This window comes from Segatella copri (assembly GCF_026015295.1).
GTDB lineage: Bacteria > Bacteroidota > Bacteroidia > Bacteroidales > Bacteroidaceae > Prevotella > Prevotella copri_C.
On record NZ_JAPDUW010000001.1, the window covers coordinates 2,562,858 to 2,620,528 of the forward strand.

Annotated in this window: 35 protein-coding genes and 1 tRNA gene (2 of these 36 cut by a window edge); 10 read left to right on the plus strand and 26 right to left on the minus strand. The window is 45.0% G+C overall.

Translation table 11 applies throughout. The features are described 5' to 3' along the window. Window positions 1-1,986: the 3' portion of a beta-glucosidase BglX gene (gene bglX, locus ONT18_RS10950; RefSeq protein WP_264905563.1), read on the plus strand. Its footprint begins 384 nt before the window's first position; only the last 1,986 of its 2,370 coding nucleotides appear in the window; its start codon lies off the left edge, out of view; the stop codon is at window positions 1,984-1,986. Window positions 1,987-2,111: 125 nt separating this feature from the next. On the opposite strand, the gene ONT18_RS10955 is transcribed toward bglX, so the two are convergent. The 5 genes from ONT18_RS10955 to ONT18_RS10975 form a co-directional block, all read right to left on the minus strand. Beyond that, window positions 2,112-2,990: a DUF4923 family protein gene (locus ONT18_RS10955; RefSeq protein WP_264905565.1), complete on the minus strand. Its 879-nt coding sequence runs from the start codon at window positions 2,988-2,990 to the stop codon at window positions 2,112-2,114. 724 nt (window positions 2,991-3,714) lie between these two features. After that, window positions 3,715-6,537 (minus strand): M16 family metallopeptidase, encoded by a 2,823-nt coding sequence (locus tag ONT18_RS10960; protein ID WP_264905567.1) that lies wholly within the window; start codon window positions 6,535-6,537, stop codon window positions 3,715-3,717. 241 nt (window positions 6,538-6,778) lie between these two features. Then, window positions 6,779-8,161, minus strand: coding sequence for an MATE family efflux transporter (locus ONT18_RS10965; RefSeq protein WP_264905569.1), 1,383 nt, complete (start codon window positions 8,159-8,161; stop codon window positions 6,779-6,781). Window positions 8,162-8,254: 93 nt separating this feature from the next. Beyond that, window positions 8,255-8,902: an FKBP-type peptidyl-prolyl cis-trans isomerase gene (locus ONT18_RS10970; RefSeq protein WP_264905571.1), complete on the minus strand. Its 648-nt coding sequence runs from the start codon at window positions 8,900-8,902 to the stop codon at window positions 8,255-8,257. Between the two features lie 18 nt (window positions 8,903-8,920). Continuing rightward, window positions 8,921-10,483, minus strand: a complete 1,563-nt coding sequence (locus ONT18_RS10975) for a glycine--tRNA ligase (RefSeq protein ID WP_006848488.1) — start codon at window positions 10,481-10,483, stop codon at window positions 8,921-8,923. Window positions 10,484-10,588: 105 nt separating this feature from the next. Between ONT18_RS10975 and ONT18_RS10980 the strand changes: the two genes are divergently transcribed. Beyond that, entirely contained in the window at window positions 10,589-13,450 is a 2,862-nt protein-coding gene (locus ONT18_RS10980; RefSeq protein WP_264905574.1) for a DNA gyrase/topoisomerase IV subunit A, read from the plus strand. A 256-nt stretch (window positions 13,451-13,706) separates the two neighbouring features. Here ONT18_RS10980 and ONT18_RS10985 read toward each other — a convergent pair whose 3' ends face one another. Continuing rightward, entirely contained in the window at window positions 13,707-14,984 is a 1,278-nt protein-coding gene (locus ONT18_RS10985; RefSeq protein ID WP_264905576.1) for a histidine phosphatase family protein, read from the minus strand. A 40-nt stretch (window positions 14,985-15,024) separates the two neighbouring features. Continuing rightward, a complete protein-coding gene (locus ONT18_RS10990) occupies window positions 15,025-16,140 on the minus strand; it encodes an SGNH/GDSL hydrolase family protein (RefSeq protein ID WP_264905578.1) in 1,116 nt (371 codons plus the stop codon). A 184-nt stretch (window positions 16,141-16,324) separates the two neighbouring features. On the opposite strand from ONT18_RS10990, the gene ONT18_RS10995 reads away from it, so the two are divergent. Beyond that, window positions 16,325-16,406 (plus strand) — tRNA-Leu (locus tag ONT18_RS10995). 110 nt (window positions 16,407-16,516) lie between these two features. Here the strand turns inward: ONT18_RS10995 and ONT18_RS11000 are convergent. Both ONT18_RS11000 and ONT18_RS11005 read right to left on the minus strand, forming a co-directional pair. After that, window positions 16,517-16,801 (minus strand): hypothetical protein, encoded by a 285-nt coding sequence (locus tag ONT18_RS11000; RefSeq protein ID WP_006848511.1) that lies wholly within the window; start codon window positions 16,799-16,801, stop codon window positions 16,517-16,519. Between the two features lie 14 nt (window positions 16,802-16,815). Beyond that, window positions 16,816-18,948, minus strand: coding sequence for a Tex family protein (locus tag ONT18_RS11005; RefSeq protein ID WP_117693382.1), 2,133 nt, complete (start codon window positions 18,946-18,948; stop codon window positions 16,816-16,818). Between the two features lie 366 nt (window positions 18,949-19,314). On the opposite strand from ONT18_RS11005, the gene ONT18_RS11010 reads away from it, so the two are divergent. Both ONT18_RS11010 and ONT18_RS11015 read left to right on the plus strand, forming a co-directional pair. Next, window positions 19,315-19,848: a porin family protein gene (locus ONT18_RS11010; protein WP_264905580.1), complete on the plus strand. Its 534-nt coding sequence runs from the start codon at window positions 19,315-19,317 to the stop codon at window positions 19,846-19,848. A gap of 1,060 nt (window positions 19,849-20,908) precedes the next feature. After that, a complete protein-coding gene (locus ONT18_RS11015) occupies window positions 20,909-21,556 on the plus strand; it encodes an ATP-binding protein (RefSeq protein ID WP_367398941.1) in 648 nt (215 codons plus the stop codon). A gap of 103 nt (window positions 21,557-21,659) precedes the next feature. Here ONT18_RS11015 and ONT18_RS11020 read toward each other — a convergent pair whose 3' ends face one another. The 7 genes from ONT18_RS11020 to ONT18_RS11050 form a co-directional block, all read right to left on the minus strand. Beyond that, the gene (locus ONT18_RS11020) at window positions 21,660-22,763 is read right to left on the minus strand and encodes a BACON domain-containing protein (RefSeq protein ID WP_264905584.1); all 1,104 of its coding nucleotides are present in this window, start codon (window positions 22,761-22,763) and stop codon (window positions 21,660-21,662) included. Window positions 22,764-22,781: 18 nt separating this feature from the next. Then, window positions 22,782-24,422, minus strand: a complete 1,641-nt coding sequence (locus ONT18_RS11025) for a DUF4302 domain-containing protein (RefSeq protein WP_264905586.1) — start codon at window positions 24,420-24,422, stop codon at window positions 22,782-22,784. Between the two features lie 6 nt (window positions 24,423-24,428). Continuing rightward, window positions 24,429-25,310 carry a zinc-binding metallopeptidase gene (locus ONT18_RS11030; protein WP_218458913.1) on the minus strand — a complete coding sequence of 294 codons (882 nt, stop codon included), beginning with the start codon at window positions 25,308-25,310 and terminating at the stop codon, window positions 24,429-24,431. A gap of 34 nt (window positions 25,311-25,344) precedes the next feature. Beyond that, entirely contained in the window at window positions 25,345-26,919 is a 1,575-nt protein-coding gene (locus tag ONT18_RS11035) for a RagB/SusD family nutrient uptake outer membrane protein (protein WP_218458912.1), read from the minus strand. A gap of 15 nt (window positions 26,920-26,934) precedes the next feature. Continuing rightward, a complete protein-coding gene (locus ONT18_RS11040) occupies window positions 26,935-30,249 on the minus strand; it encodes a SusC/RagA family TonB-linked outer membrane protein (protein ID WP_218458911.1) in 3,315 nt (1,104 codons plus the stop codon). A gap of 414 nt (window positions 30,250-30,663) precedes the next feature. Then, window positions 30,664-32,124 (minus strand): sensor histidine kinase, encoded by a 1,461-nt coding sequence (locus ONT18_RS11045; protein ID WP_264905590.1) that lies wholly within the window; start codon window positions 32,122-32,124, stop codon window positions 30,664-30,666. A gap of 5 nt (window positions 32,125-32,129) precedes the next feature. Further along, entirely contained in the window at window positions 32,130-32,825 is a 696-nt protein-coding gene (locus tag ONT18_RS11050) for a response regulator (RefSeq protein ID WP_006848519.1), read from the minus strand. Window positions 32,826-33,071: 246 nt separating this feature from the next. Between ONT18_RS11050 and ONT18_RS11055 the strand changes: the two genes are divergently transcribed. After that, window positions 33,072-33,326 carry a helix-turn-helix domain-containing protein gene (locus tag ONT18_RS11055; RefSeq protein ID WP_117727489.1) on the plus strand — a complete coding sequence of 85 codons (255 nt, stop codon included), beginning with the start codon at window positions 33,072-33,074 and terminating at the stop codon, window positions 33,324-33,326. 52 nt (window positions 33,327-33,378) lie between these two features. Here ONT18_RS11055 and ONT18_RS11060 read toward each other — a convergent pair whose 3' ends face one another. Together ONT18_RS11060 and ONT18_RS11065 are read right to left on the minus strand one after the other, a co-directional pair. Next, entirely contained in the window at window positions 33,379-34,590 is a 1,212-nt protein-coding gene (locus ONT18_RS11060) for an NADP-dependent isocitrate dehydrogenase (RefSeq protein ID WP_117693399.1), read from the minus strand. Window positions 34,591-34,881: 291 nt separating this feature from the next. Continuing rightward, the gene (locus ONT18_RS11065) at window positions 34,882-35,736 is read right to left on the minus strand and encodes an OmpA/MotB family protein (RefSeq protein WP_006848523.1); all 855 of its coding nucleotides are present in this window, start codon (window positions 35,734-35,736) and stop codon (window positions 34,882-34,884) included. 439 nt (window positions 35,737-36,175) lie between these two features. On the opposite strand from ONT18_RS11065, the gene purL reads away from it, so the two are divergent. The 4 genes from purL (at window position 36,176) to ONT18_RS11085 (ending at window position 43,735) form a co-directional block, all read left to right on the plus strand. Further along, window positions 36,176-39,907, plus strand: a complete 3,732-nt coding sequence (gene purL, locus ONT18_RS11070; RefSeq protein WP_264905595.1) for a phosphoribosylformylglycinamidine synthase — start codon at window positions 36,176-36,178, stop codon at window positions 39,905-39,907. Between the two features lie 19 nt (window positions 39,908-39,926). Beyond that, a complete protein-coding gene (locus tag ONT18_RS11075; RefSeq protein WP_264905597.1) occupies window positions 39,927-40,478 on the plus strand; it encodes a chromate transporter in 552 nt (183 codons plus the stop codon). A 40-nt stretch (window positions 40,479-40,518) separates the two neighbouring features. Beyond that, window positions 40,519-41,091, plus strand: coding sequence for a chromate transporter (locus ONT18_RS11080; protein ID WP_118190301.1), 573 nt, complete (start codon window positions 40,519-40,521; stop codon window positions 41,089-41,091). Between the two features lie 202 nt (window positions 41,092-41,293). After that, window positions 41,294-43,735 carry an alpha-L-arabinofuranosidase C-terminal domain-containing protein gene (locus ONT18_RS11085; RefSeq protein ID WP_264905599.1) on the plus strand — a complete coding sequence of 814 codons (2,442 nt, stop codon included), beginning with the start codon at window positions 41,294-41,296 and terminating at the stop codon, window positions 43,733-43,735. Between the two features lie 157 nt (window positions 43,736-43,892). On the opposite strand, the gene ONT18_RS11090 is transcribed toward ONT18_RS11085, so the two are convergent. From ONT18_RS11090 to ONT18_RS11125, 8 genes are all read right to left on the minus strand, one after another. Further along, window positions 43,893-45,188, minus strand: a complete 1,296-nt coding sequence (locus ONT18_RS11090) for an ATP-binding protein (RefSeq protein WP_367398930.1) — start codon at window positions 45,186-45,188, stop codon at window positions 43,893-43,895. 274 nt (window positions 45,189-45,462) lie between these two features. After that, window positions 45,463-46,767: an NCS2 family permease gene (locus ONT18_RS11095; RefSeq protein ID WP_022121461.1), complete on the minus strand. Its 1,305-nt coding sequence runs from the start codon at window positions 46,765-46,767 to the stop codon at window positions 45,463-45,465. A gap of 156 nt (window positions 46,768-46,923) precedes the next feature. Continuing rightward, the gene (locus ONT18_RS11100) at window positions 46,924-47,544 is read right to left on the minus strand and encodes a hypothetical protein (RefSeq protein WP_264905601.1); all 621 of its coding nucleotides are present in this window, start codon (window positions 47,542-47,544) and stop codon (window positions 46,924-46,926) included. 498 nt (window positions 47,545-48,042) lie between these two features. After that, entirely contained in the window at window positions 48,043-49,068 is a 1,026-nt protein-coding gene (locus ONT18_RS11105; RefSeq protein ID WP_437183727.1) for a family 43 glycosylhydrolase, read from the minus strand. Between the two features lie 110 nt (window positions 49,069-49,178). Further along, a complete protein-coding gene (locus tag ONT18_RS11110; RefSeq protein WP_264905603.1) occupies window positions 49,179-50,873 on the minus strand; it encodes an arabinan endo-1,5-alpha-L-arabinosidase in 1,695 nt (564 codons plus the stop codon). 122 nt (window positions 50,874-50,995) lie between these two features. Beyond that, window positions 50,996-52,813 carry a bacterial Ig-like domain-containing protein gene (locus ONT18_RS11115; protein WP_264905605.1) on the minus strand — a complete coding sequence of 606 codons (1,818 nt, stop codon included), beginning with the start codon at window positions 52,811-52,813 and terminating at the stop codon, window positions 50,996-50,998. An 84-nt stretch (window positions 52,814-52,897) separates the two neighbouring features. Further along, window positions 52,898-54,655: a RagB/SusD family nutrient uptake outer membrane protein gene (locus ONT18_RS11120; protein WP_264905607.1), complete on the minus strand. Its 1,758-nt coding sequence runs from the start codon at window positions 54,653-54,655 to the stop codon at window positions 52,898-52,900. 52 nt (window positions 54,656-54,707) lie between these two features. Further along, a protein-coding gene (locus ONT18_RS11125; protein WP_264905609.1) for a SusC/RagA family TonB-linked outer membrane protein crosses the window boundary here: on the minus strand, window positions 54,708-57,671 show its 3' portion. Its footprint extends 240 nt past the window's final position; only the last 2,964 of its 3,204 coding nucleotides appear in the window; its start codon lies off the right edge, out of view; it ends in the stop codon at window positions 54,708-54,710.

Genomic DNA, 57,671 nt, shown 5'->3' on the forward strand with positions numbered 1-57,671 from the left:
TACGAAACGATGTTCCCTATCCCTCTCGCCCTTTCCTGCTCATGGGATACCGAGGCGATGAAGAAGGTAGGCGAAGTATCGGCCAAGGAAGCAAGTGCCGACGGCATCAACTGGACATTCTCTCCTATGGTAGACATCGCGCTCGATGCCCGCTGGGGACGAATAAGCGAAGGAAATGGCGAGGATCCTTATCTGAGCGGCGTGATGGGAGCAGCGATGACTCAGGGCTACCAGGGCGTGGATATGCACACAGAAGAGATTCTGAGAGCCAACCGCATCATGGCCTGTCTGAAGCATTTTGCCCTGTACGGAGGCGTTGAGAGCGGAAAGGAATATAACACGGTAGATATGAGCCGTATGCGCATGATGAACCAGTATCTGCCACCTTACGAGGCAGTGGTGAAGGCTGGCGTAGGCAGCGTGATGTCTTCATTCAATCTCATCGACTACACACCTGCTACAGCCAACAAATGGATGATGACCGATGTCTTGAGAAAGCAGTGGGGATTCAACGGTTTCGTGGTTACCGATTACGCTTCTATCGCCGAGATTCTGCAGCACGGAACGGCAAAAGACCTCAAGGAGGCTTCAGAACAGGCGCTGAAGGCGGGTACCGATATGGACATGTGTTCCAACGCCTTCGTAAAGCATCTGGCTAAGAGCATAGCAGAAGGAAAGGTGAGCGAGGAGGATGTGAACATCGCCTGCCGCCGTATTCTGGAAGCGAAATATAAACTGGGCCTGTTCAGCGACCCTTACCGCTACTGCAACACCAAGCGCAGCAAGAGCGAGATTTATACCGCAGAGAACCGTCAGGCAGCCCGCGATGTAGCAGCAGAGACCTTCGTGCTTCTGAAGAACGAAGGCAATATCCTGCCACTGAAGAAGGAAGGAAAGATAGCCCTGATAGGTCCGCTTGCCGACACCCGAAACAATATAGCCGGTACATGGAGCGTGGCTCAGGAACCATCTAAATATACCACCATCAAGGAGGCAATGGAGCATGCACTTGCCGGAAAAGCCACCTTATTATATGCCCAGGGAAGCAATATCTGGCGCAATAAGGAACTGCAGCAAAACGGCGAATCCGGTAAACCGATCAACTGGGGCAACGAGGCTGAGATGAAGGCTGAAGCGCTAAAGATAGCCAAAGAGGCCGACGTGATAGTATGTGCTATGGGCGAAAGTGCCGAGATGAGCGGCGAATGCGGTAGCCGTACCAACCTGGAGATGCCGGACGTACAGCGCGAACTGCTTGCCGAACTCCTGAAGACGGGCAAGCCTGTAGTGCTCCTCAACTTTGCGGGCCGTCCTACGGTTCTTACTTGGGAGAAAGCCCATGTACCAGCCATCATGAATGTATGGTTTGGAGGTTCAGAGATGGGCGATGCTCTCTGCGATGTCATCTTTGGCGACAAATCGCCATCGGGTAAGCTCACCACTTCGATGCCTAAGACTACCGGTCAGGAGCCTCTCTACTACAACCATCAGAACACCGGCCGCCCTGTAGCAGACGATAATGAGAAGTTTGCCAAGTTTGCCAGCAACTGTCTGGATGTAAGCAATGGTCCGCTCTATCCTTTCGGTTACGGTTTGAGCTACACCTACTTTTCATACAGCAACTTCCGCCTGAGCAGCCAGGAGGCCGGCATCAGCAATGAGGAGGCTACCGAATGGCAGGATGGTAAGAAGATTACAGCTAGCGTCACCGTTAAGAACAATGGCTCCCGCGATGCCGACGAGATTGTGCAGCTCTACATCCGTGACATGGTAGCCAGCATCTCCCGCCCTGTAAAGGAACTGAAAGGTTTCCAGCGCATCCATCTGGCAGTAGGTGAAAGCAAGGAGGTAAGCTTTGATATCACCCCAGATATGCTCAAGTTCTACAACGCAGATCTGAAGCACGTGATAGAACCTGGCGACTTCCAGATTATGATAGGAACCAACAGCAAGGATGTAAAGACTTTGAAACTGAACGTGAAATAAACAATAAAAATCGCCCTGTAAAGAGCAAAGCATAGCTTGAAAGATGCTTTACTTCTTACAGGGCGATTCCTATTGACTGAGCCCACTCCAACAGAAGACTCAGTTATGGATTCTATCCTTCAAGATTACTTAATCATCTCGAAACCTACACGCATACCATCGTAATTATTGGCGATAGTACCGATAGCGCTGAGGGTAGAACTGCCCTTGAGGGCACCCATGGTCTTGATGAGGTTGAGCAACTTTGTCTGGTCGAAGAGCAGGCTGATGCCGTTGGTAGTCTTCGTAGCATAGCCCGACATACTCAAGAGCAAGCCCTTCATCTGAATGGCATGAGTCTTCTCATCAAAAGTATAATTGCCCTGCCATGACTTGCCATCTATCTTGGCAGCGAAAGTTCCATCAGTTTTGAAGGTGAAATAGGTATTTGATCCGCTGAAACCAAACTTGCTGTAATACTCACCCAACTTCTCCTCTACCTTGTTGGCAGCTATCTCACCGCCAGCCTTTGCCAGGAGATTCTCAGAGGTAAAGGCGCATCCCGGCTTGCTGTACTTCCAGGTATGGGCACAGAGATCCTGCTTGCTGAAGGTACCTGAACCGATTACATTATTCAGAATGCCATTGATAATACTGCTACCTGCAGAACTGCTGCTGTTAGAGTTTCCACCCAGTACAGCCCCCAAGATACCGGCAACGGCTGAGCCTGCATTGCTGGTTGCACTGGTAGATGTAGTGGCATTGCTGGTTGTTGCTGCAGTTGTTGTTGCAGTCGCAGCTGTTGTGTTAGATGCAGCAGAAGTTGTTTTCTTTGTAGAAGTCTTCTTGGTCGTAGTCTTCTTTGAAGTCTTCTTCGAAGTCTTCTTTGTTGTCTTCTTAGTCGTTTTCTTAACCGGCATCATCTCAGACATTGAGGCATTGAGCGCTGCCTCGTTCATAGCGCTTGCGTTGCTGCCAGCTGTGCATGCGAGCACGAGGGCAGCCAAAAGAAATACCTTTTTCATTGCTTTCTATATATTTATTTTTATCACTCTTATTTATATATACCCAATACTTCCTATTGTTCTTTCGGGTGCAAAGTTCGCAAAAAAATCGGGAATACGATAAGAAAAATCCCTATTTCACGGTATGAATCTCCCTAAAAACTCAGCATTTCCGCTCTTTCTACGTTATTATAGACGAATACTATGACAATTCGTTTAAAAGACTATGAAAAAATCGTTCAGGAAATGATAAATTATCGGTCTAAAGGAGGGGAAACTGTTCAATCGTTTGCACTTTTTTTTGACATACATCAAAAAATAACGAATAAAACACGTATTTTCATGCATTTTGTACCTAGAAATAGGTAGAAACCCCTATCTTTGCAAGCGGTTAACAAATATCAATAGGTTATGAATGATTTAATTAAGGTAAATTCAGAAAATCAGAATCAGGCTATCGATAGATGCCAACAGATTCTCCAGGATCGCCGCGAGGCTCTTGCTTCTAAGGCAAAGAGAAGAGGTTAATACTCTTCAGAAACAAGAAGTAAAGGAGGAAAGATGATGCTCTTATACATATATAGTTAAGGACGCATCCTTTCTTTTTAAAGAGAGATTTTTCGAAACGACTCTTAAATGATGAGTTTCAAAAATTTTGGGAAAAGAAAAAAACGAAAAAATCCCGTTGTCAGCCATCTGGCTTGTACAACGGGATTTTTTCGTTTATTATATCAAGTCCGAGATTTTACTTCTCGTTCTTCACTGCCTTCATGATAATCTCGAAGTGATTACCACTCTTCAAGATGACATTCTTCAGGAAGTCTGAAATCTCAGATGCCTTCAGATTCTTCACCATCTCCTTGTAATCGCTATGAGTATCAACACCCATACGCTCGTATGTGCTCAACGCACCAAGCCAATAACCGTTAGACTTCTCGCTAACAGCAGCCTGCTTCAGGAGAATCTCCTTTACCTTCTGAAGGTCTTCTGCATTTGGCTGGGCTACGGTCTCGTCCATACCCTTGAAGAAGTAAGGAATAGCGATATCCGACTTTTCTGGGTTCAACTGAGCCACGGCAGAAATAGAGATGGCAGCCTTGTTATCATAATCGCGAAGCAAACCATAGTTTGCACCTGCATGATAAGCAGCACTGAGTTCCTCACGGATAGTACGCAAATACTTCATCTCCAAAAGGCGGGCTGAAACATCAGCAAGAACCATATACTGCAAGGTGAATGGAGCCTTGGTATACCAAATCTCTGTTGCCTGGTTCTGTGGGTTCTCCATTGCCTTGGTAAAGACATTGCTTACCTTACCCTTAGCATAAGGAATCTGCTTGTTCTTCAGCTTGAAGCCATTGTTTGGCAGACTGGCGATATACTGCTCGATGAGTGGGAGGAGAGTTTTCTCATCATAGTTACCTACGAAATAGAAGGTGAAGTCCTTGGCATTGCCGTAGAACTGCTTACCAATCTCCAAGATACGGTCGTAGTTGATATCCTTTATATCGCTTGCCTCTGGCACACGGGCAAGTTTGCTACCCAAATAGAGGGTGCTCTGAACAGAATCCTGATATACGAGGCTTGGGTTGTTGCTCTTGTTGGCAAGAACAGTAGCCATCATGCTCTTCATATTGTCGAAGCTCTTCTGGTCCTTGCTTACTGCGGTCATCTTGAGATAGATGAGCTGCATCAGGGTTTCGATGTCCTTAGGAGTAGAATTACCCTTCAAACCATGATTGAAAGGACTCAAGCTGAACGAAACGCCAGCCTGCTTACCTGCCAAAGCCTTATCAAGCTCATTGCTTGAGAAATCGCCAAGACCACTAGCATCGAGCACATCTGCTGCAAATGCAGCATTCAGGAAGTCTTCCTTGCCGAAAGTAGAATAGCCCACATTGGCTGAAGCTGCAAAAGCAACCTCATTGTCCTTGAAATCGGTCTTCTTCAATACCACCTTAGCGCCATTAGAAAGAGTCAACTCCTTGAAGCCCAACTTCTTGTTCTCAACAGTCTTCTTAATCTTACCAGCCTTAGGAGCCTGAGCGATGAGAGGTTCCTGCTTAACATTATCCACATAAGCCTCGAGCTTCTCAGCACGTACCTGCTTTACTATGGCAGCAAGTTCCTGCTCTGTAGGATAAACGGCACCAGCCTGCTCGCGCATCATTACCAATGATACAAGGTTGGTATCGCTCTGGCAAACCAACTGCTTGGCATAGCTGTTGATAACCTCAAGAGGCAAGTTTGGAACTACCATCTTCCAGATCTGGCTCTCCTCTTCTACTGATGGGATAGGCTCGTTAGAAGTGAAGTTATCCACATACTGGGTGGTAAACTGCTCGTTCTTCATCTTATCCTTGTTAGCAAGCGCCTTGTCAACCTGGCTCATGAATTCATCCTTGGCACGCTGATACTCAGTAGCTGTGAAACCGAACTCATGCATACGCTGTGCCTCGCGGAGAACAGCAGCATAAGCCTCCTTAATCTTTCCTGGCTTAGCCACACCGGTAAGGGTGAAAGCATCCTTAGTGCTTGAAATCAGGTATGAACCATCACCGGCACTTGCCTGGAGATATGGACAGTCTGGCTCCAATGCCTTCTCAGCATAACGGGCAGCAATCATAGAAGAAATCACGTTATCCATGTATCCCTTCAGGAGATAGCTCATATTGCTCTTCAGAGAATCTGGCACAGCATTGTGCTTCATATAAACCTGGAAGAGATCAACCTGCTGCTCCTTATCCTTGTCGATAACATAGATGGCAGAATCATTATCAGATACTTCTACCTTCTCAACCTTAGCGGCATTCTTAGGTACCTTGATACCGGAGAAGAGTTCCTTAATCTTAGCTTCGATATGATTTACATCTACATCACCCACGATGATAATAGCCTGATTGTCTGGACGATACCATTTACGGTAGTAAGCACGGAGAGTTTCTGGCTTACAACCATCGATAACGCTCATCAAACCGATAGGGAAACGGTAGCCATACTTTTCGCCCTGATAGAGCTTAGGAAGTGAACGCTCTATCATGCGCTGCTGACCTACGATACGCATACGGTACTCATTGTGTACCACATCGCGCTCGTCATTGATGGCTTCCTTGGTAAGAGAGATACCGTTGCTCCAATCCTTGAGGATGAGCATGCATGAATCTACGGCTGTAGGGCGGGTAGTAGGTACATCGGTGAAGTAATATACGGTTTTCTCTACTGATGTATAGGCGTTAAGATTACGGCCATACTGTACACCGATGCTCTGCAGATAGTCCTGCAGAGAGTTGCCCTTGAAATGGTCGGTGCCATTGAAGGCAAGGTGCTCCAAGAGGTGAGCCAAACCGCGCTGGTCATCATTCTCATTGATAGAACCTACTTTCTGAGCGATGTAGAAACTGGCTACATGCTCAGGATAACTGTTGTGACGAATGTAGTAAGTCAATCCATTATCAAGACGACCTATCTTCACATTCTTGTCTACCGGAATAGCTGGCATCTGCTGTGCCATCGCTGTACCTGCAGAAAGGAACAGCACAACTGCTGCAAAAATCTTTCTTAGTTTCATCTGATTTTAATTATTTATGTATTTATTGTTTTCTATATCATTCTTTCTATATACCTTATTATATATATATCATGCTATTTAATAAGTTCACATAATATATAACGACATATCCAGTAACATGATTACCTTCTGCGATGCAAAATTAAGAAAAATAAAAAAGATTTGCAAACATTTTAGAGAATATCTTCCCGATGTATGCAAATCTTAACCTAAAACTAACATTGGAGGCAGAAAACCAATCCTAACCTACATGAAAACTCTTCATCCATGAACCTCTGAAGAGGCGGATAAGGAAGAGGATTCCCCTGAATGTGAGTTCGGTAGCCATCGCTATCCATACTCCCTCCAAGCCATAGCTCTTGGAAAGCGCATAAGCCAGAGTGAGGCGCACCAGCCACATGGTACCGAGATTGATCATCGCCGGTTTCCTGGTATCGCCCGCTCCTACACAAACACAGTAGGTCACGATGCTGGCTGCAAAGAATGGTTCAGCAAAAGCCTCGATGCGCAAACAGATGGTACCCATCTCACGGATGCTTTCTACCGGAGAAAGAACGCCAATCATCTCAGGAGCAAAGACATACATCACCACTCCCATCACAGCCATCACTGCCATTCCAAGTCCTACTGTCATATAAGCAAAATTCTTGCACAAACCAATCCGTCCTGCTCCATGCGTCTGTCCCACCAGAGTGGTAGCCGCATCACCGATACCGTAGCCCGGCATATAGCAAAGACTCTCTGCCGTAATAGCAAAAGAATGGGAAGCAATGGCTATATTGCCAAGAGGTGCCACAATCATGGTACTCACTATCTGCGCACCGCTCATCAATATGTTCTGTATGGCTATCGGAATGCTGATTTTACAGGCATTATGCACATACGACCTGACCCAACGAAAACGGACATGGTCCTGACGGAGATTCAGTATCTTATTCTTGAAACCTGCAAGATAAAGATTAGGCAGAGAGATGCAGACATAAGCCATCGCCGTTCCTAAGGCAGCCCCCACAACACCCAACTTCAGGATATAGATAAACAGGTAATTGAATATCACATCGCAGATGCAGATCAATACTGCCATCACACTAGGCGTATGCATATTGCCCGCAGATTTCAGCATCATCTCGGATATATGATAAAGGAAAACGAATGGCAGTACCAGACCGTATATCAGAAAATAGCGAGAGGAATTGGTGGCTATATCAGCACCTCCACCCAGCCAATAAGGCAGATAAGCATGAATGCCGACACAGAGAAGAGAAACAAAAATGCTGAACGCCACACCGCAAATCAGCGCATGGCGAAACACCTGACGGGCATTTGCAAAATCATTAGCTCCGATAAAATGAGCCACCTGTACTGAAAAGCCAGTAGCCGCCGCACTGAGCAAGCTACCTATAAGCCAGGTAGTTGACTCAATCAATCCGATACTGGCAGAAGCCTCTGCTCCCAGATGACCCACCATCGAAGCATCGATGAAGAACATCATCACCGTAGAAATCTGAGCCAACATAGAAGGTATACTCAATCCTACAATAAGATTGAGTTTCTCGCGCCGATCCATCTCCCTACCCAGGCGAATCGACTCCATCAAATAATCTGTCTTCTTGCTATAAAGCATAAATTAATTTCTCGTATATCGCTCATACAAAAAAATATGTGCATATATCATTTCAAACATATGCACATACTTTTCTCTAAATCTTTATTCTTATTATTCAGTAATCCACTTCTTGCCAGAAGCTCTCTTATAACTCTTGAGCACCATCTCAAAACGGAGCATTGAATAGCCTTGGATTGAAGAATTACCACTCTCGCCATAAGCCAGCTGGTATGGAATGAACACCTGCCAATGGTCGCCCGGATGCATCTTGAGCAATGCGGTGGTAAAGCCATCGATAAATCCACCGGCCACACTACGGGTAGGATTAGCTGTAGCTGCATCAAAAGTACCCGTAAAACTCTGGTCGAAGACGTAACCTTCCGTATAATTCTTAGTAGGAATGAAACGGCCACGATAGCTCACCTGTACCGAATCGGTAAGGATTGGAGAAGTTGTACCCTCTCCCTTCTTCAGAACATGAACGATGATATTATCGCAATCCTTATAAGTAAGGGTCGCTAAATTACCATTCTGATCCTTGTTCGGAATCTGGTTTTCGAACGTCCAGTTCTTATAAACGTACCAGCCGTTAGCTTCACCCATCTTCCTGGCATAAGCCAATGTATCGGCAAAAGCCTGCTCGTTACGCTCCTGCCAGTTGGCATATTCAGAGACATTATCATCATCTTCGCTGCATGATGACAGTGTGATCACTGCCATCATGAGGAAGAAGAAATATTTCAAACTCTTAAGATTCATCTAAATGTATTTGATTAATTAGAAGTTCTTGATTTCCTTCCCAAGCTTCTTCAATACGCTAGTGATGCTTACGCGCTCCTCGATGATACTGCGAAGATCTGAGATAGCTACGCGCTCCTGCTCCATGGTATCACGATAACGCAGAGTTACCTTATGATCGTTTGGAGTCTCGTGGTCTACGGTGATACAGAATGGAGTACCGATAGCATCCTGACGGCGATAACGCTTACCGATAGAATCCTTAGGATCGCCATAGTGAGTATTGAAGTGGAACTTCAGTTCGTCAACGATTTCGTGAGCCAACTCTGGCAAACCATACTTCTTATCCAATGGGAACACTGCACACTTAACAGGTGCCAAAGCCTCTGGCAAACGCAAGACAACACGTGTCTCGCCATTCTCCAGCTTCTCCTCGCAGTAAGAGTGGCACATTACGCTGAGGAACATACGGTCTACACCGATAGATGTCTCTACATCGTAAGGTACATAGCTCTCGTTCTTCTCTGGATCGAAGTACTTGATAGAACGGCCGCTGTACTTCTCGTGCTGAGAAAGGTCGAAATTGGTACGGCTGTGGATACCCTCTACCTCCTTGAAGCCGAATGGCATCTTAAACTCGATGTCGGTAGCAGCATTGGCATAGTGAGCCAGCTTCTCGTGATCGTGGTAACGGTAGTTCTCATTACCCATACCGAGAGCCTCGTGCCAAGCCAGACGAACCTTCTTCCAATATTCAAACCACTTCATCTCAGTACCAGGCTGGCAGAAGAACTGCATCTCCATCTGCTCGAACTCACGCATACGGAATACGAACTGACGGGCTACAACCTCGTTACGGAAAGCCTTACCAATCTGGCAGATACCGAATGGCAACTTCATACGGCCGGTCTTCTGAACGCTCAGGTAATCTACGAAGATACCCTGAGCTGTCTCAGGACGGAGATATACCTTGCTTGTAGCATCGCTGGCAGCACCCATCTGGGTAGAGAACATCAGGTTGAACTGGCGAACGTCTGTCCAGTTCTTGGTACCGCTGATAGGGCAAACAATACCCTCATCCTCAATAATCTGCTTCAGCATCTCCAGGTTAGGACCCTGCATAGCCTCAGTATAGCGGGCATGGAGATCATCAAACTTCTTCTGGTTCTCCAGAACGCGAGGATTAGTTGCACGGAACTGAGCCTCATCAAAGCTATCGCCGAAACGCTTCTTAGCCTTGGCAATCTCCTTGGCAATCTTCTCCTCATACTTAGCCATGTGATCCTCGATGAGCACATCGGCACGATAACGCTTCTTTGAATCGCGGTTATCAATCAATGGGTCATTGAAAGCATCTACGTGTCCAGATGCCTTCCATACTGTAGGGTGCATGAAGATAGCTGCATCGAGACCAACAATGTTCTCGTGCAACAACACCATACTCTGCCACCAGTACTGCTTGATATTGTTTTTGAGCTCAACACCATTCTGACCATAGTCATAAACGGCAGCCAAGCCATCATAAATTTCACTACTTGGGAACACGAAGCCATATTCCTTGCAATGGCTTACAATTTTCTTAAAAACATCTTCCTGTGCCATGATTAAATCTTATTTTTTTCAAATTTTCGGCAAAGATACTCTTTTTTCTCGAAAAATTGTTGTATTTTTGCCATAAATTAATAAAATAAGTATTAAAAGCTATATATGAGCGACGAAATTAAAGATAAAAACGGTCTTGAAGAGGAAAAATCGCCAAATTTGGAAAATTCTTCTGCAGAATCTGAACAGGATGCTGCGGAAGATGCCAACGAGGAGATTTCGACCGAAGAACATTCCGATTATAAGCCGGTGAACCGATTCGATGCTTCTGCTGTACATCACCTCAGCGGAATGTATCAGAACTGGTTCCTCGACTATGCATCGTATGTGATCCTCGAACGTGCCGTTCCTCATATTGAGGATGGTTTGAAACCGGTACAGCGACGCATCCTCCACTCTATGAAGCGCATGGACGACGGAAGATACAACAAGGTTGCCAATATCGTGGGACATACCATGCAGTTTCACCCTCACGGTGATGCGTCTATCGGAGATGCTTTGGTACAGATGGGACAGAAAGACCTGCTCATCGATACGCAGGGTAACTGGGGAAACATTCTTACGGGCGACCGTGCCGCTGCTCCCCGATATATCGAGGCACGCCTCTCTAAGTTTGCTCTCGACGTGGTTTTCAATCCTAAAACCACCGACTGGCAACTCTCTTATGATGGCAGAAATAAGGAGCCTATCACGCTCCCTGCCAAATTCCCGTTGCTCCTGGCACAAGGTGCCGAGGGTATTGCCGTGGGATTGAGCAGTAAGGTTTTGCCACATAATTTCAATGAGATTTGCGATGCTGCCGTCCACTATCTCAAGGGCGAGCCATTCCAACTCTATCCCGACTTCCCTACAGGCGGTGCCATCGATGTAAGTAAATACAATGATGGACAGCGAGGGGGTGCATTGAAGGTAAGAGCCAAGATAGACAAGCTCGACAACAAGACACTCGTTATCAGCGAGATACCATTCAGCAAGACTACAGGCAGCCTCATCGATTCTATCACCAAAGCGGTAGAAAAAGGTAAAATTAAGGCACGCAAGGTAGACGATGTTACTTCAGCAAATGTTGAGATTCTTGTGCATCTGGCACCAGGTACCTCATCAGATAAAACGATGGACGCACTCTACGCATTCAGCGATTGCGAAATCAACATCTCGCCCAACTGCTGTGTCATCGAAGACAACAAGCCTGTTTTCCTCACCATCAGCGATGTGTTGCGCCACAGCGTAGACCGCACTATGGGATTGCTGCGCAAGGAACTGATGATCAGAAAGGGTGAATTGGAGGAACAGCTCTTCTTCTCTTCTCTCGAACGGATTTTCATCGAGGAACGCATCTACAAGGAGCGAAAGTTTGAGCAGAGTAAGAGTCAGGATGAGGTTGTTGCCTTCATCGATTCAAAACTCGAACCATTCAAGGATAAACTCTTTACTGCCGAAGTAGACGGTAAGGGTATGGTAGAATATGCCTTCCATCGGGAAATTACCCGCGAGGACATTCTCAAACTCCTGGAAATCAAGATGCAGCGAATCCTTAAATATAATAAGGATAAGGCAGACGAACTGCTGATGAAGATTAAGGCAGAACTTGCTGAGATAGAGAACGACCTGGCTCACATGACTGATGTAACCATCAACTGGTTTGAATATCTCAAGGGCAAGTATGGAAAGAACCATCCTCGCAAAACAGAAATCAGAAACTTCGATACCATTGAGGTGACTAAGGTGGTAGAGGCTAACCAGAAACTCTATATCAACCGTCAGGAAGGTTTCGTTGGTACAGGGTTGAAGAAGGATGAATTCGTATGCAACTGCTCCGACCTCGATGACATCATCATCTTCTATAAGGATGGTAAGTTTAAAGTCACCAAGGTAGCAGACAAGATATTCGTCGGTAAGAATATCCTCCATGTTCAGGTATTCAAGAAGAACGACAAGCGCACCATCTACAACTGTGTTTACCGCGACGGCAAACAAGGCGATTACTTCATCAAGCGATTCAACGTAACCGCCATGACCCGCGACAAGTTGTATGACATCACCCAGGGTACACCTGGCAGCCGCGTCATCTATTTCACCGCCAACCCGAATGGAGAGGCAGAAATCATCAAGTGTACGATGGAGCCCGACCTGACGAAGAAGCGCCAGAGCATCTTCCTGGAGAAGGATTTCTCAGACATTCTGATCAAGGGACGTGCAGCCAAAGGTAATCTCCTTACCAAGCGCACCATTCGCCGCATCGGTCTGAAGAGTCACGGCCACAGCACGTTAGGAGGCAGAAAGGTTTGGTTCGATCCAGACGTAAACCGCATCAACTACGATGAGAACGGCCGCTTCCTGGGCGAATTCAATGATGATGATTCTATCTTGGTAGTACTCGACAACGGTGAATTCTACATCACCAATTTCGATGTCAACAACCACTACGAGGACAACATCATCCGCTTAGAGAAATGGGATGAGCACAAGATCTGGACGGCTATCCTTTACGATGCCGACAATCAGGGATATCCATACATCAAGCGATTCACGATGGATGCCACCAAGCGCCATCAGAATTTCATGGGAGAGAACCCTAACTGCAAGCTCATCTTGCTTACCGACACGGTTTATCCACGCATCAAGGTTACTTATGGCGGTGTGGATGCCATCCGTCCTGCCGAAGAAATCGATGCTGAGCAGTTCATTGCGCAGAAGAGCTTCAAGGCAAAGGGTAAGCGCCTCACGACATGGAAGATTGAAAGTATCGAGGAACTGGAACCAACCCGATTCCCAGAACCTCCTTCTGAGGATAATGATGAGGAACCGGATGGTTCTGACTCAGAGAATGAAGGTGAAAACCTTGATCCGGATGCTGGCAAAAGCGAGCAACAGGTGATTGACGAGCTGACTGGTCAGACCAACCTCTTCTCAGAAAAAGATTTCGAAGAAGACCAGAAGGATAAAGACTGGTTATCGAAGCAATAAAAAGCGCTAAGAAAGCGAAAAAGAAAGCGCTAAGAAAAGCAGCAAGAAAAGCGCAAGAAAAGCGCCCATCATAAAAAAGGAGCTTAAGCCTCAAAAAGCTTAAGCCCCTTTTTTATTATCTAGCCATTTGCATTTCGCGCTTTAGCGTTTAGCGCTTCAGCGTTTCGCGTTCAGTAAAAAAGAAGCCAGTCCCCCTCCTGCCCCCGTTCCAGGCGATTCCATCGCCTGTCCCTCCAGCAGTCAGTAGCCTCCATTTTTACCTTTTATACCCCGCCAGCTTTTTCAGGCAGTATTCCTTAAAGTCATTCCAGTGGTAATAAGGTGCCACATCGCTCTTGATAGGCAAAGTAGCCTCATCTTCATTCAAAAGCACCTTCACCAGCACATCATTCGCCTTGTTTCTATAAAAAACAAACTGCAAATTCGTAGCCATCGGAGTAATCTTATAATCCCACCATTGAGAAGCAATCTTCTCCGGATCCTTAATCTCTTCGCCATATCCATTCAAATCCAGCAAACAGGTAAGCGGAGTAACCATCGTATCGTGTCCATATCTCAATGTAGCTCCCGGATGCGGCAAGGCGATGCAGCTATCCGCCTTCTGGATGATGTTTCTCAAGAGATTGCGCTGGGAGAACGGCTGCACATTGCCCGTATAAGGCGAGTTGCCGTAAGCCATCTGCCACCAGATGTTGGCATTCAGCCAGTTCTGATACAGTTCCTCCTCAGTAAAGAGGTCATAGAGCGAAACCTTGCCTCTTAGTTCCGTGCCTTGGATTGAGCTTGCCATCTCATAGAGTTTTCTGTTCAGGTCACTTTGGTTGATATTCTGCTTCACCCAGGCAGGGTCGTTGAACAGTTCCTGCATCACACGGCTATAGCTAACGTGCTTCTGTGCAAATTCCTGCTGTGCCACCTTGATACCCACGCTGTTCTTCAAGCTGTCCAGATATCGGTCGCCCTGGTTCATATAATACATATCATGCTCGCTGGCATCATGGAAGATATGAAGTTTCGGATTCATGCGAAGCATCTGCTGCAAACCGTTCTCCATAGAGAGGATACATCGGATTACCAAAGTACTTCGGGCCTCAATATTCGTATTACCGGCAAAAATCTCAGGGAAGCGCTCCATCATTCTTCTGGTAATACCCTGATGCTGGAGAGCCCCGAGCGGAGTCAGTTCGCCATCGCGCCCCTTCGCCTCCTCACGAATCATCTTCACCTTAGCCAGCGTTTCCTCGCCCTTAGCTGTCAGTTTGCCCTCCTGCTTCGCTTTGAGCAGAGAGAAATAAGGCACATCATAAGCCTTCTTGCCAATCATATAGCGGGAACCATGCCGGCCATAATGGCTCAGATAGAAAGGCTTATAACCTTTAGGAGCCGCAGTCAACTGCTTCTGCGGACCACGATAAGCTACATAGTTACTACCCGAAAGCGTAATATCCCGCTTGAAATCCTCTTGCGGAGTCTGTGCTGTCAGAGGCATCGCCAATGTAAGAGATGCCAATAATAATAGATTCTTTGTATTCATTGTTATCATATAATTTTGTTTGGGAAACATACAGTCTCATTTAATTCCAATTCATCAGTTTTCTCAGGAACGGAAGCAATTCTGCTGCCATCTTCCGATGCTGCAACATACTAGGATGCCAGCTGGCGCCATAACCTAAATTTCCTTTCTGGAAACTGAAATCGAAACGGTAAATGTTCTTATCAGTTATATTGGCATCAGCACAGATTCTATCAAGTACAGTTCGCTGCTTACTACTCTCCTTCTCGCCGAGCATCGGACCTGTCAACATCACAATCTTTGCATGAGGATACTTGCTACGTACCGTTTTAATAAACATGCGATAATTCTTCTCGTAGAGTTGAATATCATAATTCTTGGTAGAAAGATCGTTCGTACCCAGATTGATACAGACTAACTGAGGCTGATACTTGGCAAAATCCCATTTTTCATCATGCTGGTCAAATAAGGTATATTCATATTGCCAAGGCATATTATCGGCATCACCTGTCTTCGGACCATTATAATTACGATATACACCGATACCACTACGGGAGATAGAAGTATGCTGAGCCTTCAGACTGTCACTTACGATATTGGCATAAGTAAGCCAATGGTTCTCCGTTTCATCTTCAAAAGGATCAGACATGTTGATACTTTCTACGCCATAACCGCAGGTGATTGAATTTCCGATAAATTCAATCTTCCGTTCCGGGAGAGCCGGAGCCTCAACGAGCTGGCATCCCTTATCAAGAACGAATCCCCTGAATTCCGGTTTACGGAACAAACCTTCTATCACATACATCACCTTAGCATGATGCACCCCCTTTGGCAAAGCCGCAGCCAGGGTAACAACCGAATCGCGTTCGGCATTAAAGCCCACTTTGAAAGGTTCGCAACCATCAATCTGCGCCATGAAATATCCAGTCTTCGGGCGACACAGCATTTTCAGAGAAGACCCTTGAAAACTAGCCTCAATCGTAGTTCCCGGATAATTGAAACTGGCTACATCAGGATTCTTAGCAAAGCTCACACGCCCAACATACTGAATCATCGGATGAGAAGCCTTTACGATCTCTCCCTCAATAGGAAGAGTAGTTGATTTCTTCACATTTCCAGCCATCATCGTGGAAGAAACCATCAATGTAGCCAGCATCATAACCCATACTTTTTTCATATTCCTGTTATTATAGTTTTTATCTGTCCTTACTGTCCTGCCTTCGTTTTTTTGCAAAATAAAAATAGAACAGTATCTGTTTGCAAAATTACCATTATTTCTCGTAAAAAGCAAGTAAAACCATCATTTTTTTCAATTTTATTCTTTTTATTCAAATTATTATTGTATCTTTGCACCCAAGAATGCGCTTGTGGCGAAATTGGTAGACGCGCTAGACTTAGGATCTAGTGGTTCAGGCCGTGTAGGTTCGAGTCCTATCAGGCGCACAAAAAAAATGCTAAGTAGTTAATATATAACTATTTAGCATTTTCTTTTAATATAATTACCTATCTTTTTACACCTTTTTGTCAGATCCTTCTCCTAAACAGAGAGATACCTACATCATCCCTTCCAGTTTTTCCTGCGCCTCGCGCATATCTTTTTCAAAATTCACATGGTCTAGAAGGAATTCCGTTCTGCCTTGCGAAAGAAGAAGATAGAGCTGCGGATTCATGCCCTCTACATACTGGGCGATGGCATACTCTATATCATCACGCTGCGTAGGATTGGTGGAAAATTCAAAAACCCTGAGCTTCTGATGAATAAAGCAATATGCCGACTCTATACAATCTCTGGTGATGCCCCCTGCCAAGAGAGCATCACCATTATTATTCTGATTCATTCTGAATATCCTTTCTATTTCACGCCCTTCATCGACAAGGCGATGCGCTTGCGCTTCAAATCTACTTCTGCCACTCTCACCATCACATGTTCATGAAGCTTTACCACCTCAGAAGGATCCTGAATGTAACGGTTTGACATCTGGGATACATGAACCAGACCATCGTTGTGGACACCTATATCTACAAAGGCACCAAACTTGGTAATGTTGGTAACAATGCCCGGCACAACCATGCCTACCTGCAAATCCTCTATCTCCTTGATGCTGGCATCAAACTCAAACTTCTCTACCTCACCACGAGGGTCCAAGCCCGGCTTGTCAAGCTCAGCCATGATATCGGTCAAAGTAGGCATACCCACCTCAGCACTCACATATTTTCTGATATCAATCTTCTTCTGCAGCGCCTTGTCTTCTACCAGCTGCTTCACCGTTACGCCCTGATCTTTCGCCATCTGCTCTACCAGCGCATAGCGCTCCGGATGAACGGCACTGTTATCCAAAGGATTCTTAGCGCCAGGAATGCGGAGGAAGCCGGCACACTGCTCAAAGGCCGAAGGACCCAGACGTGGCACCTTCTTCAACTGGGCACGGGAAGCAAAGGCTCCATTCTCGCGGCGATATTCCACGATATTCTTGGCAAGCGTAGGTCCCAAACCGCTCACATAGGTCAGGAGATGCTGCGATGCGGTATTCAGGTTGACACCCACCGAGTTCACGCAACTCATTACCACCGTATCCAGACTTTTCTTCAGCTGAGTCTGGTCCACATCATGCTGATACTGTCCCACACCGATGCTCTTCGGATCAATCTTCACCAATTCTGCAAGCGGATCCATCAGTCTTCGTCCGATGCTCACAGCACCACGCACGGTAACATCCTCATCCGGGAACTCATCTCTTGCAATCTTCGAAGCCGAATAGATAGAAGCACCATCCTCGCTCACCACATAGATATCTACCGGATGAACGAAATCGATGCTATGCAGCCAGTCGCTGGTTTCGCGGCTTGCCGTACCGTTACCTACAGCCATTGCCTCCACCTGATACATCTTTACCATGCGCTGGATGGCAGCCGTAGCCTCGCTCTTCCTGTTGCGGGGAGGATGAGGATAAACAATTTCATGATGAATCAGATTGCCCTGCGCATCGAGACAGCAAGTCTTGCAACCATTGGCAAAACCCGGGTCAACCGCCATCACGCGTTTCTGTCCGAGAGGAGCCGCCAACAGGAGCTGGCGCAGGTTTTCGGCGAAGACCACAATAGCCTCCTCATCCGCCTTCTGCTTGCTGAGCGCAGCAAATTCGGTTTCAATGCTAGGCTTCAGCAGTCGCTTAAAGGCATCATCCACCGCTTCACCCACCAGCGTCTGGCACTCACCGAAACCATGTACATAGTGGCGCTTCAGTTTATCCTGACACTGCTCATCATCAGCCGAGATGCTGACACGCAAGAATCCTGCCGCCTCGCCTCTACGCATAGCCAGCAGTCGGTGCGAAGAACATTTCTTCAATGGTTCTGAGAAATCGAAATAATCGGAGAAGCGCTGCGCCTCTTCCTCATCCTTCTTCTTGGCTACCACCTTAGAAGTGATGATGGCACCGCGTCTGAACTCACCGCGAATCTGATTGCGGCTCTGCTCATTCTCGCTTACGGTTTCGGCGATGATGTCCTTGGCTCCCTGAAGAGCAGCCTCCACATCCTTCACCTTATCGCCCACAAACTTTCTGGCAGCCTGTTCCGGATTGCGCTCACGCTGGAAGAGGAGCAGCTGTGCCAGAGGTTCCAAACCAGCCTCACGTGCTATCTGTGCACGGGTGCGGCGCTTAGGCTTATAAGGAAGATAGATATCTTCCAGTTCGGTGGCATCCCAGCACTGTTCGATGCGTTTTTTCAGTTCATCCGAGAGTTTTCCCTGTTCCTCGATGGTTTTGAGGATAGTCTCTTTTCTCTTCGCCATCTCTGAGAGTTTCTCGTTAGCCTGTGCGATGGCTTCAATGTTTACCTCGTCCATATTACCGGTTTTCTCCTTGCGGTATCGCGAGATAAACGGAATGGTGCAGCCCTCTTCGAGCAGCGCCAGAGTATTTTCTACAGCCTGCTCCTTCAGATTGAGCTGGGCTGCTATCAGCTTTGTAAATTGATTCATTTATGATATTAATAAAAAAAGATTCAAACTGTTTGTTCATGCAAAGATAGAGAAAAAAGTTGGTTTGCCCAAATATTCCCTCATATTATTTGGCGGTTTCACTAAAAAATCGTAGCTATCCTTCAGAAATAGCTTTAGATACATTCTGCATGCCCGGTTTTCTTGATTTACATCAACAATACGACTTGTTTTGCAAGAAAAACTGAGAAATAGTTTTGAGTTTCAAGTTATTTCCTATATCTTTGCCGCCGAATTAGAGAGTGCAGGGCATGTCTGGGATGTGCTTTGCTATCATAAATAAAGGGGCTGAAAAGCTACCTGATTAGAGTGATAAAATAAAGTAATAATTAAAAGAAAAGATTGATTATGAAGAAGATTATGTTGAGCCTTGCTATGGCTCTCGTTTCAGTTTGCGCTAGCGCACAGGTTTACATCGGTGGTACAGCTGGTATTTCCAGCAACAAGATCGGTGATGGTGACAGCAAGACAGCTTACACCTTGATGCCAGAGATTGGTTACGAATTCAACAACAAGTGGGAGGCTGGTCTCGAGATTGGTATCAAGAAGGGCGAAGTTTGCAAGCTTTCTCCTGTAGGTGAATCTACAACATTCACTGTAGCTCCTTACGTACGTTACACAGCCGTAGAAACCAAGTTGGTTAACCTCTTCGTTGAGGGTACAATCGGTTACAGCAGTTACAGCAAGGGCGGTGGCGATGCCTACGAGGTAGGCATCAAGCCAGGTTTGGCTGTTAAGCTTTCAGACCACGTAAACTTCATCACAAAGGTAGGTTTCCTCGGTTACAAAGGTTATTCTCCTGACCAAGGTAAAAACTCATCAACATTCGGACTTAACGTAGATGCAAGCAACATTTCATTTGGTGCTATCTACAAGTTCTAATCTTAGGGTGCTCATTTACTCATAAGCAATAATATCAGGGGCGCAAGCGATTCCTTTCCAGGAAATAGCTTGCGCCCCATTTTTATCTGCAAGCGAACACGCTTTTACTCTTCACTCTTCACCTTTCCTTCGGAAATCCCTGTGTTTATCGGCATTCTGAGGGGTGAAGAGTTCTTGGACACTCTTCACCCACTCTTCACCACTCTTCACCGATTCCAAAGACCAACAGGCGTAAATTGCAGCGCAAGACCGCTAGGTGTTAAGGAGAGATGCAAGACCGCTAGGCGTCCCTGAGGAGGGTGCGCCATAAGTCTGGATAATAGTTTGGCGCATAACAGTTGACCATCGCATGCACATCACCTGTTGTGCATGCGCATATCAGCTGTTATGCAAGCGCACAACAGCTGTTGTGCGACCGAAGATACTGGCTGTTTCAACAACATATCCTAACACTTCCAACAACATATTCTTACTCTTCCAACAACATATCCTAGCTCTTCAAACAACATATCCTTACTCATCCAACAACAAGAAAAGGGTGAATCATAAATTTATGACACATCCTCCGCCGAACCAGCTAAGGTGAAGAGTGGTGAAGAGTGGGTGAAGAGTGCCCAAGAACTCTTCACCCCTCGAAACGCCCATAAACACTGGGGATTCCGAAGGAAAGGTGAAGAGTGAAGAGTATTTCCTTATCCCTTACTTACAACATTTTTACAGGCATTTACGCTGACTGTTCCTATAGAACAGCCAACTGGCAAGTGTACGGCTAGTCAGCTGTTCTTCATTCGCCAGTACACTGTTTCCGATTAACAGCCAACTTATTCCTCGGCAAAATATTCTTCCATAACTAGACAATAAACGCTACATACTGATAAAAATCTCTGGCAATTATTAGAAATAAGGGTAAAGGAACAAGAACAGATTATAAAAACACTTTTACAGCAGAAAAATGCGTATTTACGCAAAAATCTTTTGTAAATTCATCAAAAAAGCGTATCTTTGCAGCAGAAAAATGCGTATTTACGCAAAAATCTAACGTAAAATTAAATCAATTGACATTCTTAACAGAAATCGCATCAAGAACAATGCTGAGCTAGAAGAACTTCTCTGTATGTTATCATCTGGCATAGGAGGACTGGTAAATCCTCAAAAACTATCGAATACATTCAAGACCAACAAAAATATATCCATTGGCTCTACCACTCTGAAAACATACATCGATTATTGCTCAGATGCCTTTCTTATAGAGGAAGCCAAGAGATACGACGTGAAGGGAAGAAAATATATCAGTACTCCTATGAAGTATTACTTCACCGACTTAGGACTGCGCAATGCACTCATCAATTTTCGCCAAATAGAGAAGACCCATCTCATGGAGAATGCGATATATTGCGAGCTGAGAAGACAGGGATTCAATGTGGATGTAGGCGTGGTAACAGTGAATGGGAAAGACGAAAACGGCACTAGTTATCGCAAACAACTAGAGGTAGACTTCGTGTGCAACAAGGGCAGTCGCCGATGCTATATCCAGTCGGCCCTCAGCCTGCCATCGCAAGACAAGATAGAGCAAGAAATCAACTCATTGCGCCGCATAGATGATGGTTTCGAGCGAATCGTCATTGTGGGCGAAAGCCTCATCAGCAACCGTGATGCAAATGGTATACTCTTCATGAGCATCTATGATTTCATGCTGAATGACTTATAATCAACGATAAATAAGGGGCGTGCTTAAATGAGCACGCCCCCAGACGAGAGATTTTATGTATTCTTTTCACAAAGAATCCTATTTAAACATTATGTATATAATTTTATTTCATGATGGAAAGTTTAGGTGTCGCAACGTTCATCTTCTTGCGAGCACCCGAAGCATCTATCTTCAAGAGATAAGGATTGAGCATTGTTAAGAAGTTACCCAAATAGCTATCATTAGTCAACTCATCACCATCGTAAGCGCCAATAGCGAGATAGTCTACGTTATAACCTGGCCATGAGCCATTATCCTCAAACTCTGCATAGGTTCCTTCCTCATCGCTATACTGAAAACCTGCCGTAAAGCTAACTGCTGAATTCCATATGAGGTAACCAGCTTCAGAATCTCCAAGGATTGATACCGTATTATATTTCTGGAAGACACCAAGATTATGTCCTGCATAAATAGATAACTTGAAAGTAGACTCATCAAATGCCACAGGAACAGACAGTCCAAGCTGAGGCAAGTCCAAAGCATAATTACCTTCAGTATCCTTGACAAACTTGGCAGAGATAGCTGCCTGGGTGCCCTCGTTAGAAGTATAAGCAAGATAATACATACCTTCAAAGTCTCTGGCAAATTCAGACTGCGATACATTGATTGTATTCTTTATATTTCCAGATGAATAAGTGAAACTACCTGAGCGAAAACGTCCGGTCTCATTCTTTTTCAAATCCACCTTGAAACTATCATCTGTCACCGAAACCTTAATCCAATCAGCGGAAGAACTCACTTCAACAGGCAAATTGTGCTTCATAGAATAAGTATAAGAAACAGCAGCATCTGACGCAGCTATTCCAGAAGGCAAACCTTCTAAAACGAAGATTGAACCCAACTGAGAAACATTGACAATAGTAGAATCAGTCTCTGAAGACTTAACTACCAATGTAGTGTGGCGAGACTCATTAGACACATTGGCCTGAGTAGAAATGGTCACCTTGCTACCCTGGGCATTCACTGCAAGCCAATCATCAGCGGCATAAGCCTTCACAACATCCTTGTTAACGGAGATTTCATGTTCACCACCATTGGCACCAAAGGAAGTCTCTGCAGAGAGAACTTTCAGTCCCTCGTCCACTACCTTGTCATCATCGTCACAGGAAGCCAAGGCGAGGCTTCCTATTACGACGAGTAATAAATAATATATTCGTGATAATCTCATAACACATTCTTTTTAAAGTTACTTAATCAATTTCTTACCAAGCACAGGACTGGCATGAAAAGCGGGCATCTTTGTGAAATGTACCTTGACTTGCTGACTACCTCTTGCCTTAGCTGTAAATGACGCAGCACTAGCCCCATCAGGAAGTTTCACGAGCGCAATTCCTTGCATGATTTCCAAGTATGCTTTGAAATCACTTGTACTTGCAGGAGGATTGGCTGCACAAGCCATTACATAGACCATATTTATATCCTCACCCAGAATACTACCTTCAGAGAATATAGCATAAGTTCCATTTTCATCATCATAAGCTACAGGAGCAGAATATGTATACTTGTCAGAAACTGCACTCCAATAACTATCAGTATACAATATGTCGTAAGCATAATAGCTTCCGTATTTTCCCATATACTGGAAACTATTCCAATCAAAGCTATTGGTCTCCGCATTCCATTTCAAGGAAGCATGCAATGTATATTTACCTACCTTAATTGGCATATCGATGGCATCGGCATTGTCGGCTGTCACGTCAAAAACATTCTGCTGTACAGTGCCATCTGCATCATAATACTGCAATACGTATGTACCAGAAATATCCTTGGCATACTCCATCTGGCAGACGGTCATTTCATCCTCGCCATTCTCATTCTTCACCTTCACAGTAGCCACACGAGGATGTCCCTCATTATTGGCGGCAGCAGAGAAAGTAACGCTAGCATCGTCAGCAGTAATCGTCAACCAATCGGCATCTGTGGAATAGGTGAACGTGTTAGCCATTTTCACTTTTTCTGTCACGCTCTGCGCTGCATCGTTCATCTTGATAGATGTACCTATTTTCTTGAAAACATAATCAGGAGTGAGATAAGGATCCAATGAAACCATCTTGCCAGCGGCAACATCACTAGCTACCATGCTATACTTACCATCAGGTAACACAAATGTATGAGCATCACTCTTCCAAGAATCAGGTAGGACGATACCTGTTGGAGTGACGCAATACGGATAGGTCGAAGTATTGTTATCCTTATCCACAAATGACACCCGACGGGTATCTGCATCAAAAGTCAATATACCTTCTACATTTCCATCTTCCGTCAGCTGATAGCTGGTAAACATCTCGCTTTCAATGCCGCTGATATCTTCTAAATATTTCTTCCAATCCGTATTCTCCGGCAAGCGGATGAGACGCATTTTGTTACCCGTTGTACGTCCCTTCAAGTCAATCGTATCATTACTGATCTTCATGACAGAAAACTCGAAGTCGCCTCCACTGGTAGTACCATCAGAATTTGGATTAGCAAAATAATGCATCCATTCATTATAGGTGTTAAATGTAAGAACAGGACCCTGATCTTTCACTACATCATAAGATGAATGTGTTATATCTGTAGGGTCATCTGCCAAATCTAATGCAACATCAGCCTTACCATCTTTGAACTTTACAAGATAAGTACATCCACCACTTGTATATTCATCACCAAGATAATACTGAAAAGCCCAACCGCTGGTAGAAGACTCCAATATCTGCTTGGTTTCTTCTGTAGCATGCTCCAGTCTTTCTGCTGCTGATTCATCAAACAATTCCTTATCGTCATGCAGACAAGACTGAAAAGACAGCATGCTAATTACACCCATGATATATAATAAAAACTTTCTCATGTCTCATTACTTTAAATGTTCCAAATCCAATGAACTCATTTCTCGACCACGATGCTGAACAGCCTTGTGCAACTCGTCAATATCAAGATTCCAGGAATCCTTCATATAGGTACGAATCATCTCCAGTTTCTGGTTGATAATAGCAGCGCCTTTGGTGCCTGCTGTCTTCAACTTAGCTGCCCAGGCAGCATCTGTGCAAGTTACATACTGAGCCATTGTCTCAGCAAAATCCTCGCGACCTTCAACCATTGCATAATTACGTACAAATCCCTTCTTAAGGGCTGTCGCATTAGGAACCTGATACCAGTCACCGCTTACGTAATCTGATTCAGAAATACGATCGAAGTCTGTATTATAAGGCTTCTTTTGGTTCAAGATATGAGTAAACTCATGATGCATCGTAGTGAAATAATAAGTTGTCAGAGCATCATAATCTTTCAATGTAGCATCATCCAGATTATTCACCATATAAAGAGTAACCTTGTAACCACCTTCGGCAGTACCCAGCACCATCGTACCCGTATTCTCATAAGCTGGCGAACCAATCAAAGTGATAACACGAGGTACATACGTCTTGACGAAATCCTGACCAGCAACCTCATTATAAGCATCAAACCACAGATATTTCACGATGATAGCCAACTTAGCCGACTTTGCAGAATCTGCAGGCACCAGATTGTACTTCATATCACTCTCAATCTTCTGCCATTTATACTGGAAATCCACATTATATGGATAAGTATAGTTCTTCAACAACCACTGGTCCAGGTTGTCACGAGCAGGCGAATCAGTAGGGAAGATAGTAGCTCCATCAGGATCATCATCTGAGCAAGAAACAAATCCCAAGCTCATGACAGCTACCATCAAAAGCAAATATATTTTTTTCATACTTTTATTCTTTAATTAAGCGTTTTTAAAAACATTACTTAGTACGTGGATTTGCCTCCAAGCCTGAGTTGATAACATCCTGTGGAAGCTGAATAGCACGACGAGGATCATCTACGGTCAAACTGTCAGTCACATCAAGAATTTCATCATTCTTATTTAAGGTGCGGCGATAGATAACAATACCATAGCGTTTTACATCCTGCATACGCAATCCCTCATGCATGCTCAAGATACGTTTCAACTGCAAGATGCATTGCAAAACAGGTTCCTGAGTTTCTGCATCAATGGTAAATGCCGGATGCAAAGCCTTCTTTACAGTTGGCTCCTTTGGAGTATAATACTTAATACCTTTGTAGTATTCCTTAATACCATCTACAGAAAGTGTTACATTTCTTTTACTGAATACAGAAAGTTCAGTATTTACATCATCTACAGCCTTCTGGTATTCACCCTTCAAAGCATAAGCCTCAGCACGATCCATGAGCAGCATATCTGTATTAAACGCTGAAAATATGCTATGAGAAAAACCTATTTCAGCTTGCAAATCTGTATATTCAAACTCATAAGGAATCTTACGAAGAATATATTTTGACAAAGCTGAATTGTTAAATACCTTATAGTTAAAACCGGTATTGCTTCCCCATGGACCAGCAGCCTGCAACGTCTCTGTTGTTGCCAACACCTTTCCATGTGCATAACGGTCGCCATATGAATATGGACCACCAACAGCACCCCAGTCAGAATAAGCTGTCTGTAATAGGAGGTTAGCATTATTTCCAGAATTTACATACGCTTCCGGCTGCACTTGATCGTTCATGCTCAAACTAGAGAGACCTGCCCAGTCTCTCAACTGTGATGCGGGATTATCACCCAAAACTTTAGTCGCATAATCTATAGCCTTGTCGTAATCCTGATAATATAGGTAGAAACGAGTAGCAAAAGCATAAGCAGCCTTTTGGGTAAAATGGAACTTCGGGGTAGAATAGGTATTACCTACCAAAGGAAGACCTGCCTGAATATCTGCATCTATCTTCTTATATAAATCTTCCAAAGTACCGCGATTATACTTCTGACCTACAACAGTCTCTGTATGCTCAGGATAAGGCAGACCCAATTTGCTGGCAGCGGTAGATTTGTCATATGCATCGCAGAATACGGTAGAAAGCATAAACTCTCCGTAGGCACGGCAGAGAAGAGCCTCTCCCAACTGAGCAGAATACTCAGTCTTTTCTGTATCAGATAGTTTAGCTATATATTCTATAGAAGCATTAGCTGAAGAAATGGCCTTATAATACGCATTCCATAATTCCTGAGGACTCTCATCGTCCTGAATCTCTGTTATATCCTCCCATCGATAGGCCTGTCCCTGGAATTTGTCTGCCTCTGTCCAACCAGTGTTATCTATACAGTCTGTATTGTCTGAGTACATCTCCAACAAATAGGCAGGATAACGTGAAGAATAAGCACTGACTAGCAAGTTACTCACATCATCAGTAGACTTCAATTCCATACGATTGTCTGGCAACTTATCCAAATAATCATCACAAGATGAAAATCCCAAGAGTGAAACTGCCAAAACCGTAGATAATAAATATTTTGTTCTTTTCATTGTGCTTGCATTTTATTAAAGTCCAACTTTAACTGTTAAAGTAAACTGTCTTGGAACAGGTGAAGAAACACCTCCTGAACGGAAAAACTCAGGATCCTGACCATTCAACTTCTTATCAGCATAAATCAGGAAGAGATTGGTAGCCTGTAATTTCAAAGACAGATTATTGAGCGGATGAATCCATGCCTTAGGGAAATCATAACTCAATGATATTTCCTTCATTCTGATGAAATCACCTTTGGCTATACGTACATCAGAATAGTTGTAGGCATTGTAACCATAGCGCAATTGCTTATTGTTCTGATACTGATAGTAACTCAAAATAACAGGCACGTCGGTATATTTTTCATCACCTGGCTGTACCCAACGATTCTTAAACTCCTTAGTCATAGAACTCAAATCAGAATAGGTAGCAGAGAATACAGGATCAAGACGTACAACATTTCCAAAAGAATAGGTCATGAACACATTCAGAGCAAAACCTTTATACTTGAAGATATTACCTAAAGAGCCCTGTATAGTTGGATCTGTAGGACCTTCGTACTTCAGAAAATCGAGGTTCTCACGCTCCTGGAAGTTGATATCATCAGAAGTCACTTTACCTTTCTCATTGAGGAAAGTTGGCAGACCATCTTCGTCCAAGCCCTGGAATTGTACTGAGAACAAAGAACGCACAGGATAACCTTCTCTACGACCACCCATATTGGTCATCAAGTCAATGGCACGGTCCTGACTTTCCAAGTTAGTAATCTCTGTCTTTGTATGAGAGAAGATGAAACTTGTATTCCAAGAGAAATCCTTATTCTTGATATTAGTTGTACTGATACTTAATTCCTGACCGTTAGCCTTCATGTCCGCAGCATTAGCCCAACGGATTACCTCGCCACCGATACCCTGGGTTGTAACAGGACCAATTTCATCAAAGTTCTTACGAGAATAGATATCGAAAGACAAATTGATACGATCATTCAAGAAACCTGCCTCAAAACCAAAGTTAAACTCATGCTTTTTCTCATAAGTCAATTCATCATTTTCCAACTGACTCAACTGGATACCAGTCTCCTTGTCACCTGTCAGCAAGCGCCAAGGTGAATATGCCTTATATACATTGGTAGAACTTGTATAACTAGTTGGAGGAGGAGTAGCAGTAAGTGAGTAAGAAGCCTTTAACTTCAAGTGAGAAATTACAGGCATCCAAGACTGGAAGAATTTCTCCTGATCTACATTCCAAGAACCAGCCACGTTCCAAGTTGGAGTCCAACGTGCACTACGGCTACGACCCATAGCATTACTACCCTCATAACGGTAGGTTCCATTAAGAATATATCTCTGCTTATAAGAATAGGTAGCATTGCCGAAGAAAGCTACAGAACGTGAGTTTGTATTAGAGAGAGAATAATAATCGGTATTCTCTTCCAAACTCTTCTTAAAGAACTGATATATATAGAATGGTACCTCACCCTTGTCATACTGCATACCCCAACCATTAAAGAAGGTACGGGTACGCTCAATGCCTGTAGTCTCCATACCGGCAAAGAGATTCATAAAATGAGTATTATGATCGAACGACTTGCTATAGTTGGCTGTAAAACGGAAGTTGTAATCCAACATACGATTATCTGTACGCTTATACATACCACCATTAGGCAAAACCGAGATTGGCAATGCGTATGGATTATCAGGGTCTGTATAAAGATACTTATTGGCATCACGAATCAGAGAGTTGCCCATAGCTCTATAAGACTCTGCCTGGTTAGAAGAGTCCTCTATTTTATACTCCTGACTTGTTGTCGTATATTTTACAGCTCCCAAAGCAGAAAGTTCCAAGTCTTTGATTGGCTTGTACTTCAATTCACCCTGAAACTTTGCATCAATAAAATTGATGTCAATATAGTTGGTTTCCAACTCATGCAAGATATTGAAAGCTGCATAGTTAGAATGATAATAAGCAGTTGGGTCAAGCGCACGAGAAGTGTTCAATGCATAAGAATATGGGTTGATATCAAAGTCACGCTTCACCTGTCCAGATACAACATCTACATCCTGGCTCAATGTACCAGGAGCTTTCTGGTTACGATAACTACCGCTACCGATAATATTGAATGAAAGATTGTCGAAAATCTTGTGAGTGATATTCAAGTTCAAGGTATAACGCTGAACCTTACTCTGCTTATACCATCCTGGATCGGTCATTACTGAAAGTGAACCATAATAGTTACTTTTATCAGTACCACCGCTCATACTTACAGAATGATTCATCATAATATCATTTGAGAACAATTCCTTGAACCAGTTAGTATTGCGGTATTCAGCAGCCTGTAGGTAAGCATTTTGTGCTTCCTGTGTATTAGCAAGTGCAAACTGACCGGTCTTGGCATCATAGGTATTGATAAGTTCATACATTTTACCATATACACCATAATCACTACCATTCAAAGTACTGGAAACTCCAAGCCAGCCTTTCTCCTTCAATTCCTTATAAATACCCATCTGTTCTTGCGAATTGAGGATATTAAAATCGCTATAACTAGGAATCATACGAGTAGTGAACTCACCCATATAATTAATGTGAGCCTGACCAGCCTTACCCTTCTTAGTGGTAACAACGATGACACCTGCCATGGCACGGGCACCATAAATAGAAGTAGCAGAACCATCCTTCAAAATCTGGAAACTTTCGATATCATCTGAGTTCAAACCGGCAATAGCTGAAGAAATCAAGGTTTCAGGGTCACCTGAAGACAAATCATCTGCATTGATATCGGTAACATCTTCCATGATGACACCATCTACAACCCAAAGAGGCTTAGAAGAACCATAAATAGAGGTTGCACCACGTACACGAATCTTTGGCGCAGAACCAAATGTACCTGACACGTTCTGAACAGACACACCGGCTGAACGACCTTCCAGGGAACGACTTACATCTGTAATACCATTAATCAAGGCATCGTTTGCAGTCAACTGATCTGTTGCACCTGTAAACATACGACGGTCTACATGCTGCATACCCGTTACAACCACCTCGCCCAAGTTCTTGCTATCTGCCTTCAGACGGATAGTCATCTTGGCGGCTGGAGTCAAGGTCTGGCTCTGCATACCGATGTAGCTAACTACAAGTTTTTTACCAGCAGGTACCTCCAAAGAGAAGTGACCGTCAATATCGGTGACGGTACCTGTACGTGCCGCTCCAGCGACTACGACAGATGCACCGATGACAGGTTCACCATCTTCCTGAGAAACTACGGTACCTGTTACTTTCGTTTGAGCCAATGCCCCCCCACATAAAAGGAAGAGATTGACTAACAAGAAAAGCAATCTTTTTTCCATAAAATTCTCTCTTAAAAATTAAACAACTCTTATAACTTTATATTATTATTTTTTCTCTTCTTATACTTTTTAAATCTCTCTTATTACTTTACGGGTGCAAAGATAAGAAAAAGTATTGAATTAATGCAAACTTTATCGATATTTTCATAGAAAAAAGTTAGTTTTTCTTGATTTTCGTCAACATTTAGAAATATTGTCTACACTTTTAATAGAAAAAAGTCAGAAACAATAGATTTAAGCAAAGTTTACAAAAAGGAAATAAAAATGTTCTAAAATACACAAAAAAGGCAAGGTTTCTGTAAAACCCCATTCAGAAGTTTCTCAGAAGTCTTGCCTTTCTTTATACTTAAGTACCTTTATCAGCCACTTGATTATTTATATTTGCCGCTTAGATATTTTATTCAAAATACATTTTTATTTTTTAAGCGTAAATTCAAACTTCAAGCCGCCTTCCTGCTGATTGCTCACACGGATGGTTCCGCCATGCAGGAGAACGGCATTCTTGACGATGGCAAGCCCCAAACCGGTGCCACCCATCTTGCGGCTGCGTCCCTTATCTACCCGATAGAAACGCTCGAAAAGACGGGAGAGATGCTCGGCAGGAACTCCCTGACCATTATCACAGAAGATGAAATGCCACTTATTGCCCTGCTCCTTGGCACTCAACGTTATCTTACGCCCTTCGCCGGCATAAGCTATGGCATTGTCGGTAAGATTGCGGAACACACTATAGAGCAGACTGCGGTTACCCTTCACGATAATATGCTGGTCGGGAAGAAGATTCTCGAAAGTCATCTTGTGCGACTCTCTTTCCAGCGCCGTCTCATGGGCTATTTCACTCACCATCTGCGTAATGTCTACCGCCTCGAAATCTATCATATCCGAACCGTCATCCAACCGGTTCAGGGTAGAGATGTCGCGGAGCAGAGAGGTGAGACGCTCGCTCTGGGCATAACAGCGCTGCAGAAACTGCGACTTTATCTCTTCGTTGATATGCGGATTGTCGAGTATCGTTTCCAGATAACCCTGAATACTTGCTACAGGAGTCTTCAGCTCGTGAGCGATATTCTGGGTAAGCTGCCGCTTCAGTACATCCTGTTCACGTCGGGTGGTCTGTATGCGCTTATACATCTTGATGATGCGCTCAGCTATCTCGCCCAACTCATCGTTAGGGAACTTGGCGAGATCTTCCACCTCCAGACTCTCGTTGTGGTCTGCCTTATAAGCAAAGATGCTCAGTTTGGAAACATTCTTTGCCAGACGGTCCGTAAAACGGTAGAGCACGATGGTAAGCAGAATGACGGCTACAATGGCAAACCAGATGAAATGCTGGTCGGCCTGCAGCGATTTTGCCAAATCATTATTATAAGGTAGTGCCGTACGGATGATGAGCTTGCTTTCCGGAAAATAAGAAGCCACATAGAAATAATCATGCTTCAGGGTTTTAGACTGTCGCTCCACGCTTGAGCCTACCCTGTTTTTCAAGGCCTCTGCTATTTCCTCACGCTTGGCATGGTTGGCAAAATGATCATAGTCGGAACTCATGTTGTCATAAATCACCTTACCGTTAGGGCGCACCAGCGTAACACGAAGATCCTTGCTTTCATGTTCTCGGACAAAAGCCTGCAACTTCTCATGAGCCACAGTCACATCCCTATTGTGGATGCTATCTTGCAGAATAATTCCTTCACCAGGAGAGAGCGCCAGATCTTCTGCCAGCAGTTCATTATAATTTTCCAGCTTGATAGTAAGCGTACCTATTTTATACTGCTTCTCACGTGCCTGCTGGAACACGATAAAACTGACGGCGAACACAAGGAACACCGCCAGTACACTGAAGTACAACTTCCTACCTACACTATTTAGCTTAAACATTTTAATTACGCATCAAAATAATAACCGAACCCCAGACGGGTAACGATGCACTTGGCAAACTTACCAATCTTCTTTCTCATACGGGTGATGTTGACATCCACCGTGCGGTCGAGTACCATCACATCCTTAGGCCATACCCGGTCGATAAGTTCCTGACGGGAGAACACCTTGCCGCGCTCTTCGAGGAAAAGACGCAGGAGTTCGAACTCGGTCTTGGTGAAAGGGATAGCCTCACCATCGATGCTCACCGTCTTCTTGTCCAGATTCAGCTGCAGTCCCTGATAGTTGATGATCTTCGATTCATCAGCATCGCCAGCCTGTTCAGCCGTACGGCGCAAGACGGCACGCACTCTGACCATCACCTCTCGTATAGAGAAAGGTTTCGAGATATAATCATCGGCACCGATATTGAATCCAGTAACCGTATCGTTTTCCGTATCTCGGGCTGTAAGGAAGATAATCGGAACATTGGCTGTCATCGGATTGCCCTTCAACTGCTTAGCCAGCTGGAAACCGCTCATTCCTCCCATCATAACGTCCAACAGCAGCAGGTCGAACGAAGCGATGTCCATCTCCAAAGCCTCTTCTGCAGAATTGGCAGTCTCTACCTCATATCCTTCTGTTTCGAGATTGAATTTCAGAATCTCACACAAGTCTTGCTCATCATCAACAACAAGTATTCTTTTCATATTCTCTTCCATATTTTATGTTATTTAAAATATCGCTGCAAAATTACGACTTTTCTTTCGTAATAAGCGTTACATTTGATTACATTTTCGTGACATTTAGTACTTTAAAGAAAAAAAACATAAAAAAAAGGCAGTTTTGTTACACATTTTAACTTAGTGTTCCAAATTCGCTACATGTTTCTTTGCTAGTTAGAAACAGAAATGCTACTTTTGCACCCGATATAACTATAAGTGAGCATATAACACAACTGAAAGAGTATGAAAGATAAAGTAAATGCAATTCCCTTAATCGGTGAAATCATCAAAGAGGAATTAAACAAGCAAGGCAAGACCACAGTATGGCTTGCTGAGCAATTAGGCTGCCATCGTACTAATATATATAAGGTATACGGCAGAGCCACTATAGATACGGGTATGCTTTACCATATCTGTCAGTTGCTGAACATTGATTTGTTTAAGGTTTATTCAGACGCTTTGCGCAAACGCAAGAAAAAGAATCAAGATTTAAACTAAAAATAACTAAAACAATAAGACCTGAGGTTAATCACCCCAGGTCTTATTGTTTTTATGCCAATCGCTTTTCCAAACGCTCGCGGATGGCAGCGATAAAGCCGGCAGAGTTTACAGCCTTAGCCTCAACACCTTCCATCAGGTTTACGAGATCCTTGGTAGCGATACCGTCGTTCAATGTATCGAAACATGCAGCCTCCAACTGGTCGCCAAAGTTCTGAAGTTCCTTGATGCCATCCAGCTCGCCACGCTTTCTCAACGCACCGCTCCATGCAAAGATGGTAGCCATTGGGTTAGTAGATGTATCTTCACCCTTCAGGTAGCGATAGTAGTGACGGGTCACGGTACCGTGGGCTGCCTCATACTCATACTTGCCGTCAGGAGAAACCAATACGGAAGTCATCATCGCCAGAGAACCGAAGGCTGTACTGAGCATATCACTCATCACATCACCGTCATAGTTCTTGCAAGCCCAGATGAAACCGCCCTTGCTGCGGATAACACGGGCTACGGCATCATCAATCAATGTATAGAAATACTCGATGCCGAGTTCTGCAAACTTCTCCTTATAGTCGCTCTCATATACTTCTTCAAAGATTTTACGGAACTGGGCATCATAAGTCTTAGAGATGGTATCCTTGGTAGCGAACCAGAGATCCTGCTTGGTATCAATGGCAAACTTGAAGCAGCTGTGAGCAAAGCTGCGGATACTCTTATCAGTATTGTGCATGCCCTGGATAACTCCGGCGCCATCGAAAGAATGAATCTCTATCTCCTGCTTCTTGCCACTCTTACCCTCGAACACGAGTTTGGCTGTACCTGGCTCATCTGCACGAAGTTCTACACTCTTATATACATCGCCGTAAGCATGACGGGCGATAGTGATAGGCTTCTCCCAGTTCTTTACACATGGGTGGATGCTAGGGATGGTGATAGGAGCACGGAACACAGTACCATCCATGATGCTACGGATAGTTCCATTAGGACTCTTCCACATTTTATGGAGTTTATACTCGTCCATACGCTGTGCATTAGGAGTGATAGTAGCACACTTCACAGCCACACCATATTTCTTAGCCGCCTCAGCAGAGTCGATGGTTACCTGGTCGTTGGTCTGGTCGCGATAAGGCAGACCGAGATCATAATACTCAGACTTCAAATCAACGAAAGGAAGAATCAGTTCGTCCTTAATCATCTTCCAGAGAATTCTTGTCATCTCATCACCGTCCATCTCTACCAATGGAGTTGTCATCTTAATCTTTTCCATAACACAATATAATGTATAATTAATAATTTACAATGTACAATGATCAGGGCAGCCAAGTGGCCTCTTGATATTTTGCCTGCAAAATTAATAAAAATAATTAAGAAAAGAAAGGATATTAAGAATATTTCTAGCAAAATGATAACAAAAAGCACTTTTTCACGTACTTAAAACATAAAATCTGTATATTTATACCTAAAAAGGCATCAATGAGCCCGAAAACTCATTGATGCCTCTACTTATTTACCTTTTTACTTTTTTACCCTTTTACCTTTTTACCTTTAAATAGCCTTTTTACTTCTCCTCTGGAGCCTTGTCGATCAAGTCCATGAACTGGTCGAGCTTAGGAGTGATGATAATCTGAGTGCGGCGGTTGCGCTGCTTGCCTACCTCTGTATCGTTAGTTGTTACAGGGTTGTACTCACCACGGCCACCAGCTGTAAGACGCTTAGGATTTACACCGAAGTGATCCTGCAAGTACTGAACAACAGAAGCTGCACGGAGAGCAGAGAGGTCCCAGTTGTTGCGGATATTCTTCATCTTGGCACTTGTAGTGCTTACCGGTACGTTATCGGTATTACCCTCTACGAGCACATCGTAATCCTTGTAGTCTGTGATGATCTTAGCAATCTTGCTCAATGTTTCCTGAGCACGGCTGTTCACCTCATAGCTACCACTCTGATAGAGCATATTGTCAGCCAGAGAGATGTAAACTACACCCTTCAGAACCTGAACATCAACCTCCTTCATCTCTTCCTTGCTCAAAGAGCGGGTCAGGTTGTTGGTAAGAACCATGTTGAGCGAATCGCTCTTGCTCTTTACCTCAACCAGGTGGCGGATATACTGGTTACTCTCGTTGATCTGGTCAACGAGTTTTTCAATGCTCACGTTGTTCTGGCTTGCATTGTTCAAACTCTTGTCAAGTGAGTTCTGCAACTTAGCGTAATCGCTCTTTGCAGTAGCGAGCTGCTCCTGGGCTGCTGCCAGACTAGCCTCAGTAGCTGCCAGCTTTTCCTTGGTAGCCTGATAGTTGCTTGACAATTCCTTATTCTCATTCTGGCAATTCTGAAGATCCTTCTTACTTGCACAGCTTGTAGCCATCAGAGCTACAGCCATCATTGCCATTACCATTAACTTTGTCTGTTTCATATTCTTTCTAATTTAAATTTTCTTGTTATTATTAATTGATTATAGTATATTTTGCGTCGTTTACTTCCTTTTTATATTAGAGTTCTCCCGGCTTTTATCCGTTATCCGGAAGTTTCTACATTTTAGGGCATTATAGAAGCTGATTCACTTCTTTCACTTGCAAAGTTACAGATAAGACTCGAATAAACAACATTTGTCAAATGCATTTAGACATTTTTAACCTCTAAATCTTTATTTATCACCTTTTTAACCAAAAAAGGCAACAGAAAGCACTTTTCTTATAGCTAAACCGTCAAATGTAGCCTCTTAAGGTAAGAATAGCCCAAATCTCAACAAAAAAAACATAAAAAACAGAGTTTTATTTTGTAGTGTCTTGAAATTGCACTATCTTTGCACTCGAAAAGAAATAAATACATTAATAATATAAAAGAAAGCAAGTATGATTCTTTTTTTTAGAACTCCATCTAAGAGTGTGATTGCGACCGAGATTGACCACAAACCATCTCAGGACGAAATCAATGAACTTTGTTGGCTTTATGGTGACGCGACTTTAGAGGACGCCCAGCAGTTGCAGGGCTTCTATGTCGGCCCACGCCGTGAAATGATTACTCCTTGGAGTACGAATGCCGTTGAGATTACTCAGAACATGAGTCTTAACGGCATTTCGCGTATCGAGGAGTACTTCCCTGTAGATAGCGAAGACGCTGAGCACGACCCTATGCTCCAGCGTATGTACAACGGTATCGGACAGGATGTGTTCACCGTGAACCACCAGCCAGAACCTATCAAGTACGTCGATGACCTCGAGAAGTATAACGAGGAAGAGGGTCTTGCCCTCAGCGAGGACGAAATGGCTTATCTCCACAAGCTGGAGAAAGAGAACGGACGCCCTCTCACCGACAGCGAAATTTTCGGTTTCGCACAGATCAACTCAGAGCACTGCCGCCACAAGATTTTCGGCGGCCAGTTTATCATCGACGGTAAGGAGATGGAGTCTTCTCTCTTCAACATGATCAAGAAGACCACCAACGAGAATCCTAACAAGATTCTCTCTGCTTACAAGGACAACGTGGCTTTCTCTCAGGGTCCTGTTATCGAGCAGTTTGCTCCAGCCGATCAGACTACAAGCGATTTCTTCCAGGTGAAGGATATCGAGAGTGTTATCTCTCTGAAGGCTGAGACTCACAACTTCCCTACTACCGTAGAGCCTTTCAATGGTGCTGCTACCGGTACGGGTGGTGAAATCCGCGACCGTATGGGTGGTGGTGTAGGTTCATGGCCTATCGCAGGTACAGCCTGCTACATGACTGCTTATCCTCGCCTGAAGGATGACAACGGCAAGAGCGATGCTGAGCGCGACTGGGAAGACATCATGCCAGTACGTAAGTGGCTCTATCAGACTCCAGAGCAGATTCTGATCAAGGCTTCCAACGGTGCATCAGACTTCGGTAACAAGTTTGGTCAGCCTCTCATCACCGGTTCTGTGCTTACATTCGAGCACGAGGAGAATGGTGAGAAGTATGCATACGATAAGGTAATCATGCTTGCTGGTGGTGTAGGCTACGGCAAGAAGCGTGACTACAAGAAGGGTGAGCCACAGAAGGGCAACAAGGTTGTCGTAGTAGGTGGTGATAACTATCGCATCGGTCTTGGTGGTGGTTCTGTTTCTTCTGTAGATACAGGCCGTTACAGTAATGGTATCGAGTTGAACGCTGTTCAGCGTGCCAACCCTGAGATGCAGAAGCGTGCCTACAACCTGGTTCGTGCACTCGTTGAGAACGATGAGAACCCAGTAGTCAGCATCCACGACCATGGTTCAGCCGGTCACTTGAACTGTCTCTCTGAGTTGGTAGAAGAGTGCGGTGGCGAAATCGACATGTCTAAGTTGCCTATCGGCGACAAGACTTTGAGCGCCAAGGAAATCATCGCCAACGAGAGCCAGGAGCGCATGGGCTTGCTCATCGACGAGAAGTATATCAGCGAGGTTCAGAAGATTGCCGACCGTGAGCGTGCTCCGATGTACGTGGTTGGTGAGACTACAGGCGATGCTCACTTCAGCTTCAAGCAGGCTGACGGTGTGAAGCCATTCGACCTCGATGTAGCTCAGATGTTCGGTCATACTCCTAAGACTGTAATGGTAGATGAGACCGTAGAGCGTAAATATGAAGATGTAACTTATTCTGCAGATAACCTCGACAAGTACTTGCAGCGTGTTCTCCAGATGGAGGCTGTGGCTTGTAAGGACTGGTTGACCAACAAGGTAGACCGTTCCGTAACAGGTAAGATTGCCCGTCAGCAGGGTCAGGGTCAGATTCAGTTGCCACTCTCAGACTGTGGTGTCGTAGCACTCGACTACCGTGGCGAGAAGGGTATCGTAACTGCAATGGGGCATGCACCTCAGGCAGGTCTTGCCGATCCTAAGGCAGGTTCTGTACTCTCTGTAGCAGAGTCATTGACTAATATCGTATGGGCTCCATTGGCAGATGGCATGGACAGCATCAGCCTCTCAGCCAACTGGATGTGGCCTTGCCGCAGTCAGAAGGGTGAGGATGCCCGTCTGTACGAGGGTGTGAAGGCATTGTCAGACTTCTGCTGCGCCATCCACGTAAACGTACCAACAGGTAAGGACTCTCTCTCTTTGACCCAGCAGTATCCTAACGGCGAGAAGATCATCGCTCCGGGTACCGTTATCGTAAGTGCCGGTGGTGAGGTTTCAGATGTCAAGAAGGTGGTTAGTCCAGTTCTCGTTAACGACAAGAACTCTAGCCTCTACCACATCGACTTCAGCTTCGACGAGCAGCGCCTCGGTGGTTCAGCCTTCGCACAGAGCCTGGGCAAGGTGGGCAGCGATGTTCCTACCGTCAAGAACCCAGAGTACTTCGTTGACTGCTTCAACGCCGTACAGGAGCTCATCAACCGTGGTTGGGTAATGGCTGGTCACGATATCAGTGCCGGTGGTTTGATTACAACTCTCCTCGAGATGACATTCGCCAACGTAGAGGGTGGTATGAAGATCAACCTCCACGACATCGCAGATGCCGACATTATCAAAACTCTCTTCGCAGAGAACCCAGGTGTTGTCATCCAGGTAAGCGATGCTCACAAGGACGAGTTGAAGGCATTCTTCGATGAGAACGGTATCGGTTATGCCAAGATTGGTTATCCAGCTCCTGAGCTCCGCAAGATCATCATCAAGAAGGAAGGCTTCGAGCACGAGTTCGATATCGATGCATTGCGTGATGACTGGTATAAGACATCTTACCTCCTCGACCGCAAGCAGAGCATGAACGGTATGGCTAAGAAGCGTTACACCAATTATAAGAAGCAGCCTATCGAGATGAACTTCGGTTATGGCTTCAAGGGAACTCTCGCTAGCTACAGCCTCGACGCTAACCGTCGCAAGCCATCAGACATCAAGGCAGCTATCATCCGTGAGAAGGGTACCAATGGTGAGCGTGAGATGGCATACTCTATGTATCTCGCCGGCTTCGATGTAAAGGATGTGATGATGACCGACTTGATTTCTGGTCGTGAGACTCTGGAAGATGTGAACTTCATCGTATTCTGCGGTGGTTTCTCTAACTCCGATGTTCTCGGTTCTGCCAAGGGTTGGGCTGGTGCATTCCTCTACAATCCTAAGGCTAAAGAGGCACTCGATAAGTTCTATGCCCGTGAGGATACCCTTTCACTCGGTATCTGCAACGGTTGCCAGCTGATGGTTGAGTTGAACCTCATCAATCCTGAGCACAAGCATCGTTCACACCTCTGCCACAACACATCCAAGAAGTTCGAGAGCACATTCCTCGGTCTGACCATTCCTCAGAACGACAGTGTGATGTTCGGTAGCCTGAGCGGTGATAAGCTCGGTATCTGGGTAGCTCACGGCGAGGGCCGTTTCTACTTGCCTGAGCCAGAGGATCACTACAACATCATTGCGAAGTACAACTACGCAGAGTATCCAGGTAATCCTAACGGCAGTGACTACAATGTAGCAGGTATCTGCTCTGCAGATGGTCGCCACTTGGCTATGATGCCACACTTGGAGCGTGCCATCTTCCCATGGCAGAACGCCTGGTATCCAGCTGATCGCCGCAACGACGAAGTAACTCCTTGGATTGAGGCATTTGTCAATGCACGTCAGTGGATTGAAGAAAGAGCTTTGAAAAAGTAAAAAAATAAAAAGGTAAAAAATGAATAATAGCGTAAGTTATCTTACATTATTCAAAACATTTTTGAAGATTGGCATAGTCACCTTTGGTGGTGGCTATGCCATGATTCCTATTATAGAATCCGAAGTCGTCGACAAGCATCATTGGATGACGAAGGAGGAATTCTTGGATGCCATTGCTACTACCCAGGTTTGTCCGGGCGCCTTGGCCATCAACATGAGTTCCCTGCTCGGATATAAGTTGGCAAAGACACCGGGAGCCATCGTCTGCACCCTCGGCGCTTCGTTGCCATCGTTTCTTATTATCTTGGCGATAGCCATGTTTTTCCATCGGTTTGAAGACAACAAGGTTGTTGCTGCCATGTTTGCAGGCATCCGTCCTGCCGTCGTGGCATTGATAGCCGTACCTACATTCTCGCTTGCCAAGAGTGCCGGTATTTCGCTTGTCAACTGCTGGATTCCTATTCTATCCGCCCTTCTAATCTGGCTTTTGGGCGTCAACCCAATCTGGGTGATTATCGCAGCTGCCGTAGGTGGCTACATCTATGGACAGTTTATCCAGCCAACAGAGTAAGGGTAAAAAGGTAAAAAAGTAAATAGCTTAAAACATAATGATGATATTTTTTCAGCTTTTCATCGTATTCATTCAGATAGGCATCTTCGGATTCGGAGGTGGCTATTCCATGATATCCCTGATTCAGGGACAGGTTGTTACGCAGTATCATTGGATGACGATGCAAGAGTTTACCGATGTGGTTGCCATTTCTCAGATGACACCGGGACCTATCGGTATCAACACCGCTACCTATTGTGGCTATACAGCAGTCCATAATGCCGGCATGAGTGGCATGATGGCTGTACTCGGAAGTGCCATGGCGACCTTTGCTTTGGTTCTCCCATCCTTGGTTTTGATGATTCTTATCAGCAAGATGCTGTACAAGTATATGAACACCTCAGCCGTCCAGAGCATCTTCATCGGTCTTCGCCCAGCCATTGTCGGTCTGGTAGGAGCCGCAGCCCTGCTCCTGATGAATGGCGAGAACTTCTCTACGCCAGCCAATCCCTGGCATTTCTACATCTCCATCGCCCTCTTCTTTGCCACCTTTATCGGTGTGAAGGTGATGAAGATCAATCCTATCCGCATGATACTCTACTCGGCTTTTGCCGGACTGGTATTACTATATTAAAACCGATTTTATTTACCAATAATAAACAAAAGGTGGATTTTCATCAGAGAATCCACCTTTTACACTATAATTCGCTTTTTGTCCACCTCTTCTTTGTGTTTTTTGTGTACTTTTGCAACTGTGTATTAATAGCGGCATGAATTCAGGCTTAGCTTGGTTTCATGCCAACCAACAAGTAAACAAACAAACCTAAGAATAAGAAATGAATAAGAAAAGACAGATTTTACTTTCAGCAGTGTTGGCCTCTGCTTTGGCAGCCAACGCACAGGTTACCATCAATGTAGATGCCTCTAACCCAGGTATCAAGGTATCTCCTAACCTCTATGGTATCTTCTTCGAGGATATCAACCATGCTGCAGATGGCGGTCTCTATGCCGAACTCATCAGCAACCGTTCTTTCGAAGACGATGACAAGAATATTCCTACCTGGAAAACTGCCGCTCAGGAAGGTGCAAAGATCAATGCACAACTCATCAATAAGGGTTTGCTCAACAATGCACAGGGCAAGGCACTCCAGCTTACCATCACTGCCAAGCCTGCAGCTACAGCCTCTCTCATCAATGAGGGTTTCTGGGGAATCAACGCCGTGCAGGGCAGAACCTACAAGCTCTCTTTCTGGGCGAAAGGTAGCTACAAGGGCGGATTGAAGGCTCGCCTCACCAACGCTAAGGGCGATAAGGTGTATGCAGAAACAGCACTCAATACCAAGGTAGGCAAGAAGTGGACTAAATATACGGCTGAGTTGACAGCCAACGGAAACGACGCCAAGGCTCAGTTTGAACTCGTAGCCGATGGCAAGGGTACCATCGTTCTCGATGTGGTAAGCCTCTTCCCTCCTACTTTCAAGAATCGCGAGAATGGCTTGCGCCCTGACCTGGCTCAGCTTCTCTATAACATCCACCCTAAGTTCGTCCGCTTCCCTGGCGGTTGCTACGTTGAGGGACAGGAATCTCCAGAGAATGCTTTCCACTGGGAGAAGACTATCGGTCCTATCGAGGAACGTCCGGGCCATAAGAACGTAAACTGGCGCTACCGTACCAGCGATGGTATGGGATTCGACGAGTATCTGCAGCTTGCCGAGGATCTGAACGCCAAGCCTCTCTATGTTGTAAACGTAGGTTTGTGGCACGGCGGCATGACTCCTGTAGACAGCATCCAGCCTTGGATTGATGAGTGCATGAATGCCCTGGAGTATGCCAACGGTCCTGTTACCTCTAAATATGGTGCGCTCCGAGCTAAGAACGGTCATCCGGAACCATACAACATCGAATATCTGGAGATTGGTAATGAGAACAACCAGCCGGATCCTGCGGCTCAGAGCGACCATTACTACGAGCGCTTCAAGAAGTTCAAGGATGCCGTATTGGCGAAATATCCTAAGATGCACCTCATCGGTAACGTGGTGGCTTGGGGCGATGACAATCCTAAGTGGGAAAGCAACGAAAGCGTAGAACTCCTCGACGAGCACTACTACAGAAATCCTGCCTGGTTTGCAGAGAACTTCAACAAGTATGATAACTACGACCGCAAGGGCAGCGAGATTTATGTAGGCGAATATGCCGTAACCCAGGGCTTCGGCAATATGGGTTCGCTCGATGCAGCACTCGGTGAGGCTGTCTATATGATGGGCATCGAGAACAACTCTGATATTGTGACCATGGCATCCTACGCTCCTATCTTCGCCAACCTCAACAACCGTATGTGGGCACCGGATATGATTCAATATACATCTGATAAGGTATTCGGAACTCCATCTTACTACGTTCAGAACGTGATGGCGAACAACATCGGTACCCGTGTATTGAAGGTGAACCAGGAGAATCCATACAAATATGAGCAGACCCAGGTGAAGCCAGCCATCTGCCGTGTGGGCATGGGAACATGGGGCACTCAGGTTTCTTTCGAGGACAAGGGCTACAGCGATGAGAACGGAAAGGCGCTGCCGATGACCTTGCAGGAGTTGCCTACCGATATTCGTGGACAGTGGAAGACTGAAGGTAGCCTCATCAAGCAGACCAGCAACGAAGAGAGCTGCATCCGTCTGAACCCAGGTGAGATTACCAGCAACGGTTATATATATAAGGTACGCGCGAAGAAGGATGCCGGAAACGAAGGTTTCCTCATCATCTTCAACTATGTAGACAAGAACAACTACTGCTGGTTGAACCTCGGTGGCTGGAACAATACCCAGCACGGTGTGGAGTCTATCGTGAATGGTGCCAAGAGTCAGATTGCTACCTGCCCAGGCAAGATTGAGACCGGCAAGTGGTATGACATCGAGCTGAAAGTAGTAGGCGACAGCATCTTCGCCAAGTTGGATGGCAAGGAAATATTCTCTACCAAGTTGAAGGCAAACACCCTTTCTGGTATCTTCTCTACAGCCACACTTGATGAACAGACGGGCGAGGTAATCCTGAAGATTGCCAACACTAGCACCGAGCACACCACAGCGAAGATTAATCTTCAGGGCAAGGAAATCAAGAATGGCAAGCTCATCCGCCTTTCTGCCAAGAACGGCCTGGAGGAGAACACCATCGACAATCCTACCAATATCTATCCTGTAGAAAACTACGTAACTACAGAGAAGAACGGTGCAACGGTAGAGATTCCAGCCAGCTCGCTGAATATCATCCGTTTGAAATAACAGACTACATCCAGGGCAGGATGCCCTGGGATCCATATATAGGTAATAACATTTTGAATAGTTGATAAGAAAGTTAGTTAGAAAAGAGAAGGCGGCAACCTGCGTGATGCAGTTTGCCGCCTCGTTTTTTATCTGTCGGCAAAAAAATAATAAAAGCCTATATTGGCTCAAATCTGAATATAGGTTTCTTTATCATTTCGGGTTGAAGATACATCAACATATAGATAGGGTAATAGAGAATCTTGTCTACAACCTGCACATTGCCATTAGAGAAAACTATGGCACGAGGAATAGCGTACTCCTCATTGTTCATCACATTAGAGAGTGCATTATGACGTTTATAATCCTTGCCTGACTTGATTTCTATCGGCAAGACCTTACCTCTGTCTTCTATAACAAAGTCCAGTTCCCCCTGCTTCTTATTATTGAAATAATAAAGATTATAACCGTGAGCACGTAATTCTTGCGCTGCAAAATTCTCATAAATGGCTCCATTGTTGATTTCTGTTGTACCCGTAAGTAAATCGATTGCTATATTGACAGCATACTGGCTTGCCAACAACCCCACATCGTTCATGAACAACTTAAATAAATTGCGCTGTTCACCAAGTTTTAAAGGCAAGCGAGGTTCTTCTACATTATAAGTAGGGAGCGCCACACCAGCATCGGCTAGCCATAAAAAAGAATTTCTATAACGCTCAAATTTTGCCTTCTCATTTAATGCCTTCAAAATAAAACGCTTGTTCTTGGCATTCAGTTCTGAAGGTATCAAGTCGAATATATCTTTGATATACAGCTTGTTCTTCGGGTCATACTTGGCTATATCCTTTCCGTAGAGGTGCATGATTTCTCGTTGTGCCTCACGCACTATCTGTAAATTATTCGTATTAATATACTTTTGGACAGCCTCAGGCATTCCTCCTACAATAAGATAAAGATGAATGAGATCATTCAGCTTATTATGCACAACCTCATCCACCACCTTGCATTGCTCATAGCACTCCCTGACATGAGCCATTACTCCAGTACTCATCCCTACAGCCTCAGCAAATTCCTCAAAATCGAGAGGAAACATCTCTTTTTCTGCCATATAACCAACAGGTACACTACGGATATCCTTCAACTCTACCCCTAACAACGAGCCACTCATTACATAGCGATAGCTACCCTCTTCTACCAGGAATTTGATGGCAGTAACCATCTCCGGACATTCCTGCACCTCATCAAAGAATACCAGAGTTGTGCCTGGAATAAGTTTTTTCTCAGCCAAGGCAGAAAGGCGCAGGAGGATTTCCTTAGCATCAGAAGGAGACTTAAAAGCCTCTCTATACTTAGGATTATTGAGGAAATTGAACTCCACTACATCCGCAAAGCATTCCTTTCCAACCTTCCGGATAGCGAAGGTTTTACCTACCTGGCGAGCGCCTGAAACGAGAAGAGCTTTTTTCTCCATTTCGAAAAAATTGCGTAAATAGCTGTATATCTTTCTGTTAAGCATATCTATATTACTTTTTCTTACCATAATTTATAGGCTTTACGGAACTTTTCCAACCTATTTTAGACTAGAAAAAGGAGCTTTTCCAACCCTTTTTGGGGTGTTTTCTACCACTTTTCCAACTTCTAGCCGCTGCAAAGATACCATTTTTTTCCGAAACTCCTCTATTTAAACAAGAATATTTTCTCTAAATATCACCAATCAAAATAATTTTGAAAAATATGTCTTTTAATTAACCGAAAACATAATTGAAGAGTAGGAAGATGCTCAGGATATACAGCGTAGGATTCAGATCCTTGAACTTGCCCACCATCATCTTGATCAATACATAGCTCAGAATACCAAGGCAGATGCCATCGGCAATACTGTAGCAGAGTACCATCGTAATCATCGTGATAAAGGCAGGGAATGACTCGGAGATATCTTCCAACTCAATCTTCTTGAACGAATCGATCATCAATACACCCACCATTACCAGGGCACCACTGGTGGCTGCGCTCGGAATCAGGAGGAAGATTGGAGCCAGGAAGATGCTCAGGATAAACATCAAACCCACAAAGAAAGATGTCAAGCCCGACTTACCACCCTCGGCAACGCCCGAAGCACTCTCCACATAAGTGGTAATGGTAGAGCTACCCAGCAATGCACCGGCTGTAGTACCGATGGCATCACTCATCATCGCCTCCTTCACACCCGGAATCTCGCCCTTCTCATTTTCCTTGACACCGAGTTTGGAAACCAATCCCAGAACTGTTCCGATGGTATCGAAGATGTTGACAAGCAACAGCGAGAAAACCACCATGAACATCTTTGGGGTAAAGAAGCCGGTGAAATCGAACTGGCAGAAGATAGGAGCAATGCTGTGAGGGGTAGATACCGGCATCCAGTTGTCAGAGAACTGGGTTACACCCATCGGAATACCAATCAAGGTAGAGATGATGATGGCGATGAACAGGGAGCCCTTCACTCTTCTCGCCATCAGACAGCCACAGAGCAGGATGCTGATGAGACCCAGGATGCTGACTGGTGTAAACTTGCCAAGCTGCACGAAAGTATCCGCATTGGCAGTAATGATGCCCGCATTCTTCAAACCGATAAAAGCGATAAACATACCGATACCGGCAGAAATGGCGAATCGGAGATTCTTCGGAATACACTCCAATATCTTGTCACGGATATTGAGGAAGGTGATGGCTAGGAAGATGATACCCTCTACGAGCAACACCGCCAAAGCCTGCTGCCAGGTCAAGCCCATAGCCTGACAAAGGGTGAAGGCGAAGAAGGCATTCAGTCCCATACTAGGAGCCTGGGCGAAAGGCAACTTTGCCATGAAAGCCAGCAGGAAGGTGGCGATGGCTGAAGCGATGGCTGTGGCAGTAAAGAGAGCTCCCTTGTCCATACCCGTAGTGGCGAGAATGGTAGGGTTCACTGCCAGGATGTAACACATGGTCAGGAAGGTAGTCATACCAGCTATCAACTCCGTCTTGACCGTAGTAGTCTTTGGGTCGAAACCCAATAAAGCTTTTAATTTGTTCATTTCTTATATTTAAATTTATCTTTATTTTCTCTTTCCCCCTTTTCACAACCCAATCCCGTTGTTTTTTCGGGGCGAACAAAGGTAAGAAAAAATAATGAGGAATGCATTATTTTACATGTTTTTAACTCACACCTTATTTTACAAGTTTCGGGATATTCAAACAAACAAATCATCCAGAGTTACTGATGCCCTGAATATATCGGAGTATTCATTACTCACCAGTTCTGAATTTCCCACATACGTAAGGAGGAATGTCTTGGTAGGGTTCTTTTCTTCCAAAGCCTGCAAACGGCTATTCAGCACCTGAGCATAGCCCTTGGTCACGGCATAAGGAGCCTTATAAAATTTCATCTCGCAAACATTCACCGCATCATCAGCCCTGTCTATCAGCAAGTCTATCTGCATGCCATCAGTCTCCTCGCTTCCCTTCACTATGAGCGAAGATTCCTGCGAAGACACAGCACCAATATGAAGAGCATATTTTATCTGTGAAATATGCTGCAAACAAACCTCCTCGAATGCAATGCCACGCCATGAGGCAACATCACTCTCCTTCAAATGCTGCTGCCAGTAATCAGTTTGCTTTACTGTCTTCTTCTCCTTAAAATGAAGCCAGAACCAGCAAAAGGAATCAATAAGCTTATAATACTCCTCTCGCTGACTGAAACCGAAAGGAGTATATTTCACCACAAAATCACTGCCCAGCAAGGCTTTCAGCATCTTGGTAAAATCACCATTCGGATTCAAACCGGTATGCTCTGAACTCAGCCCTACCACTTTCGTAGTAACGCTTCAGTTCTGCTATTTCCTTTTTTCTACCTATTATTTCACACATAATCATACCCAATTGGTTCGCTGCAAATATACGACTAATTTCGGAAATAGCGAAAGAAAATAGCGTTTATTTCGCTACGAAACCATTTTTTTATCGTTCGTAGCGAAATAAACGCTATTTTAACTTAGTTTTAACACTTTGATTCTATACTCATTGTCTTATACGTGAAAAAGTTAAAAAAACTAAGTCATAGTTTTCTCCCCCACAACTCATAGTTTCTTTCATCATAACTCATAGGTTTCTTCCCTGCATCTCATAGGTTTCGGCATCATATCCCATGGTTTTCAAGCAAAAAAGGGCTAAAAAAAACAACACGGACAAATTGAATTTGTCCGGACAAATTGTCCACAGCCTCACAAGTTACTTATTTTCAAGAGCTTACAAGCCGACGGACAAAAGAGCCGGACAAATTCAATTTGTCCGTGTTTAAAAAATCGAGGCTATTCCAGTGTCAGCCATCCATCTTCCGTCCAGTTGATTTTCTTTTGAACCAGGATGCTGGCGCCATTCTTTGGCACACTGTAACCATGACAGAAGAAGAAATCACCATCGGGGAAGGAATAGGCAGAACAATGACCCGTCGCCTCATATTCTTTCTTATCGCCTTCCAGAATCAGCGTACCACCGCCATTGCGCATGTCCCTACCCTCCTTATCCAGATAAGGACCGGCAACCTTCTTGCTTCTGCCCACGGCAACACGATAGTTGCTCTTGATGCCACGGCAGCAGTAATCCCAACTGACGAAGAGATAGTAATAATCACCATGCTTCATGATGAAAGGAGCCTCGATGGCATTGGTGCCGGCAAACTTGGAGGTAGGATTCGGTTCTGCTGATGCATCACCCACGGCATAACGACGGGCGATAGTCTGAGGCTTGGCGCCCTTCTTGACATGCATAGTCTTCTTATCCAACTTAATCATCTGGATGCCATCCCAGAAAGAGCCCCAGGTAAGCCAAGGGTTTCCCTTCTCATCAACAATGAAATTCGGATCGATGGCATTCCAGTTGTCTCTATCACCCTTAGAGGCGACGAGGCAGCCCTCATCCTTCCATCCATCCTTATCAGATAAGGAAGTATTGCTCAGCAAGCCAATGGCAGAAGTATTATTGCCAAAGGTAGAACAGGAATAAGCCAGATACCACTTGTTCTTGAAGCGGATAACATCCGGAGCCCAGATATGCGTGGTAAAACCTGGCACACTATCATGCGTCCATGCCGGAATCTCGCTGTTCTTGAGCACGCCCTGAGGAACGATGGTCCAATGCTTACGGTCAGTGGAGGTCATCTGTGTGATGCCATGACCTGTGCAGTAGAGATAGTACTTGCCATTCTCATACGCCATTACGGGGTCGTGGACAAAAGGAGTATCTACAACCAAAGGCTGTTGTGCACGAGACTCAGCTGGCGCTAGCATCATGGCTATCGCCACAATGCCAAAATATTTCATTGCAGTTTGTTTCATCTGTATATCTTCTCTATTTTTTAACAAAAAAGGGGAGTCATAGCTTCACTGCTTAACTCCCCCCAAAGATTCTACTTAGATTCTTTTATACCTTAAAAACTAACTAACATTTATTTTTTCTTGCCCCAGAAGCTCTTGCTTCCACTGACGCCAGAGTATACGATAGTCAACTTGCGAGGACTAGCCTCCCAGTCTACCTCACGCTGTACCTTGAGCTTGGTAGTACCGATGGTGAGAGTGTTGGAAGAAGTATCGAAGTTCCATACCTTCACATTAGGCCAAGCCTTACCACCAGTCATTGAGCCGTCGGCATTGAGTGTAAATTCGGTGCTGACGCGCTGTTTGCCATACTCATAAGCGAGGTCTATACCTTCCCAAGTGCCAGCCAGTTCGCTAGCCTTGATAGCCACTTGTGGCACAGCGCCATAACGCTCAGGCATGACAACAGGCCATCCGTTCTCATTCCACTTGATACTGCGCACGCCACCCATCATGATGGCATTGCTTGCATTGATACCAGCCACATTGGCAGGCATACGCTGCTGAGATACATAGTACCAGTTTCCATTGCCATCATCGAAGACAGCGCAGTGGCTGATACCTACCCAACCGCTACCAGCACTAAACTTATAAGGATGAGTCAACACTGTAGGATTCTCATTTGCTCCATTGGCAGCATCTTTTACCGTACCATTCATCGTCTCGTAAGGACCATCCACATTCTTAGAGCGGAGCACACGAGTATTGTAAGGTACATCCAGTGCATCGTAAGCTACGAAGAGATAATAGTAACCATCATGGTAAGCAATCTCTGGAGCCTCAGCACCCTGCCAACGATTGTTGAGTGTGCGAGTGAAGATCAGCTTGCCGTATGGAGCAATCTCCTCAGCTGTACCAAATGGCTTAGGCAATTCTACCTTGATCTTACCCGTAGAAGCATCCAGCTCTACAGCAGCAAAACCACTGTGCCAAGAACCATAGATGAGCCAGTGCTTGCCCTCTGGAGTGATGATATAAGTAGGATCAATGGCATTGAACTTGAAGTAGCAGTTATTGTAATCTGTCTGACTTACCCTGAAGTTCAAGCCCTTGTCAGAAGCATTGGTGATGACAAAGCCCTTGTCTTCCCACTTATTGGATGCAGGATCAGAAGTTTCCATCAATCCGATGAATGCACGCTCGCTCCATGTACCATTACCATTGATAGTACCTGGGCAGGTGATGCAATAATACATACGATAGAGATTGTCATTCACCTTGCGTACACATGGTGCCCAATATCCGAAGTCCAAATCGTTGGCAAAATAGGTATCATCACGCTCTGGCACGCCCATCTGCTTGCGAATCTCATTGAGCTTAGGTTTGATCCATGAAGGAAGACCTACCATTGAGGCTCCTACAAACTCCCAGTCTACGAGATTCTTACTGCGGCGGCAGAAGAAGTGACCATGCTTATTGCTATTTCTTACATCGCTATTGTGAACATTGCCATAGCTGGCATCTGTCTGATACATATAGTAATATCCATCAGCAGCCTTTACTACCGAAGGGTCATGCACATTGGCAAGATTCCACTTACTGCGCTGAGTCCAAGCAGCTACTGAAGTATAATTGTCATTATATGTAGGACAAACATACTTAGCCAAATCCTCGCTAGTAGGATTGTTTGGAGTTTCTGGCTGGGAAGGAGTCTCTGGTTTGTTTGGTGTATCTGGTACATCAGGATCATCACTTCCACCACTACTACAACTTACTGCCAAAGTACATGCCAGCAAGAATGCCCATTTATTAAGATGTTTCATCATTATTTCCTTAAAAGTTTAGTTAGTTTTTATTCGATATTTTTGAAAAAAGGCAAGGCCTCAGAGGAGGATTCTTCCATCCTCCTCATAGGTCATGCCTTTTATCTAGTATTTCAAAGATTCTCTTATCTGCGACGAGCAGAGTACTTGCGAGCAGATGCTGCTGTATCAAACTTCAAGCAGCTGCTATCTACGGTGAAGTCTACAAAGAGGTCGTTTGCATCAACTCCATCAATACCATAGTAATACTGAGTATTTACCTTGCCATCAGTACCTGTTGTAATAGCTAAGACGTCAGCAGTACCATTATTATTGTTGGTTACGTAAACAACAACCTTAGCGCCATTCATACCTGCCAACCAAGTTGCCCAGTCAGCCGCACCAGTAGAACCAGCAGTACAATTCTTCCATCCATAAGGACCAGAGTTGTCGCCAGTCCAACCGTAGTTATCCGAACGAACTACAACATACTCAGCTAAAGCTGCATTGCGGAGTACTACTACGTAGTTGTTCCAGTTAGCTGCACCACCCAAGTTAGTGAAAGAGAATGCGCGAGTCTCGCCAGCAGGAACCTTCACGTCTGCATCGAGGTGAGCACCCCACCAACCAGTTGTACAATCCTCAGCACCCAAGATAGCTGGGCTAGGAGTTACGAATGTTGCAGCATGCTTCTCTACTGTTACATCAAATGTTGTCTTCACACCATTCTTAGCAGTTACAGTAACAGCCTGCTTGCCTGCCTTCATTGGCACTGCAGAGATAACCAACTTATCGAGTGTGATATCACGAGTTACACCATTCAAATAAGTAGCCTGAACTGTCAAGCCCTTAGTATCTACTGGGAATACAGCAGAAGCAGGGTTAGTGATGCCTGCTGCCTCATAATACTTATAAGTGAGACGTGTAGGCGCACTTACTATATGGAGAGCTTTGATAGCTGGCACAACTTCGAATGTCTTCTGTGCAACGATAGGAGTAGAAGCATTCTCGCCCTTGAATGTCTTGTTATAGATGACGATGAGGTTCTTGGTGCCAGAAACATTCATATCGTTGATGGCAGAGAAATAAAGTTCCTTGGCAGGAATTACCTTGGTTATACCTTCCTCGAAGGTTACGGTAGCAGATACATTCTCCATTGCCTTCTCTAGGGGTGTATTCTCGTCTACTTCGGCAGGAACATTGTTCAACACCATAGAAACCGGAGCCTTATCCTGGGCAGATGTATAACCGCCGATAGGTTCTACGTTGCTCTGCATGAAATCGATGTAAGAGCCCTCAGGTACCAGGAAGCAACGGATGTTGGTATTGCTCTCGTCTGCATTCAGATTAGCAATCTTAGATGGCTGAATGTAGGTCTTGGTAACAGTACCATTGGTAATCTTCACCATGAAAGTATCTACACGGGAACGGTCAACCGTCAATGTTACCTTACCACCCAACTTATCTACACCCTTGTCTTTATCAGTTTCAAAGGTGAGATTACTCTGCACGCAGCTTCTGTCGATATGGTCACCCCACTCAGAGTTACCGCTTGGCTGGTTATCAAAACGGATAGCACCATACTCGGTATAACCTGTTCCGCCACGATCCACATCATTGGTGATGACGAGGGCGAAGTTCTTATAGGTGTTAGTCGCAGAAGGATTGATGTTCAGATTGAACACGGCATTCCACTTCTGGTTGTCTTGAACCACATAATACTTTGAGAATGAAGTCCAAAAGCCTGAAGAGAAATCAGTATTACCTACAGTATAGACATCCTCATTCATACCTACGAGCACTTCCTCTGTAGATTGGTTAGCTTTTTCGATTGAATCAATCTTTTCAGAGAGCCAATCAGGAGAGTTGACGCTAAACATGTCACTTCCCTCACATCCTGTCATCGCTGTCAATGCCATGGCTGCCACACAGAAGACGGATGCTAATTTATTTAGACGTTTCATATTATATCCTATTATAAATATGTAAATGTTATTTTGGTTTCCCTATGGGGCTATCGTTAAGAAACCCCATAGGAATAGATATTATTAGTTGCCCAAGTTAACTACAGGATGAACAGTCCAACCTCTTCCGAAGAAATCAGATGAGTTATCCGTATTCGTATTAGCTGAGTTACCTGTCAGGTTAGGGTTATCATTCAACAAGCCCTGATAGATAGGCAGGAACTCATGACCTGGTACGTATGTATCGTAAGAGCTCTTCACCTCTGAATCAACACCTACCATAGAGTAGCTGACTGCTTCCTTAGCCTTGTATGGAGAACGACGGAAGGTTCCATGCTCCTTCAACTGAGCCAAACGACCCTGATCATAGAAGAATCCCCAACGAATCAAATCGAAACCACGACCGTACTCGCAACCGAACTCCTTAGGACGCTCTACATTGGCAATCTGCTCGAAGAGCTTATCCTTGCTATTGAAGTCTGAAAGCTTCAAGTCCTTCAGGTTGGCACGCTCACGAACCTGGTTAATCCAGTCGATAGCCTGCTGTGTAGGACCGTTCACCTCGTTCTCGCACTCTGCTGCACGGAGCAAAACGTCTGAGTAACGCATCATGCGGAGGTTGATACCGCAATGAAGACCGGTTGTCACCTTATCATAAAGGTTGGTACGGAAATTGGTCCACTTAGCGATAGGAAGACCACCATAGTTGTTGTTGGTTATGATGGTATCAGAAGCTGTCATCTCGCTCTTGTAAGCTACGTTACCATTCTCAAAACCAACCCAGTCAGTCTCGTATGTACCGATGGTCCAGTAGAGACGTGGGTCCAATTTACCAGCTGTGGTACGCTCCTGCTTGAAGAGGTTGTACAACCATGGAGAAGCTGAGAGGTCTGCCCATCCACCGAATCTACCTGGAGCGAAGTTAGACTCAACGGCATGACCCTGTGTAGCATTAGGACTGGTATTAACAGGAGTCCACTCATCATCTACACCCTGTGAACCGTAGTCGAGATACTGGATTTCGAAGAGGCTCTCGGCATTGTTCTCATAAGCAGAACCCTCACGGAAGTTGTCGCCATAGTTGACCATCAGCTTGTAAGAGCCATACTTCTTGTTCATGATGTCCTTGAGTACAACGAGTGCGTCGCTATACTTATGGCGCTGCATCAGAGTGCGGGCATAGTAGCCGGCAGCAGCACCGCAGGTAGCACGTCCCTTTGCCCACTCGCCACCAGCATCACGGGAAGGAAGAAGTGTCATCGCCTCTGCGAAATCCTTCTCTACCTGATCAAGCACATCGTCGTAGGTACTGTTCTTGCCATAGAGACCATCCAGAGAAGAATAGTTGGCATAATCAGTAATCAGCGCAGGATTCTGGTAATATCCAGCCAATGTATAGTATGAATAACCGCGGAGGAAGAGAGCCTGTCCCTTGATTCGCTTCATGCTTTCGCTGAGCGAAGCATCATCACCTGTGGTACGTGAAAGAATGAAGTTACATACATTAATAGTATAGTAAGCCTCACGCCAAGGCCACATGGAGACTTCATATGTCACAGGGGCGTCCATGTCATCGAATGGCATGTACCATACCTGTGATGAGTTCCATACCTCATCGCCACGTGTCACATCGAGGGTATAACCCACACGTGCCGAAGAACCTTCCATACGAATATGGTTGTATGCTGCAATAACGCACTCCTCCAGATCATCAGCATTGAAACCGAAGGTACCGGTGGTCTGCTGGTTAGGATTGGTAACATCCAACTTGTCCTCGCAAGATGTGGTAGCCATAGCACCGAGGCCAAGGAAGAGAGCTAATGATAATTTATATAGTTTCATATCAAATGTCCTTTTAAATAATAATGAATCTTATTCTTGTCTATTCTCATTATTAGAATGTGAAATGGAGACCGCACATAAACGTTCTGGCACTTGGGAAAGAGCAGAAGTTGTAACCTGGGGTAAAGGTACCGCCAGCATAGTCTACATTATATCCATGATAGCCTGTGAAGGTGTAGAGGTTCTGTGCTGATACATAGAGACGTACACCACTTACATATCCACCAAACCACTTGTCTGGGAAGTTGTAGCCCAACTCTACGTTGGCTATCTTCCAGTAAGCAGCATTCTGAATCTTGCGAGAGCTGAAGAGGTCGTTCCATGCCAATGTTGCATTGTTGGCTGCGTAGGTACGTGGAACACTTGAAAGGTAGGTACCATCCTCTGACCAGCGGTTGGCATCCAGCATTCCTACTTCCTTGTTGCCATAGCCGTAGCAAGAGTTCAAGCTATTATAGATATCATCTGATACGTGATAATTCAATACTCCGTATGTAGAGATGTTGAGGTCGAAACCCTTATACTCCAAGTGAGTGCTCAAACCGAAGTTTACCTTTGGAAGACCACTGCCCAATACGGTCTGGTCGTAAGCATCGATTACGCCATCAGGAGTTCCGTCAGGACCTGAGATATCCTCATAGAGGCAGTCACCGACATTGGCACCCTGCTGAACAGCATTGTTGTCCAAATCTTCCTGAGTACGGGCGATTCCCTTGTAAACCCAACCGTAGAACTGACCAATCTCCTGACCTACGTAAGTAGCGTATGCACCAGAAATGTATGAATCCTTACCGATACCCAGAGAAGTTACCTTGTTCTTCAGGGTACTTACGTTGGCGCTGATATCATACTTGAGGGCATGATCGCGGTTGCGGTAGGTAGCGCTGAACTCGAAACCACTGTTCTCCATAGAGGCAGCGTTCATGGTTACAGAGGTGTTGGATACACCGGTCTGTGCTGGCACAGGAACTGAGTAAAGCAGGTCTTCAGACTTGTTCTTATACCACTCGGCAGTGAACTCCAAACGGTTGTTGAACATTGCCAGGTCGATACCCACGTTGGTGGTCTTCTTCTTCTCCCAGGCGATATCGTTGTTCACGAAGGTAGAAACGGCAGAACCGGTTACAGGACTGTTGCCGAAGCTGTAAGTCATGTTGTTACGGTTCATGCTAGCCATATACTGGTACTCACCGATGTTCTCGTTACCGAGCTCACCATAGCTGGCACGAATCTTGAACATGTTAACGATGTCGCGGCTGATAGGGAAGAACTTCTCCTTATCGAAGCGCCAACCCAAAGATACAGATGGGAAGGTTGCCCAACGGATGTTCTTGCTCAAGCGAGAGCTACCATCACGACGTACTACTGCAGAAAGCAGGTACTTCTCATCATAGTTGTAGTTCAAACGACCTACGTAAGAAGCCAGGCTATGCTTGAACTCGTATGACTCAGAGTAAGTGTTCTTGGCATTCTGAAGCTGGAGGAAGTATGGCTCAGTGAAATTGATACCCCAACCAGTCAGGAGGTTGGTATTTTCCTCCTCGTATGTCATACCGGCGAGCAGGTTGATGTTGTGCTTGCCAATCTTGCCATCGTATGTGATGGTATTCTCAACCAAGGCGTCGCTGTAGTTGCGTGAGCCCTTGGTAAGGCGCTCATTCTCCTTGGCAAGATATACACGGTTGCTCTGAATCCAGGAAGGAATCCAGGTCTTATCCTTAGCCTCAGTCTTGCTATAAGAGAGGTTTACATTATAATGAAGACCATGATTCTTGCTCTTGATACCTACCATGCCCAACAAATCTACGTCGGCAGAAGCGGTACCTACGAAGCGGTCAACCAAGGTGTTGCGCTGCAAGAGGTTATTAACCAGCAATGGGTTGGATGCAGAGATATCTCCATGTACGCCATCATAATATACACCATAGCCGTAAGCATCGTAGCGATAACCGTTTGCAGCACCTACCTTGTCATCGAGAACCCATGTTGACTTATCGTAAGCCTTGATGGTAGGCTGCATCAGAAGTGTACCACGGAGTACGTTGGTTACATCACCGTAAAGACCCTGAACATACTCTGAGGCATTGGAAAGACCCATGTTGTCCTGGTTAGAGTGAGAGTAAACCATGCTGGTACGGAACTTCACGAACTTGGTGTCCATGGTATTGTTCACACGGGCTGTGTAACGCTCGTAGTTAGGACCTGCACCTTCCAAGGTACCCTTCTGGTTATAGTAGTCGAGAGATACATTATAAGTACTGTGAGAGCTACCACCGCTGAGGGCTACGTTGTGATTCTGGCGGATACCAGTCTTGAACACTTCGTCAAACCAATCTGTGTTGGTTGCATCCTGGAAGTGATACTTGCCATCCTCACCCATCTTATATCCACCAGGGATAGGAGTGTTGGAGTTTGTGCAAGCAGTACCAAGGTACTGGCTATACTGGTCGGCGTTCATTACATCATATACATCGCCAGGAATCTGGTCAACACCAAAGTAACCGGAGTAGTTCACCTTCAGAGGCTGGTCTTTCTTACCATTCTTGGTAGTGATAATAACGACACCATTCGCAGCACGAGAACCATAGATGGCACCCGCAGAAGCATCCTTCAGAATCTGGATGGTCTCGATATCATTAGGAGAGAAGTCACGGATAGTGGTACCCATTGGCACACCATCGATGACATAAAGAGGAGCTGTGCTACCGAAAGAACCGATACCACGAATTCTCACACTAGGATCTGCACCAGGCTGACCGTCTGATGTAATCTGCACACCGGCAACCTTACCTTCAAGCATAGTAGAGATGTTAGAGTTTGACACCTTCTTCATCTCCTCAGCATTTACGATAGATACAGAACCGGTAAGGTCTGCCTTTTTCTGTGTACCATAACCCACTACTACAACCTGGTCGAGCACCTGATTGTCGGCAGAGAGTTGGATAGATTCGATAATGGCACGACCGCGCACTGCAATCTCACGCTCCTTGTAGCCAAGATAGCTCACGAAAAGAGT

What these genes read in the sequence shown, in the direction of transcription:
- purL (WP_264905595.1), top strand. Translation starts at nt 36,176, where the DNA reads ATGATTCTTTTTTTTAGAACTCCATCTAAGAGTGTGATTGCGACCGAG.
- ONT18_RS10960 (WP_264905567.1), bottom strand. Translation starts at nt 6,537, where the DNA reads ATGAAACTAAGAAAGATTTTTGCAGCAGTTGTGCTGTTCCTTTCTGCA.
- ONT18_RS11115 (WP_264905605.1), bottom strand. Translation starts at nt 52,813, where the DNA reads ATGAAACGTCTAAATAAATTAGCATCCGTCTTCTGTGTGGCAGCCATG.
- ONT18_RS11075 (WP_264905597.1), top strand. Translation starts at nt 39,927, where the DNA reads ATGAATAATAGCGTAAGTTATCTTACATTATTCAAAACATTTTTGAAG.
- ONT18_RS11050 (WP_006848519.1), bottom strand. Translation starts at nt 32,825, where the DNA reads ATGGAAGAGAATATGAAAAGAATACTTGTTGTTGATGATGAGCAAGAC.
- ONT18_RS11065 (WP_006848523.1), bottom strand. Translation starts at nt 35,736, where the DNA reads ATGAAACAGACAAAGTTAATGGTAATGGCAATGATGGCTGTAGCTCTG.
- ONT18_RS11025 (WP_264905586.1), bottom strand. Translation starts at nt 24,422, where the DNA reads ATGAGAAAGTTTTTATTATATATCATGGGTGTAATTAGCATGCTGTCT.
- ONT18_RS11090 (WP_367398930.1), bottom strand. Translation starts at nt 45,188, where the DNA reads ATGGAGAAAAAAGCTCTTCTCGTTTCAGGCGCTCGCCAGGTAGGTAAA.
- ONT18_RS11095 (WP_022121461.1), bottom strand. Translation starts at nt 46,767, where the DNA reads ATGAACAAATTAAAAGCTTTATTGGGTTTCGACCCAAAGACTACTACG.
- ONT18_RS11005 (WP_117693382.1), bottom strand. Translation starts at nt 18,948, where the DNA reads ATGAATCAATTTACAAAGCTGATAGCAGCCCAGCTCAATCTGAAGGAG.
- ONT18_RS11030 (WP_218458913.1), bottom strand. Translation starts at nt 25,310, where the DNA reads ATGAAAAAAATATATTTGCTTTTGATGGTAGCTGTCATGAGCTTGGGA.
- ONT18_RS11120 (WP_264905607.1), bottom strand. Translation starts at nt 54,655, where the DNA reads ATGAAACTATATAAATTATCATTAGCTCTCTTCCTTGGCCTCGGTGCT.
- ONT18_RS11020 (WP_264905584.1), bottom strand. Translation starts at nt 22,763, where the DNA reads ATGAGATTATCACGAATATATTATTTATTACTCGTCGTAATAGGAAGC.
- ONT18_RS11045 (WP_264905590.1), bottom strand. Translation starts at nt 32,124, where the DNA reads ATGTTTAAGCTAAATAGTGTAGGTAGGAAGTTGTACTTCAGTGTACTG.
- ONT18_RS11035 (WP_218458912.1), bottom strand. Translation starts at nt 26,919, where the DNA reads ATGAAAAGAACAAAATATTTATTATCTACGGTTTTGGCAGTTTCACTC.
- ONT18_RS10955 (WP_264905565.1), bottom strand. Translation starts at nt 2,990, where the DNA reads ATGAAAAAGGTATTTCTTTTGGCTGCCCTCGTGCTCGCATGCACAGCT.
- ONT18_RS11080 (WP_118190301.1), top strand. Translation starts at nt 40,519, where the DNA reads ATGATATTTTTTCAGCTTTTCATCGTATTCATTCAGATAGGCATCTTC.
- ONT18_RS11110 (WP_264905603.1), bottom strand. Translation starts at nt 50,873, where the DNA reads ATGATGAAACATCTTAATAAATGGGCATTCTTGCTGGCATGTACTTTG.
- ONT18_RS11040 (WP_218458911.1), bottom strand. Translation starts at nt 30,249, where the DNA reads ATGGAAAAAAGATTGCTTTTCTTGTTAGTCAATCTCTTCCTTTTATGT.
- ONT18_RS10965 (WP_264905569.1), bottom strand. Translation starts at nt 8,161, where the DNA reads ATGCTTTATAGCAAGAAGACAGATTATTTGATGGAGTCGATTCGCCTG.
- ONT18_RS11010 (WP_264905580.1), top strand. Translation starts at nt 19,315, where the DNA reads ATGAAGAAGATTATGTTGAGCCTTGCTATGGCTCTCGTTTCAGTTTGC.
- ONT18_RS11055 (WP_117727489.1), top strand. Translation starts at nt 33,072, where the DNA reads ATGAAAGATAAAGTAAATGCAATTCCCTTAATCGGTGAAATCATCAAA.
- ONT18_RS11105 (WP_437183727.1), bottom strand. Translation starts at nt 49,068, where the DNA reads ATGAAACAAACTGCAATGAAATATTTTGGCATTGTGGCGATAGCCATG.
- ONT18_RS10975 (WP_006848488.1), bottom strand. Translation starts at nt 10,483, where the DNA reads ATGGCACAGGAAGATGTTTTTAAGAAAATTGTAAGCCATTGCAAGGAA.
- ONT18_RS11060 (WP_117693399.1), bottom strand. Translation starts at nt 34,590, where the DNA reads ATGGAAAAGATTAAGATGACAACTCCATTGGTAGAGATGGACGGTGAT.
- ONT18_RS10990 (WP_264905578.1), bottom strand. Translation starts at nt 16,140, where the DNA reads ATGAAAAAAGTATGGGTTATGATGCTGGCTACATTGATGGTTTCTTCC.
- ONT18_RS11085 (WP_264905599.1), top strand. Translation starts at nt 41,294, where the DNA reads ATGAATAAGAAAAGACAGATTTTACTTTCAGCAGTGTTGGCCTCTGCT.
- ONT18_RS10980 (WP_264905574.1), top strand. Translation starts at nt 10,589, where the DNA reads ATGAGCGACGAAATTAAAGATAAAAACGGTCTTGAAGAGGAAAAATCG.
- ONT18_RS10970 (WP_264905571.1), bottom strand. Translation starts at nt 8,902, where the DNA reads ATGAATCTTAAGAGTTTGAAATATTTCTTCTTCCTCATGATGGCAGTG.
- ONT18_RS10985 (WP_264905576.1), bottom strand. Translation starts at nt 14,984, where the DNA reads ATGAATACAAAGAATCTATTATTATTGGCATCTCTTACATTGGCGATG.
- ONT18_RS11000 (WP_006848511.1), bottom strand. Translation starts at nt 16,801, where the DNA reads ATGAATCAGAATAATAATGGTGATGCTCTCTTGGCAGGGGGCATCACC.